Source organism: Stenotrophomonas sp. Sm6012, from assembly GCF_030985895.1.
GTDB lineage: Bacteria > Pseudomonadota > Gammaproteobacteria > Xanthomonadales > Xanthomonadaceae > Stenotrophomonas > Stenotrophomonas forensis.
Window position 1 is genome coordinate 1 of sequence record NZ_JAPTFX010000001.1, and the last position, 56,759, is coordinate 56,759.

General features: G+C 64.3%; 54 protein-coding genes and 1 pseudogene (1 of these 55 running past the window's edge). 16 read left to right on the top strand and 39 right to left on the bottom strand.

Going from position 1 to position 56,759, the window contains the following annotated elements; genetic code table 11:
- Positions 1-85: 85 nt before the first annotated feature.
- From O0J73_RS00005 to sucC, 3 genes are all read right to left on the bottom strand, one after another.
- A complete protein-coding gene (locus O0J73_RS00005; RefSeq protein WP_049457163.1) occupies positions 86-1,720 on the bottom strand; it encodes an NAD+ synthase in 1,635 nt (544 codons plus the stop codon).
- Positions 1,721-1,951: 231 nt separating this feature from the next.
- Positions 1,952-2,827, bottom strand: coding sequence for a succinate--CoA ligase subunit alpha (sucD, locus tag O0J73_RS00010; protein ID WP_005410793.1), 876 nt, complete (start codon positions 2,825-2,827; stop codon positions 1,952-1,954).
- A gap of 21 nt (positions 2,828-2,848) precedes the next feature.
- Positions 2,849-4,018, bottom strand: a complete 1,170-nt coding sequence (gene sucC / locus O0J73_RS00015) for an ADP-forming succinate--CoA ligase subunit beta (protein ID WP_004154430.1) — start codon at positions 4,016-4,018, stop codon at positions 2,849-2,851.
- A 405-nt stretch (positions 4,019-4,423) separates the two neighbouring features.
- On the opposite strand from sucC, the gene O0J73_RS00020 reads away from it, so the two are divergent.
- Both O0J73_RS00020 and O0J73_RS00025 read left to right on the top strand, forming a co-directional pair.
- Positions 4,424-6,037 (top strand): ATP-binding protein, encoded by a 1,614-nt coding sequence (locus O0J73_RS00020; RefSeq protein WP_049457164.1) that lies wholly within the window; start codon positions 4,424-4,426, stop codon positions 6,035-6,037.
- A 60-nt stretch (positions 6,038-6,097) separates the two neighbouring features.
- The gene (locus tag O0J73_RS00025; protein ID WP_197563581.1) at positions 6,098-7,471 is read left to right on the top strand and encodes a sigma-54 dependent transcriptional regulator; all 1,374 of its coding nucleotides are present in this window, start codon (positions 6,098-6,100) and stop codon (positions 7,469-7,471) included.
- 107 nt (positions 7,472-7,578) lie between these two features.
- Here O0J73_RS00025 and pilB read toward each other — a convergent pair whose 3' ends face one another.
- The 3 genes from pilB to O0J73_RS00040 form a co-directional block, all read right to left on the bottom strand.
- Positions 7,579-9,309, bottom strand: coding sequence for a type IV-A pilus assembly ATPase PilB (gene pilB / locus O0J73_RS00030; RefSeq protein ID WP_308307703.1), 1,731 nt, complete (start codon positions 9,307-9,309; stop codon positions 7,579-7,581).
- A 221-nt stretch (positions 9,310-9,530) separates the two neighbouring features.
- On the bottom strand, positions 9,531-9,944 hold the full coding sequence (locus O0J73_RS00035) for a pilin (protein ID WP_308307704.1): 414 nt from the start codon (positions 9,942-9,944) through the stop codon (positions 9,531-9,533).
- 127 nt (positions 9,945-10,071) lie between these two features.
- Complete coding sequence (locus tag O0J73_RS00040; protein WP_049457168.1) at positions 10,072-10,494, bottom strand: pilin; 423 nt, start codon at positions 10,492-10,494, stop codon at positions 10,072-10,074.
- 354 nt (positions 10,495-10,848) lie between these two features.
- Here O0J73_RS00040 and O0J73_RS00045 point away from each other — a divergent pair, with 354 nt between their 5' ends.
- Genes O0J73_RS00045 through coaE form a run of 3 tightly spaced genes read left to right on the top strand, consistent with a single transcriptional unit; the run spans position 10,849 to position 13,602 of the window.
- Positions 10,849-12,108, top strand: coding sequence for a type II secretion system F family protein (locus O0J73_RS00045; RefSeq protein ID WP_308307705.1), 1,260 nt, complete (start codon positions 10,849-10,851; stop codon positions 12,106-12,108).
- 7 nt (positions 12,109-12,115) lie between these two features.
- Positions 12,116-12,979: an A24 family peptidase gene (locus tag O0J73_RS00050; RefSeq protein WP_008268831.1), complete on the top strand. Its 864-nt coding sequence runs from the start codon at positions 12,116-12,118 to the stop codon at positions 12,977-12,979.
- 11 nt (positions 12,980-12,990) lie between these two features.
- A complete protein-coding gene (coaE, locus tag O0J73_RS00055; protein ID WP_308307707.1) occupies positions 12,991-13,602 on the top strand; it encodes a dephospho-CoA kinase in 612 nt (203 codons plus the stop codon).
- Between the two features lie 58 nt (positions 13,603-13,660).
- Here coaE and O0J73_RS00060 read toward each other — a convergent pair whose 3' ends face one another.
- From O0J73_RS00060 to rimK, 15 genes are all read right to left on the bottom strand, one after another.
- Positions 13,661-14,047: a hypothetical protein gene (locus O0J73_RS00060; RefSeq protein ID WP_308307708.1), complete on the bottom strand. Its 387-nt coding sequence runs from the start codon at positions 14,045-14,047 to the stop codon at positions 13,661-13,663.
- Positions 14,048-14,462: 415 nt separating this feature from the next.
- Positions 14,463-16,592: a DUF2235 domain-containing protein gene (locus tag O0J73_RS00065; protein ID WP_308307709.1), complete on the bottom strand. Its 2,130-nt coding sequence runs from the start codon at positions 16,590-16,592 to the stop codon at positions 14,463-14,465.
- Positions 16,593-16,624: 32 nt separating this feature from the next.
- Positions 16,625-17,251, bottom strand: a complete 627-nt coding sequence (locus tag O0J73_RS00070; protein ID WP_308307710.1) for a DUF3304 domain-containing protein — start codon at positions 17,249-17,251, stop codon at positions 16,625-16,627.
- On the bottom strand, positions 17,252-18,217 hold the full coding sequence (locus O0J73_RS00075) for a DUF2235 domain-containing protein (protein ID WP_345784119.1): 966 nt from the start codon (positions 18,215-18,217) through the stop codon (positions 17,252-17,254).
- 176 nt (positions 18,218-18,393) lie between these two features.
- Positions 18,394-19,002, bottom strand: coding sequence for a DUF3304 domain-containing protein (locus O0J73_RS00080; protein WP_308307712.1), 609 nt, complete (start codon positions 19,000-19,002; stop codon positions 18,394-18,396).
- Between the two features lie 30 nt (positions 19,003-19,032).
- Positions 19,033-19,248 (bottom strand): hypothetical protein, encoded by a 216-nt coding sequence (locus O0J73_RS00085; RefSeq protein WP_308307713.1) that lies wholly within the window; start codon positions 19,246-19,248, stop codon positions 19,033-19,035.
- Between the two features lie 78 nt (positions 19,249-19,326).
- Positions 19,327-19,926 carry a DUF3304 domain-containing protein gene (locus O0J73_RS00090; RefSeq protein WP_308307714.1) on the bottom strand — a complete coding sequence of 200 codons (600 nt, stop codon included), beginning with the start codon at positions 19,924-19,926 and terminating at the stop codon, positions 19,327-19,329.
- Positions 19,923-20,738, bottom strand: coding sequence for a DUF4123 domain-containing protein (locus O0J73_RS00095; RefSeq protein ID WP_308307715.1), 816 nt, complete (start codon positions 20,736-20,738; stop codon positions 19,923-19,925). The genes O0J73_RS00090 and O0J73_RS00095 overlap by 4 nt, the downstream gene beginning before the upstream one ends.
- Positions 20,731-23,340 carry a type VI secretion system Vgr family protein gene (gene tssI / locus O0J73_RS00100; protein ID WP_308307716.1) on the bottom strand — a complete coding sequence of 870 codons (2,610 nt, stop codon included), beginning with the start codon at positions 23,338-23,340 and terminating at the stop codon, positions 20,731-20,733. The genes O0J73_RS00095 and tssI overlap by 8 nt, the downstream gene beginning before the upstream one ends.
- A gap of 232 nt (positions 23,341-23,572) precedes the next feature.
- Positions 23,573-23,977 (bottom strand): hypothetical protein, encoded by a 405-nt coding sequence (locus tag O0J73_RS00105; protein ID WP_004154406.1) that lies wholly within the window; start codon positions 23,975-23,977, stop codon positions 23,573-23,575.
- A gap of 264 nt (positions 23,978-24,241) precedes the next feature.
- The gene (locus O0J73_RS00110) at positions 24,242-25,612 is read right to left on the bottom strand and encodes a HAMP domain-containing sensor histidine kinase (protein WP_049457171.1); all 1,371 of its coding nucleotides are present in this window, start codon (positions 25,610-25,612) and stop codon (positions 24,242-24,244) included.
- A complete protein-coding gene (locus O0J73_RS00115) occupies positions 25,575-26,252 on the bottom strand; it encodes a response regulator transcription factor (RefSeq protein ID WP_005410804.1) in 678 nt (225 codons plus the stop codon). The genes O0J73_RS00110 and O0J73_RS00115 overlap by 38 nt, the downstream gene beginning before the upstream one ends.
- 8 nt (positions 26,253-26,260) lie before the next feature.
- On the bottom strand, positions 26,261-26,734 hold the full coding sequence (locus O0J73_RS00120) for a hypothetical protein (protein ID WP_308307718.1): 474 nt from the start codon (positions 26,732-26,734) through the stop codon (positions 26,261-26,263).
- Positions 26,735-26,823: 89 nt separating this feature from the next.
- Positions 26,824-27,300 carry a hypothetical protein gene (locus O0J73_RS00125; protein ID WP_004154402.1) on the bottom strand — a complete coding sequence of 159 codons (477 nt, stop codon included), beginning with the start codon at positions 27,298-27,300 and terminating at the stop codon, positions 26,824-26,826.
- 246 nt (positions 27,301-27,546) lie between these two features.
- On the bottom strand, positions 27,547-28,425 hold the full coding sequence (gene rimK, locus O0J73_RS00130) for a 30S ribosomal protein S6--L-glutamate ligase (protein ID WP_005410807.1): 879 nt from the start codon (positions 28,423-28,425) through the stop codon (positions 27,547-27,549).
- 171 nt (positions 28,426-28,596) lie between these two features.
- On the opposite strand from rimK, the gene O0J73_RS00135 reads away from it, so the two are divergent.
- Entirely contained in the window at positions 28,597-28,956 is a 360-nt protein-coding gene (locus O0J73_RS00135; RefSeq protein WP_053450631.1) for a hypothetical protein, read from the top strand.
- On the opposite strand, the gene O0J73_RS00140 is transcribed toward O0J73_RS00135, so the two are convergent.
- The 17 genes from O0J73_RS00140 to O0J73_RS00220 form a co-directional block, all read right to left on the bottom strand.
- Complete coding sequence (locus tag O0J73_RS00140; protein ID WP_308307719.1) at positions 28,943-29,899, bottom strand: hypothetical protein; 957 nt, start codon at positions 29,897-29,899, stop codon at positions 28,943-28,945. The genes O0J73_RS00135 and O0J73_RS00140 overlap by 14 nt on opposite strands.
- A 332-nt stretch (positions 29,900-30,231) precedes the next feature.
- A complete protein-coding gene (locus O0J73_RS00145; protein WP_003141085.1) occupies positions 30,232-31,140 on the bottom strand; it encodes a LysR family transcriptional regulator in 909 nt (302 codons plus the stop codon).
- A 232-nt stretch (positions 31,141-31,372) separates the two neighbouring features.
- Positions 31,373-32,524 carry a trypsin-like peptidase domain-containing protein gene (locus tag O0J73_RS00150; protein ID WP_033959556.1) on the bottom strand — a complete coding sequence of 384 codons (1,152 nt, stop codon included), beginning with the start codon at positions 32,522-32,524 and terminating at the stop codon, positions 31,373-31,375.
- 24 nt (positions 32,525-32,548) lie between these two features.
- On the bottom strand, positions 32,549-33,514 hold the full coding sequence (locus tag O0J73_RS00155; protein WP_012761373.1) for a zinc metalloprotease HtpX: 966 nt from the start codon (positions 33,512-33,514) through the stop codon (positions 32,549-32,551).
- Positions 33,492-33,989, bottom strand: coding sequence for a heat resistance protein PsiE-GI (gene psiE-GI / locus O0J73_RS00160; protein WP_012761374.1), 498 nt, complete (start codon positions 33,987-33,989; stop codon positions 33,492-33,494). Before psiE-GI ends, O0J73_RS00155 begins: the two co-directional genes overlap by 23 nt.
- Entirely contained in the window at positions 33,986-35,701 is a 1,716-nt protein-coding gene (gene kefB-GI, locus O0J73_RS00165) for a heat resistance system K+/H+ antiporter KefB-GI (RefSeq protein ID WP_034067031.1), read from the bottom strand. The genes psiE-GI and kefB-GI overlap by 4 nt, the downstream gene beginning before the upstream one ends.
- Before the next feature lie 3 nt (positions 35,702-35,704).
- On the bottom strand, positions 35,705-36,145 hold the full coding sequence (gene trx-GI, locus O0J73_RS00170; protein WP_023109331.1) for a heat resistance system thioredoxin Trx-GI: 441 nt from the start codon (positions 36,143-36,145) through the stop codon (positions 35,705-35,707).
- Positions 36,135-37,280 (bottom strand): hypothetical protein, encoded by a 1,146-nt coding sequence (locus O0J73_RS00175; protein WP_308307723.1) that lies wholly within the window; start codon positions 37,278-37,280, stop codon positions 36,135-36,137. Before O0J73_RS00175 ends, trx-GI begins: the two co-directional genes overlap by 11 nt.
- A 79-nt stretch (positions 37,281-37,359) precedes the next feature.
- The gene (hdeD-GI, locus tag O0J73_RS00180; RefSeq protein ID WP_308307724.1) at positions 37,360-37,971 is read right to left on the bottom strand and encodes a heat resistance membrane protein HdeD-GI; all 612 of its coding nucleotides are present in this window, start codon (positions 37,969-37,971) and stop codon (positions 37,360-37,362) included.
- A gap of 96 nt (positions 37,972-38,067) precedes the next feature.
- Positions 38,068-38,955, bottom strand: coding sequence for a heat resistance protein YfdX2 (gene yfdX2, locus O0J73_RS00185; RefSeq protein ID WP_308307725.1), 888 nt, complete (start codon positions 38,953-38,955; stop codon positions 38,068-38,070).
- A gap of 101 nt (positions 38,956-39,056) precedes the next feature.
- A complete protein-coding gene (gene yfdX1, locus O0J73_RS00190) occupies positions 39,057-39,971 on the bottom strand; it encodes a heat resistance protein YfdX1 (protein ID WP_308307726.1) in 915 nt (304 codons plus the stop codon).
- Positions 39,972-39,993: 22 nt separating this feature from the next.
- Entirely contained in the window at positions 39,994-40,452 is a 459-nt protein-coding gene (gene hsp20-GI, locus O0J73_RS00195; RefSeq protein WP_032174845.1) for a small heat shock protein sHSP20-GI, read from the bottom strand.
- Between the two features lie 78 nt (positions 40,453-40,530).
- A complete protein-coding gene (gene ftsH, locus O0J73_RS00200) occupies positions 40,531-42,360 on the bottom strand; it encodes an ATP-dependent zinc metalloprotease FtsH (protein WP_308307728.1) in 1,830 nt (609 codons plus the stop codon).
- Between the two features lie 27 nt (positions 42,361-42,387).
- The gene (gene cls, locus O0J73_RS00205; RefSeq protein WP_308307729.1) at positions 42,388-43,818 is read right to left on the bottom strand and encodes a cardiolipin synthase; all 1,431 of its coding nucleotides are present in this window, start codon (positions 43,816-43,818) and stop codon (positions 42,388-42,390) included.
- 16 nt (positions 43,819-43,834) lie between these two features.
- The gene (clpK, locus tag O0J73_RS00210; protein ID WP_308307730.1) at positions 43,835-46,684 is read right to left on the bottom strand and encodes a heat shock survival AAA family ATPase ClpK; all 2,850 of its coding nucleotides are present in this window, start codon (positions 46,682-46,684) and stop codon (positions 43,835-43,837) included.
- 93 nt (positions 46,685-46,777) lie between these two features.
- Positions 46,778-47,347 carry an Hsp20/alpha crystallin family protein gene (locus O0J73_RS00215; RefSeq protein ID WP_012761383.1) on the bottom strand — a complete coding sequence of 190 codons (570 nt, stop codon included), beginning with the start codon at positions 47,345-47,347 and terminating at the stop codon, positions 46,778-46,780.
- Between the two features lie 35 nt (positions 47,348-47,382).
- Positions 47,383-47,664, bottom strand: a complete 282-nt coding sequence (locus tag O0J73_RS00220; protein WP_012761384.1) for a helix-turn-helix domain-containing protein — start codon at positions 47,662-47,664, stop codon at positions 47,383-47,385.
- Between the two features lie 296 nt (positions 47,665-47,960).
- On the opposite strand from O0J73_RS00220, the gene O0J73_RS00225 reads away from it, so the two are divergent.
- Positions 47,961-48,326, top strand: coding sequence for a hypothetical protein (locus tag O0J73_RS00225; protein WP_104064751.1), 366 nt, complete (start codon positions 47,961-47,963; stop codon positions 48,324-48,326).
- 37 nt (positions 48,327-48,363) lie between these two features.
- Here O0J73_RS00225 and O0J73_RS00230 read toward each other — a convergent pair.
- Positions 48,364-48,793: pseudogene (locus O0J73_RS00230) on the bottom strand (IS66 family transposase zinc-finger binding domain-containing protein); the annotation flags it as partial.
- A gap of 139 nt (positions 48,794-48,932) precedes the next feature.
- Here O0J73_RS00230 and O0J73_RS00235 point away from each other — a divergent pair.
- The 9 genes from O0J73_RS00235 to O0J73_RS00275 all read left to right on the top strand — a co-directional run.
- The gene (locus O0J73_RS00235) at positions 48,933-49,841 is read left to right on the top strand and encodes a LysR family transcriptional regulator (RefSeq protein WP_308307731.1); all 909 of its coding nucleotides are present in this window, start codon (positions 48,933-48,935) and stop codon (positions 49,839-49,841) included.
- A gap of 539 nt (positions 49,842-50,380) precedes the next feature.
- Positions 50,381-51,139, top strand: a complete 759-nt coding sequence (locus O0J73_RS00240) for a hypothetical protein (RefSeq protein ID WP_023109328.1) — start codon at positions 50,381-50,383, stop codon at positions 51,137-51,139.
- 141 nt (positions 51,140-51,280) lie between these two features.
- Positions 51,281-51,499, top strand: coding sequence for an AlpA family transcriptional regulator (locus O0J73_RS00245; protein WP_003454927.1), 219 nt, complete (start codon positions 51,281-51,283; stop codon positions 51,497-51,499).
- A 40-nt stretch (positions 51,500-51,539) separates the two neighbouring features.
- Positions 51,540-52,406 (top strand): ParA family protein, encoded by an 867-nt coding sequence (locus O0J73_RS00250; RefSeq protein ID WP_004265510.1) that lies wholly within the window; start codon positions 51,540-51,542, stop codon positions 52,404-52,406.
- On the top strand, positions 52,390-52,626 hold the full coding sequence (locus tag O0J73_RS00255) for a hypothetical protein (RefSeq protein ID WP_033959576.1): 237 nt from the start codon (positions 52,390-52,392) through the stop codon (positions 52,624-52,626). Before O0J73_RS00250 ends, O0J73_RS00255 begins: the two co-directional genes overlap by 17 nt.
- Complete coding sequence (locus O0J73_RS00260) at positions 52,619-54,262, top strand: ParB family protein (protein ID WP_023109326.1); 1,644 nt, start codon at positions 52,619-52,621, stop codon at positions 54,260-54,262. Before O0J73_RS00255 ends, O0J73_RS00260 begins: the two co-directional genes overlap by 8 nt.
- Positions 54,263-54,279: 17 nt before the next feature.
- The gene (locus O0J73_RS00265; protein WP_010792177.1) at positions 54,280-54,840 is read left to right on the top strand and encodes a DUF2857 domain-containing protein; all 561 of its coding nucleotides are present in this window, start codon (positions 54,280-54,282) and stop codon (positions 54,838-54,840) included.
- A 3-nt stretch (positions 54,841-54,843) separates the two neighbouring features.
- Complete coding sequence (locus tag O0J73_RS00270) at positions 54,844-56,037, top strand: STY4528 family pathogenicity island replication protein (RefSeq protein ID WP_023121162.1); 1,194 nt, start codon at positions 54,844-54,846, stop codon at positions 56,035-56,037.
- A 238-nt stretch (positions 56,038-56,275) separates the two neighbouring features.
- A protein-coding gene (locus O0J73_RS00275) for an OST-HTH/LOTUS domain-containing protein (RefSeq protein ID WP_019484523.1) crosses the window boundary here: on the top strand, positions 56,276-56,759 show its 5' portion. 269 nt of this gene lie beyond the right edge of the window; only the first 484 of its 753 coding nucleotides appear in the window; it begins with the start codon at positions 56,276-56,278; the stop codon falls past the right edge of the window.

Sequence of the window (56,759 nt, forward strand, 5' to 3'; positions counted from 1 at the left end):
ACCCGATGGCCTGTCTGAGGGTCATGCAACAGCCGGCCAGCGGCCGGCTCCACCCATCGGCCGGGCCACGCCCGGTGCCCCTGCCTCAGCCCTTGTAGCCGTTGCTGATCGGGTAGCGACGCTCACGGCCGAAGGCGCGGCGCGAGACCTTCGGGCCCGGCGCGGCCTGGTGCCGCTTCCACTCGCTGATGCGCACCAGGCGCAGCACGCGGTCGACCACGGCCGCATCGTAACCGGCGGCCACGATCTCCCCGCGCGACTGCTCCTGGTCGATGTAGCGGTACAGGATGCCGTCCAGCACGTCATAGGCCGGCAGCGAATCCTGGTCCAGCTGGTTCTCGCGCAGCTCGGCCGACGGCGGGCGGCTGATCACCGCCGGCGGGATCACCGGCGCGCCACCCACGGTATTGCGCCACTTGGACAGGCCGAACACTTCGGTCTTGTACAGGTCCTTCAGCGGCGCATAGCCCCCGCACATGTCGCCGTAGATGGTGGCGTAGCCCACCGCGTACTCGCTCTTGTTGCCGGTGGTCAGCAGCAGTCCGCCGAACTTGTTGGCCAGCGCCATCAGGATCACGCCGCGGCTGCGCGACTGCAGGTTCTCTTCGGTCACGTCCGGCGTGGTGCCTTCGAACATCGGCGCCAGCGATTCCATCAGGCCCTTGAACGCCGGCTCGATCGACACCGCTTCCAGCTTCACGCCCAGCACCTGGCACTGCTCGGCGGCCAGGTCGTTGGACAGGCCAGCGGTATAGCGCGACGGCAAGCGCACGGCGGTCACGTTCTCCGCGCCCATCGCATCCACCGCCAACGCCAGCACCAGGGCCGAGTCGATGCCGCCGGACAGGCCCAGCCACACCTTCTTGAAGCCGTTCTTGCGGCAGTAGTCCTGGATGCCGCGCGTCACCGCACGCCAGGCCAGCGCGTCCATGCTCTCGTCGCCGTCGTCCATCCACACGTGCGGCAGGAACCGGCGGCTGTGGCCGTCGTAGTCCACCACCAGCCATTGGTCGACGAAGGCAGCGGCCGCCGGGTGCACGGTGCCGTCGCCATCGGCCACCACCGAGGCGCCATCGAACACCAGCGCATCCTGCCCCCCCACCACATTGAGGTAGGCGATCGCCGCCCCGCTCTCGCGGGTACGCGCGGCCAGTACCGCGTCGCGCTGGGCGTGCTTGCCCCGCTCGTACGGCGATGCGTTGGGTACCACCACCAGCTGCGCACCGGCGCGCACGGTGTCGGCCAGCGGTTCGGCGAACCACAGGTCCTCGCAGATCAGCAGCCCCACCGGAACCCCATTGACCTCGAACACGCAGCTGCCGCCGTCCGGGTCCACATCGAAGTAGCGACGCTCGTCGAATACCGCGTAGTTGGGCAGCTCGCGCTTGCGGTAGGTCTGCTCGACCAGGCCGTCGCGCAGCACGCTGGCGGCGTTGTAGACCACCGCGCCGGCGGCCTGCGGCCAACCGACCACTGCGGTCACGCCACGGCAGGCGGCGGCAATGCGGCCCATCGCCTGCTCGCACTCGTACAGGAAGCCCGGGCGCAGCAGCAGGTCCTCCGGCGGGTAACCGCTCACGGCCAGCTCGGGGAACATCACCAGCTCGGCGCCGTACTCGTCGCGCGCCTGGCCGATCATCTCGATGATGCGCTCGGTGTTGCCGGCGACATCGCCGACCGGGAAGTCGAACTGCGCCATCGCGATGCGGATCGAAGCCATGGGAATCCAGCCTGTGGTTGCAATGCGCCCATTGTAGCGCCGCACCATGCGCGCGCCGGGCGCGCTCACTGCGTGGACAGCCCCGGCTCAGTAGCTCCACGCCATGCGTGGATGGGCTTGCCGGGATGGCCGGACACCAGACGCAGAAAGGCCGCCCGGAGGCGGCCTTTCTGTTTCAAGCAGCCGGCCAGCGGCCGGCTCTACAGAATCGTCTGCCGGAGGCAGTCGATCTTATTTCACCAGCTTGGCGATGGCAGCGCCCAGGTCGCCCGGCGAACGCACGGTGACGACGCCAGCGGCTTCCATGGCGGCGAACTTGCCTTCCGCCGTGCCCTTGCCACCCGAGGCGATCGCACCGGCGTGGCCCATGCGCTTGCCGGCCGGAGCCGACGCACCGGCGATGAAACCGACGACCGGCTTCTTCACGTGGTTCTTGATGTACTCGGCGCCGGCTTCTTCAGCGTCACCGCCGATTTCGCCAACCATGATGATGCCTTCGGTCTGCGGGTCTTCGTTGAACAGCTTCAGGCAGTCGACGAAGTTCAGGCCGTTGATCGGGTCACCACCGATGCCGATGCAGGTGGACTGGCCCAGGCCGACTTCGGTGGTCTGCTTGACCGCTTCATAGGTCAGGGTGCCCGAACGCGACACGATGCCGATCTTGCCCGGCTGGTGGATGTGGCCCGGCATGATGCCGATCTTGCACTCACCCGGGGTGATGACGCCCGGGCAGTTCGGCCCGATCAGCACGGTGTCCGGATGCGAACGGGTCAGCACGTTCTTGACGCGCAGCATGTCCAGCACCGGGATGCCTTCGGTGATGCAGACGATGACCTTGATGCCGGCAGCAGCGGCTTCCAGGATCGCGTCAGCCGCGTACGGCGGCGGCACGTAGATGACCGAAGCGTTGGCGCCGGTGCTCTGCACGGCGTCGGCAACGGTGTTGAAGACCGGCAGGTCGATATGGGTGGTGCCACCCTTGCCCGGGGTCACGCCGCCCACAACCTGGGTGCCGTACTCGATCATCTGAGTGGCGTGGAAGGTGCCCTGCTGGCCGGTGAAGCCCTGCACGATCACCTTGGTGTTCTTGTTGATCAAAACAGACATTGGAATTCCTTGGTGTCGGTATCAGGCGGCGTTCTTGACAGCTTCAACGATCTTCTTGGCGCCATCGTTGATGTTGTCAGCCGGGATGATGGCCATGCCGCTGTCGCGCAGCAGCTGCTTGCCTTCTTCCACGTTGGTGCCTTCCAGGCGCACCACGACCGGAACCTTGACGCCCACTTCCTTCACGGCGGCGATGATGCCTTCGGCAATCATGTCGCAGCGGACGATGCCGCCGAAGATGTTGACGAAGATGCCTTCGACCTTGTCCGAGGACAGGATCAGCTTGAAGGCTTCGATGACGCGCTGCTTGTTGGCACCGCCGCCCACGTCCAGGAAGTTCGCCGGCTCGCCGCCGTTGAGCTTGATGACGTCCATGGTGGCCATGGCCAGGCCGGCGCCGTTCACCATGCAGCCGATGTTGCCGTCCATGGTGACGTAGTTGATGTCCAGTTCCGAAGCGATCACTTCGGTCGGATCTTCCTGGGTCTTGTCGCGCATGGCGACCAGCGCCTTCTGGCGGAACGCGGCGTTGTCGTCGCTGTCGAACTTGCCGTCCAGCGCGTACAGGTTGCCGTCGTCCAGGATGGCCAGCGGGTTGATTTCAACCAGCGCCAGGTCCTTTTCGTTGAACAGGCGGTACAGGTTCACCATGATGCTGGCGAACTGGCCGGCCTGCTTGGCGGTCAGGCCCAGCTTGAAGCCGAAATCGCGGCCGTGGTAACCCTGCACGCCTTCGACGAAGTCGACGTTCAGCGAGTGGATCAGCTCCGGGGTTTCAGCAGCGACCTGCTCGATTTCCACGCCGCCTTCCGAAGAGGCGATGTAGGTGATGGTCTTGGTGCCACGGTCGACCAGCACCGACAGGTACAGTTCCTTGACGATCTCGCCGGCGGTGGTCACCAGCACCAGGTTGACCGGCAGTTCAACGCCAGCGGTCTGGTAGGTGGCCATCTTGGTGCCGAGCATCTTGGCCGCAGCGGCCTTCACGTCGTCGGTGGTCTTGCAGAACTTGACGCCGCCAGCCTTACCGCGGCCGCCAGCATGGATCTGCGCCTTGACCATCCAGGGGCCCTGGCCCAGGGAGTTGGCAGCGGCAACCGCTTCGTCCGGGGTCGCAGCGACCTTGCCGGCCGGGACCGGGATGCCGTACTCGGCAAGCAGTTGTTTTGACTGGTATTCGTGGAAATTCATGCGTCACCGTGGGAATAGGAACGACCGCACGCAATTCCTCAGGGCCCCGGCGGGGCGCCGGCATGGACCGCGGCGGGCCCACTATTGTGGCCGAGCCAGCGCCGGGGCGCAAAGAAGTCTGTACAAAACGCCAGGCCCGGCCAGATTTCCACCGTCATTCAGGCAGTTGCGCCGGGCCCGACGCTGGCCACCGGTGTCCGCGGGGGGCCAAATGCGCGATCCGGGCCACTCCCACGGCACGCTTTGCGGGGCCCTATACTGGTCAGCCAGGGTGCGCAGCGTCGAGCCTGCTCGACCGCTTCCACCACGGGCCACATAGAAGCGACGCGCCGGCCCGGCTTCAGGGGACGCCGGACCGGTGCATCGCAGATTCCAGACCCAGGCAGCCAGAAGGGGAGTTCCGGCGTGTCACCCAGTGCTTCATTGATCGACCGCATCGAATCGATCCCGCGGCGTGAGCTGTATTTCTTCGCGCTGTACCGGGTGCTGATCGCAACCGTCATCGCCGCCCTGCTCTACAGCCCGTTGTCCGGCCTGGTCGGCGAGGCCCATCACCCGCGGCTGGCCGATGTGGTTGCGGTCATCTATCTGGCGTTGTCGTTGCTGGCCCTGGTGATCGGCCGCAACGAACGCTGGCTGCGGCCGATCGTGGTCAGCGGCGTGCTGGTGGACATCGTTGCCGCCACCCTGCTGTCACATGCCCTGCCCGGTGCCAGCGCCGGCATCTCGATGTCGCTGCTGTTCAACATCGCCGCCGCCGCCACCCTGCTGCCACTCAGCCTGGGCCTGGGCCTGGCGCTGGCCGCCAGCCTGGCCACCGGCGTCGAATACACCTGGAAGCTGCTGGAAGGCGGCGACCCCACCCGCACCCTGGCCGAGCTGGCGATGTTCACCACCAGCTATCTGGCGCTGGCCTTCATCAGCTACCAGGTCGGCAACCGCGCCCGCCGCAACCAGCAGCTGGCCAACCAGCGCGGCGACGAAGTGGCCAACCTGTTCCAGATCAACGAACTGATCATCCGCCGCATGCGCACCGGCGTGCTGGTGGTGGACGCCGACAACCGCATCACCCTGGCCAACGAGGCCGCCTCGATGCTGCTGGGCGACAGTGACGGCAATGGCGAGAGCGGGCGCCTGGACCTGGCCAGCGCCGCGCCGGAACTGACCCGCCGCCTGCAGCGCTGGCGCAATGGCTGGGCCCAGGACGAACTGCCGCTGCAGCTCAACCCCGACCAGCCCGAAGTACAGCCGCGCTTCGCCCGCCTGCTGGCCGGCAGCGACCTGGCGCTGGTGTTCCTGGACGATTCCAGCGTGGTGTCCCGCCGTGCCGAATCGCTCACCCTGTCAGCGATGGGCCGCTTCTCGGCCAGCCTCGCCCACGAGATCCGCAACCCGCTGGCGGCCATCAACTATGCCGTGCAGCTGCTCGAGGAAGGCACCGGCTTCAACGAAAGCGACCGCCGCCTGCTGCAGATCATCCGCCAGCAATGCCAACGCACCAACGGCATCGTCGAAAGCGTGCTGGGGCTGGCCCGACGCGAACGCGCCACGCCCGAGAACGTGGATCTGGCTGCCTTCGTGCGCCGCTTCGTGCTGGAGTACAAGCAGGGGCAGACGCTGGAAACGGACAGCATCGAACCGATCATCAACGACAGCACGGTGATGGCCCAGGTCGATACCCGCCACCTGTACCAGGTGCTGACCGTACTGGTGCACAACGCGCTCAAGTACGGGCGCATCGGCCAGCAGCCGGCGCGGGTGCGCCTGCGCGTGGCCCAGCACGAGCGCAGCGCGGTGATCGACGTGATGGACCGCGGCCCGGGCATTCCCGAGAGCGTGGCCGCGCAGTTGTTCCGCCCGTTCTTCACCACGTCCGAGCACGGCACCGGCCTGGGCCTGTATATCGCCCGCGAGCTGTGCCGGGCCAACCAGGCGCGGCTCGACTACATTCCGGTGCCGGCCGGTGGCTCCTGCTTCCGCCTGGTGCTGCCCGGTCCGCACACGCTGTTGCCCACCTGATTCCGATTCCGTGCGTCAAACATTTGTCGCATCCAGCCCCCTCGTTTATCTTTCACGCCCATGAACGAAACCCGCAGCGCCCTCGTCGTCGACGACGAACGCGACATCCGCGAACTGCTGGTGCTGACCCTCGGCCGCATGGGGCTGCGCATCAGTACCGCCGCCAACCTGGCCGAAGCACGTGAACTGCTGGCCAGCAATCCGTATGACCTGTGCATCACCGACATGCGCTTGCCGGATGGCAACGGCATCGAACTGGTCAGCGAGATCGCCCAGCACTATCCGCGCACGCCGGTGGCGATGATCACCGCCTTCGGCAGCATGGACCTGGCGGTGGAAGCGCTGAAGGCCGGCGCCTTCGACTTCGTCAGCAAGCCGGTGGACATCTCGGTGCTGCGCGGCCTGGTCAAGCACGCACTGGAACTCAACAGCACCGAACGCCCCGCGCCCGGCCCCAGTGCCGAACAGGGTGCGCGCCTGCTTGGCGATTCGCCGGCCATGGACGTGCTGCGCACCACCATCGGCAAGGTCGCGCGCAGCCAGGCGCCGGTCTACATCCTGGGCGAGTCCGGGGTGGGCAAGGAGCTGGTCGCGCGCACCATCCACGCACAGGGTGCGCGTGCGGCCGGCCCGTTCGTGCCGGTCAACTGCGGCGCCATTCCCGGCGAGCTGATGGAGAGTGAATTCTTCGGCCATCGCAAGGGCAGTTTCAGCGGCGCGCATGCCGACAAGCCGGGCCTGTTCCAGGCTGCCCATGGCGGCACCCTGTTCCTGGACGAAGTGGCCGAACTGCCGCTGCAGATGCAGGTGAAGCTGCTGCGCGCGATCCAGGAAAAATCGGTGCGCGCGGTTGGTGCACCCAACGAGGAACCGGTGGACGTGCGGATTCTCTCGGCCACCCACCGCGACCTGGCGGAACTGGTCGAGGACGGGCGCTTCCGCCACGACCTGTACTACCGCATCAACGTGATCGAACTGAAGGTACCGCCGCTGCGTGAGCGCCGCCAGGACCTGCCGGAACTGGCTGCCGCGGTGCTGGCGCGGCTGGCCCGCAGCCATGGCCGCGCCACCCCGCTGCTGGCGCCGTCGGCACTGGAAGCGCTGGCCCAGTACGCCTTCCCCGGCAATGTGCGCGAACTGGAGAACATCCTGGAACGTGCGCTGGCATTGGCCGAGGAAGACTGCATCAGTGCCGATGACCTGCGCCTGCCGCAGCACGCGCCGCGCGCGCCGGGCAGTGCCGCCCCCGCTGAGGCGGTGGCCGACCTGCAGCCGGGCAGCGCCGCCCTGCCCTCCTACATCGAGCAGCTCGAGCGCAGCGCCATCCAGCGCGCGCTGGAAGAGAACCGCTGGAACAAGACCCGCACCGCCGCGCAGCTGGGCATCACCTTCCGCGCGCTGCGCTACAAGCTGAAGAAGCTGGGAATGGAGTAGAGCCGGGACCACGCAATCCCGATCACGAACGCAGACCCAAGCGGTAGTGCCGGCCGCTGGCCGGCAACCTCATGCATCGCGGCATCCACGCATGGCGTGGATCTACCTCAATCCTTGGTGACGCGATTGATCTCGGCGAGGCTGGTGATGCCCGCGGCCGCCTTCTTCAGCGCCGACTGCCGCAGATCATTCACGCCGATCTGCTGCGCCGCTTCGGCAATCTGCAGCGCGTTGCCACCGGCCAGCACGATCGTGGCGATCTCATCGGTCATCGGCATCACCTGGTAGATACCAGTGCGGCCCTTGTAGCCTTCGGTGCATTCATCGCAGCCGACCGCCTCGTACAACTGGATGCCCGCGTCCAGCTGCGCCTGGGTGAAGCCCTCGGCCAGCAGCGCATGTTCGGGCAGCGTGGCCAGGCGCTTGCAGTTGCCACACAGGCGGCGCGCCAGGCGCTGGGCGATCACCAGCGTCACCGAGCTGGTGATGTTGTACGGCGCGATGCCCATGTTCATCAGGCGCGCGATGGTCTGCGGCGCATCGTTGGTATGCAGCGTGGACAGAACCATGTGGCCGGTCTGCGCCGCCTTGATCGCGATCTCCGCCGTTTCCAGGTCGCGGATTTCGCCGACCATGATGATGTCCGGGTCCTGGCGCAGGAACGAGCGCAGCGCAGCGGCGAAGGTCATGCCGCGCTTGTTGTTCTGCTGCACCTGGTTGACGCCGGGCAGGCGGATTTCCACCGGGTCTTCGGCGGTGGAGATGTTGCGCGTCTCGTCGTTGAGGATGCCCAGCGCCGTATACAGCGACACGGTCTTGCCCGAACCGGTCGGGCCGGTCACCAGCACCATGCCGTAGGGCTTGTGGATGGCATCCTGGAACAGCTTCTGCTGGTCCGGCTCGTAGCCCAGCTTGTCGATGCCCAGCTTGGCCGCGCTGCCATCCAGGATACGCAGCACCACCTTCTCGCCGAACAGGGTCGGCAGCGTGCTCACGCGGAAGTCGATCTGCTTGGTCTTGGACAGGTTGAGCTTGATGCGGCCGTCCTGCGGCACGCGCTTCTCGGCGATGTCCAGCTGCGCCATCACCTTCAGGCGCGCGGCGATGCGCTGATTGAGCTTCACCGGCGCGCGCGCCACCATCTTCAGCAACCCGTCGATGCGCAGGCGCACCCGGTAGTCGTCTTCATAGGGCTCGAAGTGGATGTCCGAGGCGCCCTTGCGGATGGCATCGACCAGCACCTTGTTGACGAACTTCACCACCGGGGTGTCGTCGCCCTTGGCATCGATGCCGGAATCACCGCCGGTGCCCAGGTCCTCGTCACCGGCGGAGACCTCCAGATTGCCCATGCCTTCGTCGTCACCACCAAGCGCGTCACCGAGCGTGTCGTGGCTGGCGTGCCACTGCTCCAGCGTACGGCGGATCTGGTCTTCATCCACCAGGATCGGTTCCACCACCAGGTTGGTGTGGAACTTGATCTCATCCAGCGAGTGGGTCGGGTTGCTGGTACCGACGAACAGCTTGCCGCCGCGTTTGAACAGCGGCAGCACGTTGTGCTTGCGCAGCAATTCCTCGCTGACCAGGCTCATCGCGTTCTGGCTGGCGTCGAAGGTGGAGACATCGAACAGCGGCATGCCGAACTCGACCGCATTGGCGGCGGCCAGCTGCGCTGCGCCGACCACCCTGTTCTGGGCGAACCAGGTTGGCAGGGGCTGGCGTGCGGCGGCAGCCTTGGCCATGGCATCGCGCGCGCCCGCTTCATCCAGGGCGCCGTCCTGAACCAGGCGGCGGGCCAGGCCGGTGATGCCGACGAGGTTGGCGGTGGTTACAGCATTCATATGAATCCTTGGCTCATGGGTCTGGCGGTACCACGCACCTTCCAGAGGCGCAGCACCGGGCAGCAGAACCTGCCACGGCCCCGTGACCGTCGGCATTGCCCATCCATAAGCAACACTGCCATGCCTGAACCTTCCGGCCCGGCAGGCATGATCCTGACTCCCCCGGGCATGATAGCCCCGTCAACGACCCGCCAACATCCCATTGGCGGGCCGGATTTCACTCAACAGCCTGCCGGACGATACCGCGCCTCGAAGGCACTGCCATCGCAGCTCCAGATGCCATCCGCCGCACGGCGGAGGATCAGATCCTTGCCCTGCACCGCGCTACCACCTTGCAGCGTGCAGGTGATGCTGCCGATACCCGCACTGTCCAGCTTCGCTTCAATCGTCGGGCAACGCTGTGTCGGCACCAGGCCGATATAGGCTGCCGTTACAACGCTGGCATCCCTGCTGTCTTGGGCCACGTGTTCCATGGTGGTTTTCCCGGGACGCACATCTGCCAACGCTGCGCCAACCTGTGCCTTGGCCATGTAGTCCTGATAGAGAGGAAGAGCGATTGCGGCAAGAATCGCAATGATCGCGACGACGATCATCAATTCAATGAGGGTGAATCCCTCTTGATCTGGATGTTTCATGACGAGTCTGTCCCCAAAACAGATTGTCAAAGCTTCAACTTCAGGCACGAAAGCCGCACGCTGCAGCCCCCATAAACAAGAGCCCCGCATCGCGGGGCCCCTGTACGTGTGACTGATGGCGAGCCGATTACGGCGCCTTAGCCTCATTGCAGCCACCCGGAATGTACTTGGCATCCAGAGTGTTGGCAGTGCAGGACCAAGTGCCATCCGCAGCACGAGCCAGGACCAGCGAGCCCTTGGCAACCTTTGCATTACCAGCAAGCGCGCAGGTGATCGAAGCCGTGCCAGCGCCAGAATCACCATCAACGGTAATGGTGCAACGATCCGAGTTCTTCAGGCCAAGCTGAGCTGCAGTCTTGTCGAAAGCCTTGCCTTCATTCAGCAGCACTTCGGCCTGGGTCTTGCCCGGGGTGATTTCGGCGAGGCCGGCGGTGGCCTGCGACTTGGCCACGTAGTCCTGGTACATCGGCAGAGCGATGGCGGCCAGGATGGCGATGATCGCGACGACGATCATCAGTTCGATAAGGGTGAAGCCCTTCTGGTTCTTCATTGTGGTACATCCCCAAGATAGTGGTGGTTGATTTCAGTGGACAGGTTCGGTCCGGCCAGCGGCCGGTTGAGCGGGTCCTGCCCCCTGCGGGTGGATCAACGCAGGTTGCGTGCCAACCCCGGCACGCCTCCCCCTGGATTTCCCCGCGCCCATGATGGCAGTAATTCTGCGGATGGGAACCCCCCATATCCGAATCTGCGATGGACGCGGCAATGTGACGCAGTGCGTCACCTTTGGCCGGCCCCCGGCACGAAATCGCACGCTGGGCCGCCGTCCAGCTGCCCAGACGGCCATGAACCGGCTACCATCGACGGCTAGACGCCCGCTGGGGATGGCGGGTCTTGGGGAGCCTATATGTCTGTCAGTGGCAGTGCGATCAAAAAGGAGCCCGTGGCGCGCAGCACCACGGAGCTGCAGCCGTTTGTCTGGGAGGGGACCGACAAACGCGGAGTGAAGATGAAAGGTGAGCAGATGGCAAAGAACGCCAATCTGCTCAGGGCTGAACTACGCCGGCAGGGCATCAACCCGGGCCAGGTCAAGGTCAAGCCCAAACCGCTTTTCGGTGCGGCAGGCAGCAAGATATCGCCGAAGGACATCGCCTTCTTCAGCCGCCAGATGGCGACCATGATGAAATCCGGCGTGCCGATCGTATCGGCGCTGGACATCATCGGCAGCGGGCACAAGAACCCGCGCATGAAGAAGATGGTGGACTCGCTCCGCACCGATATTGAAGGCGGCTCGTCGCTCTACGAGGCGGTCAGCAAGCACCCGGTGCAGTTCGATGAGCTGTACCGGAATCTGGTCAAGGCTGGTGAAGGCGCCGGTGTACTGGAGACGGTGCTGGATACCGTCGCTACCTACAAAGAGAACATCGAAGCGCTGAAGGGCAAGATCCGCAAGGCGATGTTCTACCCGGCGATGGTGCTGGCAGTCGCGCTGATCGTCAGCGGCATCCTGCTCGTATGGGTTGTGCCGCAGTTCGAAGACGTGTTCAAGGGCTTCGGCGCGGACCTGCCGGCCTTCACGCAGATGATCGTCAACCTGTCCCGGTTCATGGTGTCGTGGTGGTGGCTGATACTCATCGTCATCATCGGCTCCATCTTCGGCTTCATCGCCGCCTACAAGCGCTCGCCCAAACTGCAGCACAACATGGACCGACTGGTCCTGAAGGTACCGGTGATCGGGCAGCTGATGCACAACAGTGCCATCGCGCGCTTTGCCCGCACCACCGCCGTCACCTTCAAGGCAGGCGTCCCGCTGGTGGAGGCGCTGGGCATCGTGGCCGGCGCCACCGGCAATACGGTGTACGAGGAGGCCGTCCTTCGCATGCGAGACGATGTCTCGGTGGGCTACCCCGTGAATGTGGCGATGAAGCAGCGCAACCTGTTCCCGCACATGGTCATCCAGATGACCGGTATCGGCGAAGAGGCCGGCGCCCTGGATGCGATGCTGTTCAAGGTGGCCGAGTACTATGAGCAGGAGGTCAACAATGCCGTTGACGCCCTGAGCAGCCTGCTGGAACCGATCATCATGGTGATCATTGGTACCATCGTCGGCGGCATGGTCATCGGCATGTACCTGCCGATCTTCAAGCTCGCTTCCGTCGTCGGATAACACATACATGGCTTTTCTCGACCAGCATCCCGGCCTCGGCTACCCCGCCGCGGCCGCCCTGGGACTGCTGCTGGGCAGTTTCCTGAACGTCGTCATCCTGCGCCTGCCCAAGCGGCTAGAGTGGCAGTGGAAGCGCGATGCGCGCGAGGTCCTGGAGGAACCGGACTACTACGAGCCGCCCCCACCGGGCATCGTGGTCGAGCCTTCGCATTGCCCGCACTGCAAGCACAAGCTGAGCTGGTACGAGAACATCCCCCTGTTCAGCTGGATCATCCAGGGCGGCAAGTGCCGCCACTGCAAGGCGCCGATCTCGTTGCAGTACCCGCTGGTGGAGGCCATGACCTCGCTGCTGGTGCTGGCCTGTGTCTGGCAGTTCGGCTTCGGCTGGCAGGGCTTCGGTGCCATCGTACTGACCTGCTTCCTGATCGCCCTGTCCGGCATCGACCTGCGCACCCAGTTGTTGCCGGACCAGTTGACCCTGCCCCTGATGTGGCTGGGGCTGATAGGCAGCATCGACAACCTGTACATGCCGGCCAAGCCTGCTCTGATCGGCGCAGCGCTGGGCTATCTGTCGCTTTGGGCGGTCTGGTGGCTGTTCAAGCAGCTGACCGGCAAGGAAGGCATGGGCCACGGCGATTTCAAGCTGCTGGCGGCCCTCGGCGCATGGTGCGGGCTGAAGGGCATCCTCCCGATCATCCTGCTGTCCTCGGTGCTGGGCGCCATCATCGGCTCGATCTGGCTGTACAGCCGGGGCCGTGACCGCGCCACCCCCATCCCGTTCGGGCCCTACCTGGCCATCGCCGGCTGGCTGTACTTCATGTGGGGCGGGCCGTTGGTGGAGCAGTATCTGGTCCTGAGCGGCCTGCGCTGAGGGGATTCCCCATGAGCCGGTATGTGGTTGGCCTGACCGGCGGCATCGCCGCCGGCAAGAGCGAGGTGACCCGGCGCTTCGAGGCGCTGGGCATCGTGGTAGCCGATGCCGATCTGGCCGCTCGCGCCGTGGTGGCCGCCGGCAGCCCGGCGCTGGGCCGTATCGCAGAGCGTTTCGGCGCTGACATGCTGCTGGCCGACGGCAGCCTGGACCGGGCGCGCCGGCGCGCCCACGTCTTCGCCGACCCGGCCGAGCGGGTGGCACTGGAAGCCATCACCCACCCGGCCATCCGCCTGCTGATGCAAGAGCAGTGCGAGCAGGCGAACAGCCCCTATGCGATTGCCGCCATTCCACTGCTGACCGAGGTTGGCGGGCGCCAGGCCTACCCATGGCTGGACCGGGTACTGCTGGTGGATGCCCCCGAAGCCGTGCAGCATGCGCGGCTGATGCAGCGCGACGGTATCGACGCCGCACTGGCCGACCGGATGATTGCTGCGCAGGCCAGCCGTGCGCAGCGGTTGGCGCTGGCCGATGACGTGGTGGTCAATGATGGTCGGCCGGAGGATCTACAGGCGCAGGTGGAACAGCTGCATGCGCGGTACCTGGGCTTGGCCGCGGGCTGAGACCTGGCTGCCGGCCAGCGGCCGGCACTACCGAAGCGCGTCCACGCACCGCGCGGCCCTACTCCACCTGTTGCCGCGCGTGGCGGACCAGCTCTCGGGTACCCAACAGCAAGCCATCAACCACATCCGGGCTGAGCTGCTGGTGGGCACCGCCCTGTTCGCGTGCGGCTGCAGCGGCGTGCAGCACCTGGACCAGCACCTCCAGACCGGCCAACGTACGCCCGAGCCCAGCCCGGGTTGCGGCCTGCGCGGGGCTGAGACCCTGCGCATCACACCGCCGGCCATCCGGGCCGTCATGGCCATCCATGCGGGCCAACAGCGTCGGCAACAGGTCTTCAGGGTCATCGAGCAGGGCTTCGAGCCGCTCGGCCGCTTTGGCAGGCAGCCGGTTGGCTGCATCGCCAATCAGGGCGGAAAGATGGGGAAATTCGGGACGTGCGGACATGGTGAGTTCCTCGCAGACGGCAAGCCACCTGCAGAAGCAAGGTGGCGGACGGTGCGGGTTGGCGTACCGGACAACTCCCAGATGGATGAAAACTCCGGCGGATTCTGACGAACCCCCACGCACCGTCCGCCATAAGACAGACGCGGTGCATTGTCCGCGACGCCGTACAGGGCATCGGAAGCTTTCCATCTTGAAGTTGATTTCAGGACGCCAATCCCGGCCAAGGCACCCGCCCCGGCCCAGCCATCACGCCACCTCACGAAGCGCATTTCTGTAGGGAAAATCGCCACTGCAAGGATTCGTGCAACGACGCACGGCCGACGCGCGGCACGCATCACACAGGTGTCGCGATGCACCTCGGTGCTGAGGCGCACCAGTAGCGCCGAGCACGCCGGTTACGACACTCCGCGCGCCCCTAGGCGGCCGCCTCCTCCGCACGCTGCCACCTGCGCGCCGATGCCTCGGCCACCGTCACACCGGGCGGATTGAGATAGCAGGTGCGCCAGCGCAGGTAGCCCCACTGCCAGTGGTACTCGCGCCCGGTCAGCTGCAATGCTTCATCGAAGTCGTCGGGGCGCTGCCGCCAGTCAGTCAGCGCTTCCAGCTCCTGCACCGACATTCCCAACGGCACCCGTGGCTGGAACATCTGCCCGGAGCGTTGGATGCGCTCGCGCTCCTGCCGATGGGACCGCTCAATCGCATCCAGCTCACGCATCCGCTGCTGATACGCCTCGCGCTCGCGCCGCTGCACGTGAACCCACTCGTCATCGTCCAGCCCGAATGGCTTGAACCACGCCCGCGAGTCGTGCACGTAACCGTCCAGAAATGTTGCCACTGCCTGCGGTGGCGCCTGCCGCGAGTCCCAGATCGATTGGATCTGGCCGTCCAGCCACTGCTGCTCCTTTTTGCCCCGCAACCTCGCCTGCACGAAATCCTGCACGGGAATACCCTGGAACCGAGGCGGCGTGGCCATGCCGTGGTGGGCCGCGAAAGGTTCCTCGGTGCGCAGGCGGGCCGTGGCGTTGTTGTAGCGCATCGCCCGCGCCTCCTGCACCAGCTCGGCATTGCCGCCACCCAGGTCCGCGCGGTCCTGCGCAGGCGCCTGCAGGTAGCCCGGCAGGCGATCGAAGTCATCCAGATGCTGCCGACGCCACAGCAGGTACTGGCGATAATGGGCATACATCAGCACCGCGGTGCGGTTGGCCTTGGCGGCGGGGGTGCTGGCCGGCAGGAACGGCGCCATCGCCTGCAGGTACGCGTTGTAGTGCTGGCGTAGTTTCGGGGAGACCTCGAACTGAGCGGCGGTTTCCTTATCCGCTTCGTCCATCGGCAGCAACGGCACCCCTGCTGCCAGCGCATGCCGGTACATGTCGCATAGCGGAATCTGCGAAAGCTTGTCGGCATCCTTCGGCGAACGCCCCTGCTCACCGGGCGTGTAGCCGCCGCCCACATCCGAATGTACCCCGGGGTAGATGATCTGCTCGCAGTTCGCGCCGTCCACCAGGTCCACCGGGAACGAACCGCGTACTTCATGCGCGGCCACCATGTGCACACAGCGGCGCACATCGGCGGGAATGCGCAGGTCTTCGGCTGTTGCCCAGCCGCCATGGCCATCGAATACCGATTCAAAGAAGCTCTGCGCGGCACCTACCGAAGCGACCGTATCGAACAAGCCCATGAAATCGATCTGCACGGGAATACCGCACAGCCGTAGCGGCCCGGGACCGGGGTCGCAGGCATCGCCGAGCCAGTTGCAGAACACGCGCGCCTCGGTGGCGCCGCGTGAGAAGCCGAACACCGATACACGGATGCGATCCACCCGGGGATTCTGCGCTTGGAACGGCGCTACCTTCTTCGCCAGAAAGGCACGGCGCTCCTGCAACACCGCGCGACGCGAGGTGTGATCGGCACGCGCCAGATGGGTACCACGCACCCGTTGCAGCGCACCGACCATGTTCCAGAAGCCGCCGCTAAGTGAGTTGCGAAGATCGATTTCCTCCTGCCCTTGGTTGACGGCAAGGTAGTTGGACAGCGACATCCGCGCCGCCTGCGCCAGTCGCTCTACGTCCTGCAGGTGCAAGCGGAGATCGGCACTCATCTTGCGCGCGATGGGGACGGTGGAATCGAAGCCCATGGCCTTGGTGACGGTGGTACCTGCGAAATGGTCGAGGAGATGATCCTGAACCTGCATCAGCATCCAGTTCGCCCGACCCTCGCCGCCCCAGCCGGCTGCCGCGCCAGCGCGCGCATGCCAGCCGGTGCCGGTATCGCCAATTTCTTTCAGCGCCTCGGTACCGACGCCTTGGATATAGCTCGCGAAGCGAGCTGCTCGCCCACCATGACTCGAGCCCTGATCGCGATCATATACATCAAAAAGTCGCGCGATGTTTGATTCAGTCTTATCTTTCCGACGAAGAGAGTTCAGCCTGTGGTTTCGCGTTCCATCGAAAAAGCAGCCAATTAAGAGATCCGTACCACAATCGGAAGATGATTCAACAGTCGCACTGGCATTGCGAGCCAGTTCACGATCGCTCAACTTGGTCATATTGCCAAAAGCTGGAGGCGATACAGCCACTCTCATTCCATTACCTCCTCAACAGCGGTCTCCGCAAGAAATCGGGCAATCCTTTCCTCGTCACGCTCGCGCCCTGCAAACTTAATGTCATATGCAAAGCCAGGATAACCGGGCGTATAAGGTGTAGCCACCACCCGAACCTCGTCACCCGGAAAGTAGAAAAAGTAAATGAATCCATCAAGAAACGGCTTGTACGGAGCGACAAGGATGTCCCTCTCAACATAGCCCTTGGGATCCTTGATAAACATACTGCTGGTGCGATAGACCACCGTAACCTTCAGTCCGGGATGCCAGAGGCGCGGTAACGTCACGCAGCAGGTGGCAGCATTTCCGCTTGCGCGAGCCCGCATAGCCCCAGCCCAAGCATCGTTAATGAAAACTATCCCCAACCCCTCATCCGAGTAGTTGGCAATACCAATTTTCAGATTCATCTCCGGTGGCGCATCGGTAATATCATGACCAGTATCAGGCTCAATAATGCGTGGCTTCGGCGGAGCAGGCGGTAGCGGGCCCATGCTGAAGTCCATGAACTTGAGGACCAGGCCAGTCAAGGCAAACAGCGCCAGACCGATCAGAGCAACCCTGACAAAGACCTTTTTCACCAAGGCCATTCGCTCGACGCTCTTCATTCAAACGCCCCCTCGTCTACGACGCAGGTTGGGGTAGATGATCTGCTCGCAGTTCGCGCCGTCCACCAGGTCCACCGGGAACGACCCGCGTACTTCATGCGCGGCCACCATGTGCACACAGCGGCGCACATCAGCGGGAACGCGCAGGTCTTCGGCCGACGCCCAACCACCGTGGCCATCGAACATCGACTCAAAGAAGCTCTGCGCGGCACCTACCGACGCGACCGTATCGAACAAGCCGACGAAATCGATCTGCACCGGAATTCCACACAAGCGCAGGGGCCCGGGGCCTGGGTCGCACGCATCGCCGAGCCAGTTGCAGAACACGCGCGCCTCGGTAGCGCCGCGCGAGAATCCGAACACCGATACACGGATGCGGTCTACCCGGGGATTCTGCTTCTGGAACGGAGCAACCTTCTTCGCCAGAAACGCGCGCCGCTCCTGCAACACCGCACGGCGCGACGCATGATCGGCGCGCGCCAGATGGGTACCACGCACCCGCTGCAACGCGCCGACCATGTTCCAGAAGCCGCCGCTCAGTGAGTTGCGAAGATCGATTTCCTCCTGCCCTTGGTTGACCGCCAAGTAGTTGGACAGCGACATCCGCGCCGCCTGCGCCAAGCGCTCTACGTCCTGCAGGTGCAAGCGGAGATCGGCACTCATCTTACGAGCGATGGGGACGGTGGAATCGAAGCCCATTGCTTTGGTGACGGTGCCGCCCGCGAAATGATCGAGGAGGTGGTCTTGGACCTTCAACAGCATCCAATTCACCCGCCCCTCTCCACCCCAACCCGCCGCTGCACCGGCACGAGCGTGCCAGCCGGTGCCGGTGTCACCAATCTCTCCCAATGCCTCTGTACCTACACCTTGAATGTAGCTGGAAAACTTGGTCTTTCGTCCGTTCTCCATACTTGATTTATCGACATCAAAAACATCAAAGAGTCGCGACACGTTACTCTCACTCATATCGCCACGTCTCTTGGAGGCTAACCCGTGATTTCGAGTTCCGTCAAAGAAGCAACCAACTGACAAATCCACCCCGCAATCAGATTTAGGCGCCCCAAGCGAGGCCGCGTATCGCCCTAAATCTCGCACATTGAGCTGCATAGGGCGCCCCAACACTGGAGACGACACTCTCACTCTCATTGCTTTTCCTCATCGCCATTTGTAGCTTCTAGAAAATCATCAATCCTCTCCATGTCACGCTCTCGATCAGCAAAACCGATGTCGTAGCCGAACCCTGGATATCCCGGCGTGTATGGAGTTGCCACAACCCGCACCTGATCATCCGGGAAGTACATGAAGTAGATGAAACCATCCAAGAAGGGCTCATAGCGAGGCAGCACCACCTCCTTTTCCACATAGCTGTGCGGATCATTCAGAAACATAGTGCTGGTGCGGTAGGCCACCGTCACCTTTAGGCCTGGATGCCAAAGACGAGGGAGCGTCACACAACAGGTACGCCCATTGCTACTAGCTCTAGCCCGCATTGCACCACCCCATGCGTCATTTATGAAAACCTTACCCAAGCCTTCATCAGAGTAGTTGGCGATCCCGATTGTCAGACTCATTTCCGGCGGAGCATCAGTAATGTCATGGCCAGTATCAGGCTCAATGATGCGAGGATTCGGAGGACTGGATGGTGCTGGCACTAGCCTGAAGTCCATGAATTTCAGCACCAAGCCAGTCAAGGCAGACAGCGCCAGCCCGATCAGAGCACCCCTGACAAGAACCTTCTTCACCAGAGCCATTCGCTCGACACCTTTCATTTAAGCGCGCCCTCAGCTACGGAGCGTACTGGGGTAAATGATCTGCTCGCAGTTCGCGCCGTCCACCAGGTCCACCGGGAACGAACCGCGTACTTCATGCGCGGCCACCATGTGCACACAGCGGCGCACATCGGCGGGAATGCGCAGGTCTTCGGCTGTTGCCCAGCCGCCATGGCCATCGAACACCGATTCAAAGAAGATCTGCTCTGCACGGGAATGACTCTGCACTCGCTCCGGCGTTGCGAGCTGCTTCGCGATCGTTAAACCTGACCATACTCCCAGAAGCTGGAGAAGATAACGCCACCCTCATTCGTGCACCTCCTTGGGCAAAGTTTGCAACAGGAACTTCGTGACCCTCTCTTGGTCGCGCTCACGGCTGGCGAACTCTATGTCGTATTGGAACTTCGGATAACCAGGAAAATACGGCGTCGCCACCACTCGCACCTGGTCATCCGGGAAGTACATGAAATAGATGAAGCCATCAAGAAATGGTCGATACCGCGCTACAGGAACATCTCGTTCAACATAGCTACTGGGATCCTTGAGAAACATGCTGCTGGTGCGGTAGGCCACCGTCACCTTCAACCCCGGATGCCAAAGACGAGGCAAGGTCACGCAGCAGGTGGCAGCATTTCCGCTTGCGCGAGCCCGCATAGCTCCCGCCCAGGCCTCATTGATGAAGACCGTCCCCAATCCATCATCCGAGTAGTTGGCCACGCCGATTGTCAATGACATCTCTGGCGATGCATCAGTAATGTCGTGACCAGAAGCAGAGTCGATGATGCGTGGCTTCGGAGGACCGGGCGGCAGTGGGCCCATCCTGAAGTCCATGAACTTCAGCACCAGACCTGCCACAGCAAGCAGCGCCAGTCCAATCAGAATCACCCTCGTCAGAGACTTCTTCATGGCGTCTCATCTTCGCCATGGCGCCCATTCCTCGCGGCAACCGCCTTGATCGTCATCCGATGCGCCAGCGCGGGATGGTCGATGCCTCGGCGTGCCAGACGTCCCAGCACGTGTTCCGCGCAGCGATGCACCTGCGAGGGCAGCATGCCGTCCGGGCGCAGCACGGGCCGCTGCAGAATGAAGCGCGTGATGGCATCGGCATGGCTTCCGCTCCGTAGTGTGGCCTCCTGCGCCGCGGTGAACGTGAGCGGCCTGGCGTCGGCATCGAACGGCACTCCCCCCTTGCCGGTCACGCACATCCAATCTCCGATGCGGGTGGGCAGGTGCCAGTCGTGTAGACCGCCCAGCACGCGTGTCCGCTGTGCATCGTCCAGCGCATCCAGCAGGCGGGCGGCGGCACGCCCATCGGCCCAACGCAGCAGCCACGGCTGGCCGGTGCTGGAACGGCCCTCCCATATCCGCCGGAGATGTTCGGCCAATGCATGCGGGTCGGCGGTGCTGCGCAGCACCGACAGCATCGGCGCGCCGTTGCTCAGGTCCAGCAGCGCCTGCCAGCAGCGTTCGCGTGCTCTGGCTTCGTCCGGCAGGACTACCAGGCATGGCGACAACCGGTCCAACCCTTTGCCGGTATAGCGATGCGTAAACAGCGGCACCACTTCAGCGGCCAGTGCGCGCAGCTGCACCCAAGCCTCTGGCGCGAATGCCATGTCCAGCAGCGCACAGGCGGGCTGCGCGTCCACACGCTGGTCGCCGGGGGTCTGCCACGGCAACGGGGAATGCCGCCACGGATCGATCCACGGGGCGTCAGCCATTTTTCGCAGACCATGGCAGGCCGGCCTGCATCGCCTTCAGCAGGCACTCCACGCAGACCGTCTGTGCGAACTGCGGCAGCGGAAACAGCTCCTGCACCGGACCGGTGAAGTGCCGGTTGCCGGCTTTGATGGTCAATGTGCCTGGACAGCTCACCCGCAGGTGCCCGTCCGCCAGGGTGATCGAAGCGCCGCCGGCAGTTGCGATGTGCAGCGTGTTGCCTGCCGCCAGTTGCACCTCCCCCTGCTGGCTGGCTGCCAGCAGCCCGGCGCGCGCCTGCAGGTGGACGGCGTCTGCCTGCGCCTGCATATCAAGCACCTGTTGGCCAGCCACCACGCTCAACCCGGCACTTCCCGGATTGCGTGTGGCACCCGCCAACACACCTATGGCCTGGCGGCACTGCCAACGCCCATGGCCGACAACGGTCACCGACGAACTGCCGCCACTGGCCAGCAACGTACTGTGCCCCACGCCCAGCTGGATCGCCTTCCCGGCCACCTGGCAGATGCCTGCCGGTGCGGACAGGCCAAGCACCGCAGACCCGGTTGCAGGGATGTCTTCGTCAGCGCCCTGCAGCCGCTGCGATGCCGCCACGCTGTCGGCCAGGGTCTGCAGCACGCTGGCACCGTTACCCTCGATGGCAGGGCCGCGCAGCCGCACTGTGCGCTGCTGCCGTGCCGCTTCATCAAAGGAGTGCGCCAGCACGAGCGTCTGCCGCAACAGCGCGACCGGCGCAGCGCGCAGACCGGCCGGGGTGGCCGCGGAGCGCTGCATGCTGTCCAGCCACAGGCCTGCCGTGGCACGCACGGCGCCCCACGCGTCGCTGCGCAGTTCGAATCCACTTCCGCGCAGGCTGCCGCGGAAATTGTGCTGCAGGTGACGCAGATGACCCATGCTGATCGCGCTGTGGCATTGCGTTGTGCCAAGCCGTACCTGCAGCTGGTCATCGCTGTCGTCGAACTCGAGACTGTTGCCGCCATGGCCGTCCCAGCTCTGCGAGCTGATGCCCCATACGGCGCCGGCATTACGCTGGGCCGATTCACCCGCGCCTGCAGCATGCCAGCGCGGGGCGTTGCCACCGGCCAGGTTGTTCTGGGCACTGCTGCCAGCATCGCTGGACAGCCCCAGCGCTTCAGCGCGTGACTCGCCCTGGCCGTTGTAGAGCGCACCCATCACGATGGGGCGGCAGAGGTCGCCGTTGATGAACTCCACCACCACCTCCTGGCCGACGCGGGGCAGGAACTGACTGCCCACGCCGGGGCCGGCAAAGGTCTGGGCGACGCGCAGCCAACCGCTGTCGGCCCTGCTGTCGGTGGCAAAGCCGAACCGCACACGGATGCGCCCGTTGCTGTCCATGTGCAGCGGTGCACCGTCATCGCCGCCGAGCACGGTGGCCAGTTGAGGGCCGGGGGCCGCCGACCGCCCTGCCCTGCCATCCGGAGAACGTCGCCACCGACGGTCGTACGGCATGGCCTCGAAGCGATTGGCATAGCCCAGCCTCTGCGCGCGGTCGGCGGGCACGGTGTCGGGCAGTGCGTGCAGCGGCAGGTGATCCTGCAGTTCGAGAACCTCAGGCAGCGTGTTGACCGCTGCGTGCTGCACCGCTGTAAGCAGCAACGCGGGCGCTACTCGCTGGCCGGGCTCTGGCAACACCTCGAATGCGTAGCCGGGCTGGAAGTCCGGCTCGGTGCCTTCGCCGGTCCAGCGCCGCTGCTCACACAACGCTGCCTCGGTGTCGCGCATCACCTCGGCCAAGGCCTCGCGCGAGGTCTCCCACGCCGCGTGGCGTGCCGGCGAATAGTCCTCCAATGGGCCACTGGCCACAGTGCGTACAGGCAGGCTGGCCGAAACCACACGCAACGGATCGTCCAGATCCGCCACCCGGGACATGTGGGTCGGCACGACGCGACAGGTCTCATGCAACAGCGCGATGCCCGCGTCATCGGGCACGCGCTGGGTCTGGTGCAGGCGCCGGGGCCGTGACAGCAGCGAGCATCGGGTACTGTCGCCGAAGATCATCAGCGTATGCCCGCCCGGTACATCGGGCAGCGTGCGGATGCACCAGCCCAGGCCTTCATCGGCCATCAACTGCTGCAGGAACGCCATGTCCGATTGGCGGTACTGCACACGATAGCCACGGCACCGGCGATCGATGGCAGCAGTACTTCCAACGTGCCAGGACCAATGCGCCAGCGGCGCATGCACCGAGAGCACCGTGCTGATGATGCTGGCCACGTCCTGATCCTGGAACACGCGACTGTGGCGGCTGTCATGCAGCCAGGCGGTCCAGTCGGCCAGGTGCACGCGGTACCGGACGAGACGGCCTGCGCAGGCCAAGCGCTCGACACTGCGGATCAGCCCGACCCGGACAACGTCTGCACCGTCCGGCAGTCGTGTGGTGATGCTTGCCGGCCGGGCCACCCAATCATCCAGGCTGTGCTCGCACGCCTCGCCCAGCAGATCGATCTGGCAGCGCAGGCCTTCGGACAACGATTCGCTGCCGTGCCAGCGCTCCACGATCAACCGCAATGCGGTGGGACCGCAGAATCGATGGACGCGCGACGACGCCTCGTGGGCAGCAACGAACGACGATCGGTGATCCATGGCAGTTCCTTGACAAACACAGCGCGCGAAGAAACGCGCTTTCCATGCTTCAAGCCTTGGCGGATCAATGCCGAGGACGCAATCCGAAAAGTGTCTGAAAAGCGTCGAAGATCAATTTCTGCCCGGTATTACAGCCTTCGCCCGATGCATCGCGGGGGCGTGCAGCCGTTGCCGAGCCACCAGTAAGGCGGAATACGACAACGGCTGTGGGGCGGTGCCTCGCGCGCGGCGACTATTGCAGCGTCGCCGAACCCCGATTCCTTTCGGCCTGCAACTGCCGCTGTGCGTGGCAGGTCAGCTCCCGCGCAGCCAGCAGAAGGCCATTCATCGCATCCGGGGGCACGACCTGCGACGGGCCTCCCCGGGTGCGCGCGACATGCACGGCATACATCATCCGGGTCAAGCTCGTGATTCCTGCGACGGTGTGCCGGATGCCTGCCAGCGTGCCAGCCTCCGGGGCACTCAGCCCGGTGCGCTGCGTGGAACCGTCGATGTCCATCTGCCCCTTCAGCATCGGCATCAGGCCATCGGGTCCGGACAGTACGTCCTCAACGCGCTGGGCGATTTCGACGGACAGCTGCCTGATCGATTCGCCGACCAGTTGGTACAGGTTCGGGTAATGGGTGCGGTATGACATGGCGCAGCTCCTGGCGGTCGGCGGATAATCCCGGCAGAAGCATCTGACTCTGTGCTCGTCGGTCCGTCAGGGGGCAAATGCGCCAACAGCACAATCGGATCGCCGAACCGTGAGCCCTGACACGCACCAGCACCACAACGCCCGCGGGGATCGCGAACCGGACGGCCCCGGACGGGCGTATTCGTGCTGCGTACGACAGTCGATTCACGCCCTGCGTGGGGCTCACGTGCCGACCAAGGTCGGCACCTACCAAAGCAGCGGCCCTTACAACGGCTTCGGCGAGAACGTCAGGGTGGCGATTACACCGCGCTCGCCGCCCGGGCGCACGCTTACCTGCCAGCCGTACAGATCGCACAGGCGGCTGACGATCGACAGGCCGATGCCGCCGCCCTGCGAATGGCCGGCATGGGTACCGCGATAGCCACGCTGGAACAGCTTGGCCGCGTCTTCTTCGCTCAGGCCCGGGCCGCTGTCGGTCACCGAGACCGCGTTGGCGCTCACGTGCACGCGCACTTCGCCATCCTGCGAGTACTTCACGGCATTGCCGATCAGATTGCCCAGGGCCACCGACAGGGCCGCTTCCGGCGCGTCGATCACCAGATCGCGTTCGCCTTCCAGCGCCAGTTCCAGCGGCTTGCCACCCAGCTGTGCACGGTGCGCATCCAGCAACTGCTCGGCCACCCGCGCGACGTTGCTGGTGCCCTGCCCGCGCTCGTTGCGCGACAGCAGCAGCAGCGCGCCGATCAGGTCGCTGCACTGCTGTTCGGCGCGCTGGATGCGCTGCAGACGCTGCAGCACCTTCTCATCCAGACCGGGGCGGGTCAGCAGCAGCTCGGTGGCGCCGCGGATCACCGCCAGCGGCGTGCGCAGTTCATGGCTGACGTCGGCATTGAACTCGCGGTCGCGCTGCACCACTTCGGTCAGCCGCGACGAGTAATCATCCAACGCCTGTGCCAGCTGCCCCACCTCATCGTCGGGGAAGCGCGGCGCCAGCGGTTCGGGATCGCTGGTGCCGCCGCGATAGGCACGCAGCCGCGCCGCCAGGTCCGAGACCGGCTTCATCACCTTCGACGCCGACCACCAGCCCAGCACCAGCGACAGCACGCTGAACACCAGCACCGACAACACCAGCGCGCGGTTGAGCTGTTTGCCACCGCGCACGCTGTCGGTCATGTCGTAAGCCAGGAACGCCCAGGCGTCGGGCGTCTTGCGCACGGCCAGCTTGTAGGCGTAAGGCTGACCGCGTTCGTCAGTACCGGAAATGTTGTGGTTGCCATCGGGCAACGCTGCCCAATCCGGCTCTTCCTCGCGCAATGCCTCGAACTTGTCGGGCTTGACGAGGCGCGCGCGCATCTGCTGCACGGGCAGGTCGGGGTTGCGATCCGGGCTTTCGTAGAACCGACGCACATACTCGTTGATATTGCGGTTCATGACGTCTTCCACCAACTGGTTTTCCACCCGCATGCGGGCCCAGTTGGTGGCGAACGCGAACAGTGTTGTCAGGCAGAAGCCCAACAACACGAACGAGACGATGATGCGGCTGCGCAGGCGCCGCCGGTAAGGCGTGCGCCGACGCTCCCCTTTCGCTGCCACCGAATCAGGCTTCCGGGGTGGCGATGCGGTATCCGATGCCATGGCGGGTCTGGATCAGCGGCACTTCAAACGGCTTGTCGACCACCGCACGCAAGCCATGGATGTGCACGCGCAGCGAATCGGAGTCGGGCAGTTCCTCGCCCCACACGCGGGTTTCCAGCTCCTGGCGGGTCACCACGGCCGGGGCCGCTTCCATCAGCGCCTGCAGGATCTTCAGTGCGGTCGGGTTGAGCTGCAGCAACTTGCCCTGGCGACGCACTTCCAGCGTATCCAGGTTGTACTCCAGGTCGCCGGTTTCCAGCACACGGGTCTGCACGCCCTTGCCCCGGCGCGACAGGGCATTCAGACGTACTTCCACTTCCTGCAGCGCGAACGGCTTGATCAGGTAGTCGTCGGCGCCGGAATCGAAGCCGGCCAGCTTGTTGTCCAGCGAATCGCGCGCGGTCAGCATCAGCACCGGGGTCTGCTTGCGCGCTTCATTGCGCAGCTTGCGGCAGACTTCGATACCGTCCATGCCGGGCAGGTTGAGATCCAGCACGATCGCGTCGAACTCGTGCACCACGGCCAGATGCAGGCCGGTGACCCCGTCAGCCGCGAAGTCCACCGTGTGCCCGCGGTCCTCCAGGTAATCACCCAGGTTGGCCGCAATGTCGCTGTTGTCTTCGATTACCAGAATTCTCACTGTCACCTCTAATTGACGAATTTGCCGGTGCGCTGGGCCTGGCTCATATCACGCTGTGCCCTGTCCTTCTGCCGGGCGCGCTCGGCGACGGTGGTGCACTGCGTCGTAGACCGGTTCGATCCCGTCGCCTTTTCACGTTGGCATATTAGACGACTATCCTCACGCGCCTGTGTCAAAACCGTGTTCACGATCTGCTGGTCGTTGAAGACGTCGGTTCGCACCTGTTCAGGCATCGCATCGCGGTTCGGATGCTGCTCGACGGCCGTACGCATGCGCACCAGCGCCTCGCGCACGCGGCTGCGGTCGGTCTGCTTCAATTCGCTGTAGGTCTCGCCATCGTTGAGTTCGATTTCGATGCGCTCGATCTGCTGCTGCAGCGGCTTGCCGGGGATGAAGACTTCACCGGCCTCTTTGGACGCAGAGGCGGCGGTGGCCAGGGTCAGCCCCGAGAACAGCATCGCCGACATCAGGAGGGACTTCATGACAAACGAATCCTTGTTTGAATGGATCGCTGACTGTATTCGCACCGCCTTCACGCCAGCAAGTGCCAAGCGCAGGGGCGGCGGACGGCCTAGCGGTTGCCGGGAGGCGAGAGGTCGGTGAAGGTGCGCTGGTCATGGAGCAGGGCCTTGCCCTTCTCCTCGATGCGCCGCCGTTCGGCCACGGTCATGCAGCGGCTTTTGGGCATGTTGCTGCCGGTGGTGCGGGTGTATTGGCAGACCTGCCGGCTGTCGTCATGGGCCCGGGCCAGCACGGTATTGACCCGTTCCTGGTCGTTGAAGACGTCGTTCTGGACCTGCGGCGGCAGTTCCTGCAGCGTCTGGTGGTCCCCCATCCGCTGGGTGATGCGCGCCAGTGCCTGTCGCACCTGGGCGCGGTCATCCGCGGAGATCTCACTGTAGTCGCCGTCGTCCAGGGCCTTTTCGACCTTCCGGATCTGTTCGGCCACCGGCATCTGCCGGTCCATCTGTACAACGGCTTTTTCCGGCTTGGCGACAGCCGTGCCTGCCAGCCCCAGCAACAACGCGATCATGGTGACGCGATACATCGCTTGCCTCCGATCCATCCAGGAACGATGGCGGCCACTCTACGGCCGTCACGGCGCCTCCACAAGCGGCGCGCCCGGCCCATAAAAAAGACCCAGGCGGTGCCCCCGCCTGGGTCTGAAGTTGTATCCCGATACCGATCCTGCTGAGAGGCAGAGCTGCGGTTCGCTGAAGGCTACGCCGGGGCCGATTAAAGGCATGTTAAACCCCGCCTCATCAACCCATGAGATTTATAAGCAGCTGAATAATCAGGGCTTTTTAAGCTTCTCCACGTGCTCGATGATGCGCGTGGCCACGTCCACCCCGCACGCTGCTTCGATGCCCTCCAGCCCCGGCGTGGAGTTGACCTCCAGCACCAGCGGGCCGCGCGCGGAACGGATCAGGTCCACCCCGCATACCGACAGGCCCAGCGCCTTGGCCGAGCGCACCGCGACCTGTTGTTCGGCCCGGCTGGCCTTGGCCGCCACCGCCGTACCGCCGGCATGCAGGTTGGAGCGGAAGTCGCCCTCCGGCGCCTGCCGCTGCATCGAGGCCACCACCTGGTCGCCGACCACGAAGCAGCGCAGGTCCGCGCCCTTGGCCTCGCCGATGAACTCCTGCATCAGGAAGTTGGCGTACAGCCCGCGCAGCGCCTCGACGATGCCACGCGAGGCGCTGGCCTTCTCGGTGAGGATCACACCGCGACCCTGGGTGCCTTCGTTGAGCTTCACCACATGCGGCGGCGGGCCGAGCATGGACAGCAGGTCGACGGTGTCGTCGGGGTTGTCGCCGAACACGGTGACCGGCATGTCGATGCCCTTGGCGGCCAGCAGCTGGTGCGCGCGCAGCTTGTCACGCGAGCGCAGGATCGCATCGGACGGATTGGGCGTGCGCGCCCCCATCAGTTCGAACTGGCGCAGCACCGCCGTGCCATAGCGGGTGATCGAGGCACCGATGCGCGGGATGACCATGTCCACGCCGGTCATCGGCCGGCCCTTGTAGTGCATCGAGAAGCCATCGGCGGCGATGCGCATGTAGCAGCGCAGCGGGTCGAGGATACGCACGGTGTGGCCGCGCGCGCGCGCCGCCTCGACCAGCCGGCGGGTGGAATACAGGGAGCTGTTGCGGGACAGGATGGCGAGCTTCATCGCGGCGGGATCGGGCGGCAGGCGCGCAGCATAGCGCGCGCGTGTGGCGGGCGGATGATGCCGCGCCCGATGACGCCGGCACCGCCGCAGAGGCTGTGCCAAGATGGCGACGCCGGCCACAGGACAGGAACACGGCCGGCTTACACAACCCAAGGAGAACCACAGATGCGAATGGGAATTCCGCTGTTGTTGCTGTTTGGCCTGGCGGGTGGCGCCACCGAAGTGCATGCCGCGCCCACCCATGCCGTCTCCCGGCTCTATTTCGACGCCAGCAACACGCTGATTGGCCAGAGCCTGCGCTACTGCACCGGCAGAACCCAACACCAGGGGGCTGCCTCACATACCAACACCCGCTGGATCGATGTCACCTATGCCTGCAACGGCGACTCGACCGAGGTGAGCTACGGAGGCTGGGTACCGGCCGACCTGCGGCAGGATTTCTGCGGCCTGTATGACGCCTGCACCTTGTTGATGCCGTGGCCGGAACACACGTTGCCCGGCCCGCTGGCGCCCGGCTTCAATTCCGACTGACCGGCCGCCCCGCAGCAACGTCTCCGGCGATGAAGCCATCGTCGCCGGAGACACCTTTCGACAGTGCGATGATTTCCTCCATGCGTGCGCGCGCCTGTTGCATCTGCTCGGGCGCAAGCATCCCATGGCTGTACAGCTCCTCAAGCGAGTTGTAACCACACACACCGGCGCGGCACATGCGTTGGAGGATGGGGGAATCGGCGCCGCACGGTACGCCCTTTCGGCAGCCCGCCAGCATCCACGCGGCCTCCTCGACGGGACTGCCCACCTTGTAGGGCTTCATTTCCTGGATGCGGTGCGAGGCGGCTCCCCCCATGGTTGCCGCAAGCGCCATGTAGGCTTCGCCGTCGTCCTGCATGAGCACGGCTTCGACAAACGTTTTGTGGTCCTCCACCGAAAGATCCTGATCCGCGAGGTGGAGGCCTGGCGCCGCCTGCTCGATCTGTGCAGCGAGGCTCCCCTGCTTCACGGCCAGCGCCTGGTAGCGTCTCGCATTGCGAATGCCACTCACAACGTCCCTGGACATACCCTCGCATCGCGCCTTGAACCACGCCGTGCTTCGCTCGAATGCGATCTTCTTCTCCTGCGCGATGTCCAACCCGGCGAGCGAGCCCCAATCAAGAATGACGGCGCAGTCGTCATGGATGCGCCCGAGTACAAAACTCGCGTTTGCGTCACCGCCGCTGGACAGGAACTCAAGGTCCCCCATCAGCGGTTGAACGTTCCGTGCGGTGTAGTACTTCTGATAAGCGGCGGGCGCATTTCCCCTGGCCGCCATGCCGGAGTTCGCGACTCCTGTGGCGGGGATGACCGTGGCGCTTGCGGCGCGCGCTGCATCTCCGGCTTCAGAAGGGGCTGTGCTGTCCGTGCACGCTGTGGTTGCAAGTGCCAGTGCCAGCACTGGAGCCAGCAGAACCGTGTTCCATCGTGAGATGGCCCGCATCCTCATTCCTTGTCCCAACGTCATCATCCGGCGTGAAGGCGCATTCACTCTAGTGATGCCGCACGCCGCTCACAAGGCTGGATCGACAGGCACACGAAAGCGGGCATCAAGCGCCCGTGTCTGCAGTGCAAAAGAAGGAGGTGCGATGGAGCGGGCGATGGGAACATCATCGTGTTCCCAACTCGTTGATTGATAACGAGTTTTCCGCACTCGGCGAACCGAGATGGACATAATTATGGACTGAAAACCACGCTTGGTCAACGCGCGCTCCGAGCAAGTCCAGTGCGAGCCATGGACAGCCAGCAGTAGCCAATGTACCCGAGCGCTCAACGTCACGAGGCCGGTTCATCTCCCTTTGGCAGGAACTCCTCGCGGGCGCGCTGCAGAAACCGCTTCATGGGCTCAGAGGGTTCGGCGCTGCGGCGCAGCAGGTAGGTAGACAGCATGGGCGGCGTGCCGGCCAAGGGGCGAACGGTTATGTCGGGGCGGTTCAGGGTCTGCACCTGCGAGGCAATGGCGAAACCTAGGCCATAACCGGCACCGACCAGAGTCAGCATCACGCCTAGGCTCGTCACCTGATCTACCAGCTTGAGCGGCTTGGACGCACCTTGAAGCACCGCCTGGATCTGGTGGTGGCAGCCCGATCCCGCGTCCGGATGGCACAGTACCAACGGAAACTTCAAGGCTTCATCCAATGGCACTTCCGCGTGCGCCAACAAGGGGTGGCGCACGGGCACGATCACCGACAGAGGATCGGTCCACACGGGCTCGGCGACAAGGCCTTCGCTCACCGCGTCCGACAGCGCAAAGCCGATGTCCAGCAGATCGTTGTGCAGGCCCTTGAGCTGCTGCGCGAAAGGCAGCTCGAAGACGCGAATCTCCAGTTCGGGCTCTTCCTCGCGGCTGCGCGCCAGCAAGGTGGCAATGTGGGGCTGCGCCAAGCTGTCGCAGATGGCGATGCGCAGATAACCCTGATAGCCCTGCGCCGCCGCCTTTGCGGCACTCACCGCCTGCTCCACGGTGGCCAGCACACGCCGGCACTCACCGAGGAACACTTGACCGGCCCAGGTCAGTCGCGTCTGGTGCGCGCTGCGGTCGAACAACTGCACGCCGAGCGTGGCTTCGAGATTGCGCATTGCGCGCGACACAGGCGATTGTTCTACGCCAAGGCGCTCGGCCGCTCGCGCGAAATGCAGTTCTTCCGCGACCGCAACGAAATAGCGCAGTAGTCTGAGTTCCAATGCGGCCTCCTGTTTGCCTCGTTCCTGGCCTGCGTCCACCTCATGCGGATTGCGCCTCGCTTTCTCCTTCGATGATTGGCAAGAGGTTCCGGCGTTGCATGCTTGCCTATTCGGATAGGCAGATCGCATCCGAAAATTACGGAGGTTGAGGCGGAACGCTACCTGGCCGAAGACCTGAGAACCTCAATCACCGCGACGCTGCACTACCGCCTGATCCACAGGTTCAGTTCAATCAATTCCCGGGTTGCAGCTCCACACGCACCTCGCGCGATTTGCCGGCCCGTTCCACTGACAAGACCACCACATCGCCGACCTTCCCGTCGTCTAGCCGCGCGAGCAGCTTGGCCACATCGTCCGTCGCCTTGCCATCAACATCGATGATGCGGTCGCCCGGCACGATGCCTTGCGGCGTGACTTCGACACCCGCGAGGCCGGCCTTGTGCGCTGCCGAACCAGGGGTAACACGCAACACGAACACGCCCTTGCTTCCGGTCAGTGCAAGCAGACGCTGATTGAGCTGTTCGTCCACCTCAATGCCCAGCGCCGGACGGATGTACTTACCGGTCTTGATGAGTTGCGGGACTACGCGCATGACGGTGTCCACCGGCACGGCGAAACCAATCCCGGCCGAGGCGCCGGAGGGGCTATAGATCGCCGTGTTGATGCCGATGAGCCTTCCTGCCGAATCGAGCAGCGGCCCACCGGAGTTGCCAGGGTTGATGGCGGCGTCGGTCTGGATCAGGTGATCGATGGCCGGGCCGCCCGCTTCTCCGGGTAACGAGCGGTCGAGCGCGGAGACGATGCCGGTGGTGAGCGTCCAGTCCAGGCCGAAGGGGTTGCCGATAGCGAACACCTTCTGACCCACCTTGAGGTCGGCACTGGTGCCGACCGGCACGGCCGGCGGGCGCTTGAAACCGACGCCAATCTTGAGCACGGCGATGTCGTGCGCTGGGCTCGTCCCCACCAGCGCGGCCTGGTAGTCGCGGCCATCGGCGAGTTTGACCGTGGCTTCAGAAGCACCCTGGATGACGTGGAAGTTGGTGACGACGTGGCCGGCATCGTCCCAGATAAAGCCCGAACCGGTGCCGCGCGGCATGGAAAAGACATTGCGAGTCCAGACGTCGCGCACCAGCTGCGCGGTGGTGATGTAGACCACCGAAGCGCGCGATTCTTCGAACAGTTCGATGGTGGCTTTCTCGTCCGCCGCCAGATCGCCACGCGCCGTCACGGTGCGATCTGCCGCCTCGCGCGGACTGAACCAGGCCTCGATGGCGGGCAGGAACTGCCACAGCAGCATGAGCGTGGCAATACAGGCGGTGATGAAGAGCCAGCGCCGGATGAAGGGGTCCGGTGCGGGGCGTGGGTACGGGTCGGGGTAGGCCATGAGAAGTCTCCTGTTGATAGGCAATCAGCGCCACAGCCCGCTCGGGTGCCAGCGCGGCGGGCGCGGCGTCACAGCGGATTCCGGCAAGAAATGGGGCGCGTGGAATGGCAACGCTGATGCTGGCCCAGGCGCCAACGTCAGCAGGCGTGCGATACGCTCTTGCGTTGCCGGATGCGTGCGCAAGCAGGAGGGCTCGGGATTGCCCCATCCCGGCCACAGCCAGGCACGCCAGGAGCGGCTGACCCGCTCGATTTTCGCCAGCGCGGACGCCAGCCCCTGCGGGTCGCCCGTCAGTTCCGCCGCGAGGCGGTCAGCGTCGAACTCACGCACGCGAGACAAGCCGAGCTGTGCGAGCAGGGCCAGCTGGGGCGATGCGGCCAATAACAATAGACCAGGCCAATAGACCTCCGCCGCGCCAACCAGCAGCGCGGGCAGGTTGAGCAGGATCGCGATTTGTCCCATGAGGGCCAGCAGGCTCGTGAGGCGACTGACGGAATCCGCCAGCCTCATGACGCGCAGATCCTCATTGGTGATGTGCGCGATCTCGTGCGCGAGCACACCCGCCAGCTCGCGTGGGCTCAGGCTGCGCAGCAGGCCATCGGTGAGGGCGATCGATGCCTCCTGCTTCGATCCGGTGGCGAAGGCGTTGACGACGGCACTGGGCACATAGTGCGGCACCGGCGTGGCGGGCAAACCGGCACGGGCGGGCAGCTCGCGCAACAGGGCCCACATCTCGTGGGCTTCTTGCGGGTGCAAGGCCCGTACGCGGTACAGGCGCAAGCTCAGCGCCGACGCGGCTACCGGTTCCAGCAGCAACGCACCTGCAACGGCAAACAGCGCGAGCCACAGGCCGCCTTCCCCAAACGGCAGTCTCCCTGCTGCGGCTGCGATCCCGACCAGGGTCAGGACCAACAGCCCGGTCTGCAGGCGGTTGAGCCAGCGGTGTTGCAACAGCGCCGTGCGCGGATCACTGGGATGATGACGGGTCATGCTCAGAGGTCTCGGCGGCGCGGTCGCCGCGCTTGCGCAGCAGCCAGTAGGTCGCACCCAGAGCCAGCGTGGCGCCTGCCAGCGCGGCTATCTTTGCGGGGCTCGCCTCGGGGTCAAGGATCACGAACTTGCGCGCCAGCGCGATCAGACCGATGAGGATCACGGTCTTGACCTGGATGATGCTGTCCCGACGCAGCGCCACGCGCACAATGGAATGCTTGAACTCCATCGCGATCAAGAGCGTCATGATCATGCCGAACACACTCTGGAATACCTTGTGATCCAGGGGATTGAAGGCATCGAGGACCAGCAGCGTGAAGACGATGGCGATGAGCTGGAACAGCGACACCACGATGATGACGGCAATTACCGCCGACAGAACGAGGGCGACGACCTGCTCGAAGCGCTCGTATAAACTCATGATGGCCCATTGGTCACGGAAGACCTGAAATGGATTGCGGCCTGTTGACTTCATGCAGATGGACTCCCTGCGACATTGCCGCTGTCGAGACGGCGGCGCATCGCACTGATGTGTCCTTCAATCAGCTCGGTCGACATGCCAAGCGTCGACATCACCTGTTCCGCCAGCCCAATAGCTGCGGCAAAGGATTGCTGATACACGCGCACGTTGGGCATGGCGCGAAATGCATCGGCCGCGGTCGTACTTCTGCATGACACCCACAAGGTCAGCGCCGGACGGCGCTCGGCAATCGCCTGGGCGATGCGCAACGCTTGCTGGGCATGGGCGAACGTCAGCACCACCATGTGCGCATGCGTCAAGCCGGCAGCCAGCAAGGTATCGGGCCGACTGGCATCGCCATGGAACACCGGCGCGCCGGCGGCACGCGCGGCCTCGACCTTCTGCGCGTCCGCCTCCAGCAGCAGATGCGCCACGCCGGCGTGGCGAAGAATCTCGCTGACTGTCAGGCCAAGCTCGCCCGCGCCGCAAACGATGACATGGTCTCGATATCGCGCCGTCTGCGCGGCGATCTCGACTTCTTCAGCCTGGGGTGGCTGAATGACGCCGCCGGTGCGGCTCAAGAACCGGGCAAGTACATCGTGATGGCGGATCAGTAGCGGTGCCAGGGCCATGCTGAGCACCAGCGCAACTAGCATGGGTTGTACGACGGTCGCGGGGATCAGATGCTGCTGCAAGACCATGCCCAACAACAGCAGGGCGAACTCGCCGCCATGCCCCAACGCTATGCCCGTGCGCCAGGCATCGAGGGCGGACAGGCGCGTCGCCCGCAAGGCCAGGGTGTTGAGCCCGATCTTGACCGGTACCAGCACTGCCAGCCACGCGAACACCGCCAGTGGTGCCGAAAGAATCTGCGCTCCGTCCAACTGCAGGCCGATGGTCACGAAGAACACCCCCGACAACACATCGCGAAACGGTTTGAGGTGGCTTTCCATGTGGTGACGGAAGTCGCTCTCGCCCAGCACCATGCCGGCCAAAAACGCACCCAGGGCGGCGGATACGCCGACCGCGTGTGCAGCAGCGGCGGCAGCCACCACCACGCACAAGGAAACCAGCACGAAGGATTCTTCGTGGCCCTGCCGCGCCACCCAGCCCAGCAGGCCATGCAACAGACGACGGGAGGCGAGGGCCGCTGCCGCGAACAACATCAGCACGCCCAACACTTCGAGCAGCACGCTCTCGATCTTCGGCGACTCGCCGCGCGCCCAGATCGCCAGCAGGGCCAGCAGGGGCACGCTGGCCAGGTCCTGAAAGACCAGCACGGCGATGGCGCTGCGGCCGTGGCGGGTGGTGAGCTCGCCTTGGTCGGCCAGCTGTCGGCTGACCAGCGCCGTGGACGACATGGCCGCCGCAGTGCTGAGCAACGCAGCGCTCTGAACTGGCTGTCCCAGCCACATCAACATCAAGGTCAGTGGCGTGGCGACAGCGATCATCTGCAAGCTGCCGGCCGCCAATACGGTTTTACGGGAAAGCCAGAAGTGCCCGAGGGAGAACTCCAGCCCAACCATGAACAGCAGCAGGGCCACGCCCAGCTCGGACAGAAAATCAAGCGCTTCTCCCGGCGCGACTACACCGCTGACCGACGGGCCCAGCAAGGCGCCGACGGCGAGGTAACCCAGCAAGGCGGGTACTCTGAACGCCGCCGTCGCCACCGCCGCGAGGCTGCATGCCGCCAGCAGGATCAGGGTGGCGCCGAGCAAGTCCTGCATCGGTCAGCGCCCCACCTGTGCAGATGCCCAGCGCACGATGTCCTGCGCGCCCAAGGCGCCGGCCTGACGCCCGATCTCCCGCCCACCCTGGAACAGGGCGAGCGTCGGAATGCTGCGGATGCCGAACTGCGCGGCCAGGTGGGGTTCTGCCTCGGTATTGACCTTGGCCAGCCTGACCCTGGGTTCGAGCTGGCGCGCCGCTTGCTGGAACTGCGGGGCCATCATCTTGCACGGCCCGCACCAAGGTGCCCAGAAATCGACCAACAGTGGCAGGTCGCTGCGCTCCACGTGGCGCGAGAACGTCGCCGTGGTCAACTCGATGGGTTCGCCCGTGAACAAGGGCTGCTGGCAGCGGCCGCAGTTGGGATGTTCCGATAGCTTCGCAGTCGGTACGCGGTTGATGGACTGGCAATGCGGACAGACGAGGTGAAGATTATTCTTCATGGTTCGCCTCCTTGGACCACAGTGAGGCTGCCGCGCTTCGGGTCACAGACAATGCCGACCAATCAACGCCTTGGAGCCAATCGTTCCCGTCTTTGCTTACTCCGGCCTCTTCCAAATGAGCAGCGATGAACGCTTCGGCCTGCATGAGCCACCTTTGGACAGTATCTTCCTTACTAGGAATCAGCAGGATTTCAGAGACGCTGCTGGCATCCAGCCCGTCCACACGGATAAGCAGAAAAATGCGCCGCCACAAACGCGGCATGTCCTTCAGCAGGTCGAATGCAAAAGCGAACTCGCTCGACCGATCAACTAGCTCCTCCTGTTCCGCGATCGTTGCGGCATCGGGATGCTGACTGTCAGCGATGATATCGGCCAGCCTGAGTGTGTCGTCGGGCTGATAAAATTCGAAGACTTCCTCTTCCACCATGGCCTCGGCGACGTCCTGGGCATCCGCTTCGACCGGCGCGTCCAGAGAAACGAATTCGCCAAATTGCCGGCTGTTTGCCACTTCGTGATCTAGGACGGCGAACAGATGCTTCAGAAGACCGAAGTAAGCCGCTTTTTCTTCCGGCACGGATTGCCATTCCACCTCAGCTTGGACAATCGCTTCATCCACCACGTCGCGCAGCGTCGGATAATCGCGCGGTAAATCGCCGACGGCACGCAGATAAGCCAGCTCACGCCTTGCGACAGCCTCAAGTTTCGACAGTAGAGGCATTCGGGTCACTTTGGCCTCATGGGCGGCTGACGCGGGTTTTGCGGCAATTCGCACCTTGAGCTCGCGCAAGCGAGCGCGTCGTGCTTTGCGCTTGATTTGGTCCTGAGCATGCAGCCGGTCAAAATGCTTCTTGGCCTGACGGAACAACGACTGTGCGAGCATCTGCGCGAGGGGCGTCAGCTCGTCATGTGATGCAGTAACGCTGACAATCTTTTTGCCGGGCAGGTGCATATAGCCACTGGCCAGAAATTGCCGCTTGGTCTTGTCGCGATCAAGGACGATTTGAAGTCGCACTGAATCTTTAGTGTGTTTGTCGAGCAGTGGCTTGAGGTCGCGCTCGATCACATTTCCCAAAGCTCTCTGCCATGGTTCATGAAACTCTTTGTCGATAGCTCGATAGCTATATTGCATCTGCATGCATGACTCCTTTGATGTCATTTCTATGGAGGCACGAACCGAAAATGCTCATATCCATAGAATTTAGTTTGACCCGCTCTTATCCCTGGCGCGTTTTGCGAAGACGCCAACTCAAGAACAAAAGCGTGACACCATAGACTGCCGCATAGAAGCCCAACAGCCAGCCTGCGCCCAGGAATGACTCGACCGGACGGGAAAAAAATATCCACAAGACGATAGCGCCAAGGACAATCGAGAGCAGTCCACTGAAGGCAAGCCAGATTTCACCCTTGATTTCTTGACGCAGCCGAACGGCGGCGGATATCTCCAGCACTCCGGTGAAAATCGCCCAGAACCCCACGCTAGCCCATAAAAAAGAAGCCAAGACCATCGTGGCGACCCAAGGAGCAACCAGGACGACGACGCCGGCAAGCATGCCGACAATGCCGCTGAACAGCAGCCAGCCCCAGCGCTCTTTTTTCTGGATATGGCGCACCGCTGCAACCAAGTTGAAAGCGCCATTGACCAAGGAAAATGCGCCGAACACCAAAGTCATGGCCAACAGAGCCGATTGTGGCATCCAGAACGCAAGGGCTGCGAAAATCAATGCCAAGACACCGCGCAGCGCAAAAAGCCACCAATTTTGGCTCAGCGAACACAGTGCTTTGGTGGGGTCATCCGCATTGGAATTGGCGATGGTGTCTGTATTCATGCTATATCTCCTAAAGATCTAATGGGGTGAAAAAGCAAACACTCCTGAGCCAAGAGAGGGGCGCGACGCGCCCCTCTTACGCCCTATCCAGCGGTTTCAGAACAACTTGGACAGTTTTGCCTTGACTTCATCGAGCCAGCCTTTTCCGCCGCCTCCCCCAGCCGTCTTTTGCTTGACTTTCTTGAGCTCAGCATACAGGGGCTCAAAGTCCTTCTTCTTTCCATAGCCCAGCAGTTCTGCCATTTCCAACTGCTGCCGCGCTTCGTTCAATAATGTCTCCAGGCGCTCATTGGACGCTTCGCTCCGCTGACCATCTTCTACCAAGGTCTCGGCGCGCTTCAGGAGCAGCCTGGCGCGCAGGGCGGGCAGCGGATGCACGCTGCGCGTCTCGACCAGCGTGCTGAGCGCTGCCTGCAGCGCGGCTTTGGCTTCTTCGATCTTGCCCTGATCGATCAGCGGCACGACTGACTTCACGGCTGCGGGATAGGACGCCAGAGGGATGTTGGTGACCACGATCACGATTTCACTGGCCAGCAAAGCCAGCACGTGACGTGCCTGTTGCACCTCGCCATGTTTGAGGGCATCCAGCGCCTCGTCGGTCATCGCCTCAATGGTTTCCGTGTTGGCGAACAAGTCGTGCACGATGGTGCGCACATCAACGGGGGCCAGGGCGAGCGTGGGTTCGCGCGCAACGATCAGCTCCAGCTTTCCCGTCACTTCGGCCAGCGTTGCCAATGCGCGTGCAGCGTCCTTGCCGTCAAGTGCGGCCAGCGCTGATTTGGTCAGCGCCAAGGCCGAGACGGCCTCATCGAGGACTTGTTTACGTTTGTCTGCCGCCTGCGAGTCCGTTTCCTTCTGAACCTCAGGCTGTACCTCCGTGACGACTTCAGGCTTGGCCTCTGGACTGACAGGAAGGCTGCTTACCGCGGCCTGTTCGTTTATTTCTTTGTTCGTCGCATTGGGATTCGATGTTTGCTCATTCATGGTGATATGCCTCGTATGAGTTAGTGAAAATAGGCGAATCTATTGGGCTGACTGCGCCCATCGCGAGACTAGCCGATGGTGCAGTCAGCTCCTTCACCACATCAAGACAGCCTTTGGATGCGCATCTTCAACTCGTCGAGCCACCCCTTGCCGCTTTTTCCTCCGGCGGATTTCTGCTCGATAGCCTTCACCTGATCGAAGATGGGCTTGAAGTCCGCTTTCTTGCCATAGCCTAGGGCTTGCGCCAGCTCGATTTCCGTGCGCACGTAGGCCAGCAGGGCGCTGAGCTCCTCGCTCTGTTTGGCATTGCGCTTGCCGGTCTCGGCCAGCTTTTCCGCTTTTGCCATCGCGACTTCGGCCCGTAGCACGGGCAGAGGAAAGGCGACCGAGGTCATCACCAGCGTGTTCAGCGCTCGGGCGAGCACCGCCTTGGCATCGTCAATCTTGCCGCTGTCGATGAGCCGTGCGGCCGACTTGATCGCTGCCGGGTACGTTGCCATCGGCAGGTTGTCGGTTTCGATCACGATTTCGCTGGCAAGATTGGCGACGATGGGCCGTGCCTTTTGCACCTCGCCATCATCCAACAACTCCCGAGACAACTTGACCGCTTTCTTGACCGATTCCACGTCGGCGTGGATGTCATGGGTGATGACGCGTACATCGACGGGCGCCGAAGCAAGTTTTGGGTCACGCGCCAATACCAGTTCCAGCTTTCCGCTGGCCAGTTCCAGCGCAGCGAGCGCCTCCTTGGTCTTCCTTGCATCAAGGAGGATCAATGCCTCATGGGTCTTGGCCAGCGCAGTGATTGCATCTTGGGCGAGTTTGGCGCGCTTTTTCGCGGCTTCCCGGGCGACCTTGTCATCTACCTGTGGCTGTGCCGCCTTGGATGCGGCAGAGGGTGCTGCAGCACCTGGGCTAGAACCTGCCGCCGATTGGGCCAGAGCCGGTCCGCTCAGTCCGACGACGACCGCCAGGGCAAGTGCGGAGAAGATGTATTGTGGCTGTTTGATATTCATGATCTTGGGCTCCTGATTAAAGTTAGTTGACTGAGATTTCAATCTGTTTCGGTTTGGCTTGCTCGGCCTTGACAAGCCGCACTTCCAGCACGCCGTCTTTCATGGAAGCCGTCACCTTGGTCGGATCAACGTTGTCAGGCAAGACAAAGCTGCGCACAAAGCGGCCATACGCACGTTCGATGCGGTGGAACTTCTTGCCCTGCTCCTCTTTTTCCAGTTTGCGCTCGCCGCTGATGGTGAGCACACCGTTCTCCGCGCTGACGCGCACGGCATCCTTGGGGACCTCCGGCAGATCCAGCTTGAGGAGGAATGCGTTCTCATCCTCGCTGATGTCCACCATTGGTGCCCAGTCCGCCGTGGTCATGGCTTCGTTGCCGGTACGGGCGCCCTGTCGCTGGGGTGTTCGTCCGAACATCGTCGCCAGGCGGTTTTGCAATTCATCCAGTTCCCGGAAGGGGTCCCACGGAGTCAATGCAGACATATCGGTTCTCCTTGAACAATGCCGGCGAATTGGATGACGCACCGAACAGAGCCGCCGGTTCACTCTGAACAGAGCCTACTACTTTTCGTTTCCATCAAGAACAAGTCCTTGGGTCAATTGAAGGATGTCGTTCTCGTCGAGCGTTTCCCGCGCCAGCAGTTCGCGAGCACAACGCTCCAGCACCGCGCGGTTGGTGTCGAGGATCCGGTAGGCGCGCTCGAACACGCCCATCACGATGTCGCGGATGGCCTGATCGATGCGCGCCTGGGTCGATTCGGCCACCCGGCAGCCGCCGTGGGCCAGTTCCGGTGTATCGAGAAAGCGTGGCCGCTGCGCCTCGAAGGCGATGTAGCCCAGTCCTTCGTCCATGCCAAAGCGGGTGATCATGTCGCGGGCAATGTCGGTGGCCCGTGCGAGATCGTCTGAAGCCCCTGTGGACAGCTCGCCAAACACGAGCTTCTCAGCCGCGCGCCCTCCCAGGAGCACGGCGATCTTGTGCTCCAGGTCGGCACGTGTCATCAGAAATCGGTCTTCGGTGGGCCGCTGCAGGGTGTAGCCGAGTGCACCGATGCCACGCGGCACGATTGAAATCTTGTGTACCGGACCGGTGCCGGGCAGCGCCAGCGCCACCAGCGCATGCCCCATCTCGTGATAGGCCACGGTTTCCCGCTCCTTGGGATTGAGCACTCGGTTCTTCTTCTCCAGGCCCGCCACGATGCGCTCGATGGCGGCGGTGAAATCCTGCAACTCCACGGCGGACGCTTTGCGCCGGGTCGCGGCCAGCGCGGCCTCGTTGACCAGGTTCGCGAGGTCTGCACCCGAAAAGCCCGTGGTCAGCGCAGCCACCTGTTCGAGATCGATATCCTGAGCCAGCGTCACCTTCTTGACGTGGACTTTCAGGATGTCCAGCCGTCCCTTCTTGTCGGGCCGGTCCACCAGCACCTGGCGGTCGAAGCGGCCGGCACGCAGCAGCGCCTGGTCGAGGATTTCGGGGCGGTTGGTGGCGGCGAGGATGATCAGCCCCACCGAGCTGTCGAAGCCGTCCATCTCGGTGAGCAGCTGGTTGAGCGTCTGCTCACGCTCGTCGTGGCCGCCGATGGGCCCGCCGACGCCGCGCGCGCGGCCCAGCGCATCGAGCTCGTCGATGAAGATGATGGCCGGCGCCTGCCCGCGGGCCTGCTCGAACAGGTCGCGCACGCGCGCTGCACCCACGCCGACGAACATCTCGACGAACTCCGAGCCTGAGATGGAAAAGAACGGTACCCCGGCCTCGCCCGCCACGGCCTTGGCCAGCAGGGTCTTGCCCGTGCCGGGCGGGCCAACCAGCAACACACCTTTCGGGATGCGCGCGCCGAGGCGGCCGTAATCCTGCGGGTTCTTCAGGAAATCGACGATCTCAACCAACTCCGCCTTGGCTTCATCGACGCCAGCGACATCGGCAAAGGTCACGCCAGTGTTCTTCTCCATGAATACCTTGGCACGGCTCTTGCCGATGCTCAGGAAGCCACCCATGCCCTGCTTCTCGGCGAAGCGGCGGAACAGGAAGAACCAGACGCCGAAGAAGGCCACCGCCGGCAGAATCCAGGAGAGCACATCACGTAGCCAGGTGCTTTCCACCACCCGCGCATAGGGCACGTCGTACTTGGACAGCCGCTCGGCCAGGTCGGGTTCGACACGGGTGGCCACGATGGTGGTCTTGCCCCGGCTGTCCGGCGATTTCAGGCGCCCGGTGACCGTGCGGTCCGACACCAGCACTTCGGCGACGCGCCCCTCGGCCAGCGCCTTCTCGAATTCGCTGTAGGGCACGGGCTCGACGGTCTTGGCCGCCTGCCAGTAGTTCTGCAGCGTCAGCAGCAACAGGCCGGCGACGATCCAGTAGCCAATGTTCCATTGATCTTTCTTTTCCATGGGCAATGTTCCTCGCAAGTCGTGTCGCTAGAGAATGGGGGTGAACAGACGGGCCACCCCGTCGCGCAAGCGGATGGCCAGCGGGCGGGCGCGCAACGCCTTCGCCGATATCTCGCCCGACGCATCACGAGCGGCATCAAAAAGGGATTCCAGCCGCGTAGACAGCGCGGTGTCGTACACCTCCACATTGAACTCGAAGTTGAGGCGCAGGCTGCGCGCATCCCAATTGGCAGAACCCAGGCAGCACCACTGGCCGTCTATCAGCATCAGCTTGCTATGGTCGAACGGGCCAGGCCGTTCGAAGATGCGCACACCGTGCTCCAGCACCTGCCAGTAGTGGGCGCGCGCGGCCCATTGCACCGTGGGATGGTCGCCGTTTGCGGGCGTCAGCACCTCGACGCGCACGCCGCGCAACGCGGCCGTGCTCAGCGCCGCGATCATCGGCTGATCGGGGACGAAGTAAGGTGTCCAGATGCGCACCGAATGCTTCGCCGCGCTCAAAGCGCCCATGAAGGTCCAGCGCATCCTGTCCAGGGCATCATCTGGACCGGCCTCGATGCCGCGCGCCCAAGAGTTTCCTTGTTCATCAGCCGTTGCGGGCGATTCGCCCCAGTAACCCTCGCTGAGCCGCTCGCCCGTGGTATCGCACCAATCATCGGTGAAGCACCCCATCAGATGCGCAACCACCGGCCCGCGCAGACGAAAGTGCAGATCGTGACAGGCCTGGCCCGGCGCATCGGGCCGCCAATACGGGCTGAAGATGTTCATGCCACCGGTGAAACCTGTCTCGCCATCGATCACCAGCAGCTTGCGGTGGTTGCGCAGATGCGCGGCATGCAGGCGCGCGGGAATCAACGTCGGGTTGAACGTCGCCGCCGGAACGCCGGCGCGTTGCAAGGCGCGGTAGGCGCTGCGGGGCGTCCAGCGGGCAGAGACGTCGTCGATCAGCACCCGCACTTGCACGCCGCGCTCATGAGCCCGGCGCAGCGCATCGACGAACTGCGCCCCGATGCCTTGGCTGTCGAAGATGTACGAGACCAAGGCGACGCTGTACCGCGCCGATTCGATGGCGGCGAGCATGGCCGGGTAGGCCTGCTCGCCATCGACAAGCGGCTCGATGCGGTTGCCGCCGGTCAGCGACTGGCCGGTGGCGCGTCCCACCAGGTGGGCCAGACCGGCAAGCGGCGGCGATACAGCCTCGGGCATCGTGGGCGAGAGGTCCTGCCGAACAGCAGGATCTGCCCCCGGGAAGAGCCGCCGCGCCCGCCGCTGGTAACGGTTGATGCCGAACAGCCCATACAGCAGCGAACCGCCCAGCGGCAACAAGGCGATCAGCAGTATCCACAGCGTGGCCGATCGAGGGTCACGCTTGTAGATGACCGCGTGCCCCGCTGTGGGGATAGCGACCGCCAGCGACACGAGGGTGGCTGCCCATGTCAGCCCGTTGGGGTCGGACACGACAGCCTCCCATCGCTCAAGATTCGCCGCCCGCCGGCTTCTTCTTGCGCTTAGGCTTGCTCTCGCCGTTCGGCGGTGCCTCGGCCACGTTCGCGGCATCGGGCTTATCAGGCTCGGCCGGCTGCGCGGGTGGCTCCTTGCGCTCGAAGACGACGCGTTCGGCCTTGTCGTCCCAGCGGGCGCTGGCGTGATCGCCCTTGCCGATACCGCCACCCAGCATCTCGCGCGCCAGTGCCGTCTCCAGCTCGCTGCGGATCAGCCGCTTGAGCTCACGCGCGCCGAACTCGGGCTTGTAGCCTTCCTCCGCGAAGTGATCGATCAAGGTCTGATCGAAGGTCAGCGTCACGCCCTGGCTGGCGGCGTTGCGGGCCACACGATCGAGCTGCAGGCCGACGATATGGCGGATCTCCTCCTTGCCCAGCGCATGGAAGACGATGATCTCGTCGATGCGGTTGAGGAACTCGGGGCGGAAGTGTCCGCGCAGCACGTCCATCACCTCGGACTTGGTCTTCTCGTATTCCTCGCCGGCGGCGCCACGGGCCTTCAGCCGACGCTGGATGATGTCCGAGCCCAGATTCGAGGTGGCGATGATGATGGTGTTGGTGAAATCCACCACCCGGCCCTTGCCGTCGGTGAGGCGACCGTCGTCGAACACCTGTAGCAGGATGTTGTAGACGTCGGGGTGCGCCTTTTCGATCTCGTCGAGCAGCAACACGCTGTAGGGCTTGCGGCGCACCTTCTCGGTGAGCTGGCCGCCCTCGTCGTAGCCCACATAACCCGGAGGCGCGCCCACCAGGCGTGCCACGCTATGGCGTTCACCGTACTCGGACATGTCGATGCGCAGCAGCGCGCCCTCATCGCCATAGATGGACTCGGCCAGTGCCTTGGCGAGCTCGGTCTTGCCCACACCCGTCGGCCCGAGGAACAGGAAGGTGGCCACTGGCTTGCTGCCTTCGCGCAGGCCCGCGCGCGACAGCCGCACGGCATCGGCCACGGCACGTACTGCTTCGTCCTGTCCCACCAGGCGCTCATGCAGCCGCTGTTCCAGATGCAGCAGCTTCTCGCGTTCTTCCACCGTCAGCTCGTTGACCGGGATGCCGGTCAGCCGCGAGACGATCTGCGCCACGTGCTCTGCCTTGACTTCGGCGCTGCCCGAGGCGCGCTCGCGCTCCCAATCCTCGACGAGCTTCTTGAGTTCAGTCTCTTTGGCCTCGATGCGCTTGCCGAGCTCGGCGGCCTTGTCGTACTGCTTGCGCGAAGCCGCATAGTCCTGCTCACGCCGCAACTGATGCAGTTCGGACTCCAGCTCTTGCACCGCCACCGGGCGCGCCGTGGCCGACAGCTTCACGCGTGCGGCTGCCTGGTCGAGCAGGTCGATGGCCTTGTCGGGCAAAAAGCGCGCGGTGATGTAACGGTCGGACAACTCGGCGGCGGCGATGATCGCATCCTCGGTGATGCTGACCTTGTGGTGCGCCTCGAAGGTGTCGCGCAGGCCGCGCAAAATCATCATGGTCTGCGCTACCGTCGGCTCGGGCACCATCACCGGCTGGAAGCGACGCTCCAGCGCGGCATCCTTTTCGATGTACTTCTGATACTCGTTGAGCGTGGTGGCGCCGATCAGGTTCAGCTCGCCGCGCGCCATCATCGGCTTGAAGACGTTGGCCACGTCCAGCCCGCCTTCGCCGCCACCTTGGCCGGCACCGACGATGGTGTGCACCTCGTCGATGAAGAGAATCAGCTCCCCCTGGTGCTCGGTCACTTCCTTGAGCACCTTCTGCACGCGCTCCTCGAACTCGCCGCGGTACTTGGCGCCGGCCACCATGGCATTGATGTTGAGTTCGACCAGGCGCTTGTCACGCAGCGTTTCGGGCACTTCGCCTGCGACCATGCGCTGCGCCAGCCCTTCGACGATGGCGGTCTTGCCGACGCCGGGTTCGCCGATCAGCACCGGGTTGTTCTTCTTGCGCCGGGCCAGCACTTCGATGGTCGTCTCGATCTCCTGCGCGCGGCCGATGACCGGATCGAGCTTGCCCTCGCGCGCCATCTTGGTGAGGTCGCGCGAATACTTGTCGAGTTCCGGCGTATTGGTCGGCGTCTCGGCACGGCCGTCCTCGGCCCCCTTGCCGACCACCTTGCTCACCTGCTGGCGCAGCGCCTGCGGCGTGAGCCCGTAGCGGCGCAGCAGGTTGGCTGCCAAGCCTTCGCCTTCCTCGGCGAGCCCGATCAGGAAATGCTCCGGCCCGACATAAGAGTGGCCGAGTTCGTTGGAGGCCACGAAAGCACGGCTGAGCGCGTCCTTGACCCGGGGCGACACGCCGATCTCGCCCTCGAACGGCTTATCGCCGCGCTTGGCTTCGGATTCGATCTGGCGCTTAAGGTCATCGACCTTGATCTTGAACTGCCCCAGGATGGTCTTGACCACGTCGCTGTCGGATAGCGCCAGCAGCAGGTGTTCGGTATCGACTTCGGCGCGCCCGAACTCTGCAGCGTGTCGGGCGGCCTCCTGCAATAGGGCCTCGGACTGTTCGCTGATACGGCTGGCGAGCCCACTGCCGCGACGGCGCGCGGTGCCCGTACCGGCCGGGGCGGGTTCGCCGAACGAGGCATCGACGACCTCGTCGGTATCGGCCGCCATGGACGGTGCGTCGTCACCGATGCGGAAGAAGTCGCTGCCAAGGAAGTCTTCGAACAGCCCGCTGCGCGAGCCGAACAAGGCTTCCAGCGGTGAGACGGTGCGCTTTTGCTGGCGCACCAGTTGGCGATAGTGATCGTCACACAACAGCATGGTGCTGTGGCGACCATTGAGATTGGCTTCCACCCGCACCGTGGCGGGCTGGCCGCAGACTTGGCATTGTTTTCTGGCCATGCTGATGCTCCTGTAAAGATTGATCTGACGAGGCACCGCCGATCACGGTGCCTCATCTCTTTGTGGTTTTTGAGAAAAACGCGCTGCCCCGCGTCAGCCGTTGATCGGGATCGAGCGCCCCTGCTGGGGCGTACTGGCCTCGCGCTTTTCCATCGTGATCGTGAGCACGCCGTTCTTGAAAGCGGCCTTGATCGTGTCCTGGTTGGCATCGGCCGGCAGGTTCAGAGCGCGCTGAAAGCTGCCGTAGGAGCGCTCCACCCGATGGAAACCGCCGTCTTTCGTTTCCTGCTCCTGACGCTTTTCACCGCGCACCAGCAGCACGTCGTTGTCGAGCGTGATCTGGATGTCTTTTTCCTCGATGCCGGGTACTTCCAGGGCGATCTTGTACTGCTTGTCGGTCTCCTGGATGTCCAGCGCCGGCTTCAGCATGCCCGGCCAGTCCGACGGCCAGCGTGGCATGGCCAGCGTCGGGAAACCGAAGCCTCGAAACGCGTCGTCGAACAGGCGGTCGATCTCGCGATGCAATTGCAGGATGGGACTGACGGGCCCACCCGCCACCGGCAGGTCATTGCGCTGCACCGGGAGCGAGGCAGTGCTCTGTTGTTCTTCCTGCTCCTTCTTGAACCAGTTCCAGGGAGCCAATTTCTTGAAATCAATGTCCATGTCACACCTCCAGAAGAAAAATTGAAGACTCTCGCTCACTCCGTTTGCCTGCGGCGACGGACAGCGCGCCCAGACGACACGGAGTGTTCCGCTGACTTTGGCTGCTCATCTGTGCGTATCACCTCCTTCTTTCTGCCTGCTTGGATCTGATCATTGATCCATCGATCGATTTCACTTTGACGAAACCGCCACGTCCCGCCGACCTTGAAGGCCGGAATCTCCCCGTGCGAGGCGAGCCGGTAAAGCGTCCGCTTGCCGACTTTCAAGTAGGCAGCCAACTCGTCGAGTGTGAAGATCGCCTGCTGGCGCGCTGTCATACCACCCCCACAAGTTCCGTCGTCACGCGGCCTCGCCTGAGGAAGTTCTTGCAAGACTTTGCAAGATATTGCGCCTAACATGCCGAAAGTCAAGAGTCAACATCCAGCGATCTGCTGGCCGATTGATGTGACTCAATCGTAAGCAGCCAGGAAACAAATGTTGGCTGCCACCGCGATGGTGCTCCCCAAGTCATCAATCTGCAGCCATGTGAAAGGGGAAGTCCATGAACGAGATTGCCCGAGTCGGGGTGGATCTGGCCAAGCGGGTTATCTAGGTGCATGCGGTGGATGCGCGCGTGGTGGTTGCCAAGGCGCTGGCCGCTGACAAGTTTGCGGCCTGGTGCGCGGAGCTGCCTCCCGGCTGCCTGGTGGCCCTGGAGGCCTGCGGCGGTGCGCATCACTGGGCACGCAAGCTGCGCGGCTATGGGCTGGATGCGCGGCTGATTGCAGGCCACTTCGTCACGCCCTACCGCATGGCCGGCAAGGGACGCAAGAACGGTGCGGCCGATGCCGCAGCGATCTGCGAGGCGGCAACCCGCCCGCACATGCGCTTCGTGCCGGTGAAGCCGCCGGCGCAGACGCTGCTGGCCAGCCATCAGCTACGCAAACCTCCCGATTCACTCACGCAGCTTATTCCTGCTTGCCTAGGGACGACCATGTAAGCGGCAGATGGTCGGAGTCCTTTGCGACCAGCACCTACGCGAGCAGCCCGGAGGTGGGGATGCCCTTGGCGATGATCTCCGCCGGGACCGGCGCCTGGGTCAGCGTTCGGCACCTATGCGCAGGTCCACTTGCCGCGGATGTGGCACTCGACCGTGAACACGCCCGGCGTGTAGTCCAGCTTCTCGCTGATGCGCTTGAGCGCACAGCCGCACGCGCAGCGGGTGTTCTCGGGCTCGTGGTGGCAGTCCACGCGCGGCAGGTCCGCCGGCAAGGCGGTGCGCTTAGGCATCGCGCCAGGCGTAGCCGGCGGCTTCTTCTTGCCCAGCAGTTCCTAGAGCTGCGCCTCAGCCGCGGCAAGGTCGGCGTCCAGAGCCTCGTCGAACAGCGCGCGTTGTTCGGCATCGAGCTGCTCGCTCTTCTTGCCGAACTTCAGGCGTCGCAGCTGGGCGATCTCGAACGAGAGCTTCGCCGTAGGCGCTGACATGGGCGAAAAGCATCCGAGCATCACCCCCCAGGATGGCTCTCATCTCGATACAGAGGTGAATCCTCCGCACTATTCGGCTCCCTACGATGATATGGACTGATCACATCGGTAGGGAGAAAGCATGAACTTACGCCATCTTCGCTGCTTCATCGCCGTAGCCGAGGAACTGCACTTCAGCCGGGCTGCTCGACGGCTGCACATCGAACAGTCTCCACTGTCGCGCACGATCCGCCAGATGGAGGCGGATTTAGGGGTGCCGCTGCTCAACCGCTTGCCACGCAGTGTTCGTCTCACACCGGCGGGACAGGTCTTCCTCGAAGAAGCCCGGCGCGTACTGCTGGCCTTCGAGCAAGCGCAGACCAAGGCACGCGCCGCAGCGAACCAGCGGAACACGCTGCGCATCGCACTATCTGGTGACATGGGGCAGGCCCGCTTGTCGGCGTTGCTTGCGCTTTGCCGCGAGGAGGCACCACAGGTCGGCATTCGGATATTTGAAACGCCACTGGCGCAGTTGGTGACTGGACTGCGCAACGACTTGTATGACGCAGGTTTTGCATTGGCTGGTGAAATGGACGCCGGCATCGTCGCCATGCCGGTGTGGCGAGACCCGCTGGTGGTGGCTTTGCCCGCCAGGCATCCGCTGCTGGCTTTCAAGGAAGTGCCGCTGGAGGAAGTGGCGAGCTATCCGCTGGTGCTGTGCGATCCCCAGGTCTGCGAAGGTTGCAGCCGGCAGCGCGAACGGCTGCTCCGCACGGTGGATGCGCAGCCGACGGTAGCCGAGTACGTCAAGACCCATTCCCTGATGCTGGCTCTCGTGGCCGCCGGCTACGGCGTGGGCTTTTCGAGCGCGGCGCATCTGGCGGGTTGCCATCAGGCCGATGTCGTCGTGCGGCCGCTGGCCGACGAGACCGCTTCGCTGACGACCTATCTACTGCGACCCGAAGGCGAAATCATGGAGCCGCTGCGGCAGTTCATCGACCGCGTGGAGCGTGTCGGACGCCCGCAAGGCACCGATCAACGCCCGATGTGACGCGGGGATTTTGGACGGTACGATTCCCTTTCGGTCTGGACCTTGACCCGCATTGCATCGGCGGCCGACCTTTTGCGTCACGGGCATGGATGGCGAATCGGGCCTATCCACCCGGCATCAAGCAAGGCACCTTCAAGCTGTCGAGGTCACAGCAGTGACGCAGAACGCATGAGCCCTTGCTGGATGCAAACCGGCTCAGCCGGAAGTCGCATTGGCGCTTTACCCCGCCCGTATTCCTACGAAAACTTTGCCCTGGTTTTCCGGTAAAGCGCGGCATCCCTTCCTGATCGAACTTGGATGCGCGGCTTTTCAGACCGTTGCGCCGGTAACAAGATTTTTCGCAGGTGCATTATGGTTGAGGTGTAGCGGGCACCGCAAGGAGGTTTGCCCCCTGCGTAACGCTCGGCGACATCGCCGCACCCAACGTCCACCACGATGCCGACCGGCTCGCGCTTCATCGGGTTCTTTGGGCAATCGCTGCGCCCATGTGGGCCGCGCGCGCTTGCCATGTGTCGATCCGACGATGGGAAGAGCGCGATATGCCGAAATCGAGCAGCCACGCCTTTGGCGCAAAGACGTACTACCGACCGATCGAGGCGGCCGTCCGCTGGTGCGGTCTCCTGCGCTTCGAGCAGCGTATTCTGGAAGCGCTGGAGCAGCGTGCCATGCCGGAGCCCGGCGAACTCCCGCGCTGGCCGCTGCTGCGCCTGTATGCCGAGCGCATCTTCGACGCGCTGACGCATGGCGAATTGCCCGGTGGCAAGGCCGGCATCGTGCTGGACTCGCAGCGGCCGGCGCTCGACGACCCCGAGTTGACCGTGCGCCACGTGGACTTGAAAGCGTGGATGTCGCAGTTCTACCCCGGCGATCGGCCGGGGTTTTTGTTTGACGGCATCGAACGCGCGGTGCATCCGGCGGTGAGCGTGGACACGCTCAACATTCTGCTGGCCGATCGCGAAGCAGCGAAGTCGCAACTTGCCGAACTTGCCCTGGTGCATGAAACGCTGCGCACCGCGCACGAAGCACTGGCGAAGGAACATGCCACGCGCGCGGCCAACGACGAACAGGCGCGCGAGCCTGGCCTGCGCAGCGAGACGACTTACCTCAACATCATCGGCGGACTGCTGACGCTGCTGCTGGGCAATTCGCCGTCAGGCGCGGCCTATTCGTCGTTCCGCAGCATGGATGCCGTGGTCAGCGCGCTGATCGCACACCATGAGGGGCGGCCGGGTCTCAGCGAGCGGACGCTGTGGAGCAAGCTCGCGCAGGCGCGGCGCCACCTGGAGGCGTCGCGCTGACGACGCGGCCAGCATGATGCCGATGCGGCGCACTGCAATTGCAGTCGCTGCTTCTGCAATTGCAGTGATTTCGGCGACCGCGGTGTATTGAATACGAGGCACTTTCCGAACAGCGCCAGTGAGCGTCAAGGAGTGTCTCTCATGTCTTCGCAGACCACCGCGCCGGCAGTGCCGGCCGAGCACCGCATCCTGCGTCGCGCCGAAGTCGAGGCCAAAACCGGCTTCAAGCGCGCGCACATCTACAGCCTGATGAAAGAAGGCAAGTTCCCCAAGGCGCTGCGCTTGGGCGTGCGCGCCGTGGGCTGGGACTCGGCGGAGGTCGAGCAATGGATCGCCGATCGCCTCGATGAGCGCGCCTGACGCTTTTCCTCGGTACATGCCATTCAACCGGGAGAGGCCCATGCAGGTGGTGTCCATCATTTCGACCAAGGGCGGCGTCGGCAAGACCACGACGGCGGCCAACCTGGGCGGCTTCGCAGCCGACACCGGGCTGCGCGTGCTGCTGCTGGACCTGGACGTGCAGCCCACGCTGTCGAGCTACTTCACGCTGGCCGAGCGCGCGCCGGCCGGCATCTACGAGATGCTGGCCTACAACGAGCAGCGCGCCGAGCAACTGGTGTCGCGCACCGCGATCGAGCGGCTTGACCTGGTGCTCTCGAACGACGACCGCGGCGAGCTGAACACGCTGCTGCTGCACGCGCCCGATGGCAGATTGCGGCTGCGCCACCTGCTGCCCACGCTGGCGCCGCACTACGACCTGCTGCTGATCGACACCCAGGGCGCGCGCAGCGTGCTGCTGGAGATGGCGGTGCTGGCCTCGAACTTGGCGCTTTCGCCGGTGACGCCGGAAATCCTCGCGGCGCGCGAGCTGCGGCGCGGCACGCTGCAACTCATCGAGGACATCGCGCCGTACCGCCACCTCGGCATCGAGCCGCCGCCGCTGCACCTGCTCATCAACCGCGTGCATCCGGTGTCGTCGAATGCGCGGCTGATCCAGCAGGCGCTGCGTCAGGTATTCCAGGAGCAGCCTGGCGTGCGCGTGCTGGACACCGACGTGCCGGCGATTGAAGCCTATCCGCGCGCCGCGACGCGCGGACTGCCGGTGCATCGGGTGGAATACCGCCAGCCGGCGGGCCGCACGGCACCTGCCGCATTGGAGACCATGCGCGCGCTGGCCGGCGAGCTGTTCCCGGCGTGGCAGGAGCGCTTTGCGCTCGTCACCGGCCGAGGCGACGCGGGAGGGGCCGGCCATGGCCAGCGCACATAACCTGGCCCGCGGCCACAAGCGGCTGCGAGGGCTGATCGAGTTCGCCCTGGGAGAAGGTTGGAAGGTGGTGCGCACCCGCGGCGGGCACCTGCTGTTCACGAAGCAAGGCTGCGCGCCGATCTACACCAGCTCGACGGCGAGCGACCACCGCGCCGAGCGCAACGCCCGTGCGCAGCTTCGCCGCGCCGACCGACAGGCGCAGGAGAATGGCCGTGGCTGAGCTGACGCCGCAGGACATGGCTGCCAAGCTGCTGGCCACCGGCTTCGAGCGCAGCGGCCCTTCGGCCGCGACCTTGAGCGACCCCATCGCCGACACGCCGATGGTGGTGACGCTGGACCAGTTGCGGCCCTACGACCACGACCCACGCGTGACGCGCAACCCGGCCTATGCGGAGATCAAGGCGTCCATCCGCGAACGTGGGCTGGACGCGCCCCCCGCGATCACGCGCAGGCCGGGCGAGGCGCACTACATTATTCGCAACGGCGGCAACACGCGGCTGGCGATCCTGCGCGAGTTGTGGAGCGAGACCAAGGAGGAACGCTTCTTCCGCATTGCGTGCCTGTTCCGCCCGTGGCCGGCGCGCGGCGAAATCGTGGCGCTGACCGGGCATCTGGCCGAGAACGAGCTGCGCGGCGGCCTGACCTTCATCGAGCGGGCCTTGGGCATCGAGAAGGCGCGCGAGTTCTACGAGCAGGAAAGCGGCCAGGCGCTGTCGCAAAGCGAACTCGCGCGGCGACTGACGGCCGACGGCTATCCGGTGCCGCAGTCACACATCAGCCGCATGAACGATGCGGTGCGCTATCTGCTGCCGGCGATCCCGACGCTGTTGTACGGCGGATTGGGCCGGCATCAGGTGGACCGGCTCGCAGTGCTGCGCAAGGCGTGCGAGCGCACCTGGGAGCGGCGTGCGCTGGGCCGGCCGCTGACCGTGGACTTCGCTTCGCTGTTTCAGGATGTGCTGTCGCAGTTCGACACGCAGCCGGAGGGCTTCTCGCCCCAGCGCGTGCAGGACGAACTGGTGGGTCAGATGGCCGAGCTGCTGGAAGCGGACTACGACACGCTGGCATTGGAGGTCGATGACAGCGAAAGCCGTCAGCGAGTATTGACCAGCGAGCCGGCCGCGCCGAACCCGGCAACGCCTGTCGCACCTGCGGCGCCAGCCATCACGCCGCAACTGTCGCCCGCGGCGCCAACGCCACGGGACACCTCGCCCGTCGCGCCACCGGCAGAGACACCCTCGGCACCACCTGCCGCTGCACCAAACGCCCGGGACGGGCAGCGCGACGAGCGCCTGCAGGGGCACATCGTGACGCCGGCCCCAACCACCGAGCGCCTGCAGTCCATCCAGCGGATGGTCGCGGATCAGCTCGGCGACAAGCTACCCGACTTCGAGGCAGATGCGCTGCGTGCGATCCCGGTGCAGGTTGGCGGGCTCTTTCCCATCTCGGATGTCTGGTACATCGAGCCGGGCCTGGACGTGCCGGATCGCCTGCGCGTGCATATCTCGCAGTTCGCTCGCGAGATCGCGGGGGAAGCGGCGGTGGGCGACCACATCGAAGCCAGCGATGGCGGCATCGGCTTCGTCTGCGTGACGCCGGCCGTGGGCCAGGCGAAGGCGCTCCCGGCGTTCGCGCGTGCGATGCTGACCCTGCTGCACGCGCTGAGCACCGCGCCGGCACCCGCGACCGGGCTGGACAGCGCGCGGCTGGCCGATGACCTTGGGCCGCTGCTGCATGGTCACGGCGGCTTGGTCACGCGCCTGAGCGATGCCGGGCTGGTAAAGCTGTTCCGTCTGCTGCGCCTGGCGCGTCGGCTGCTGGATCTGGAAGCCGGCGTAGCGAGCCAGGATTCCTGAGCGCAGGAGGCTCCCGTATGTCGGCACCGCACCCGCTCAACCAGGCCGTGATCGCCCAGGCCCTGCATGACCTGCGCAACGGCCAGTTGCGCCGCTGCAAGGCCATGGGCTTCGGTGAGGAGGAGCTGGATGCGCTGAAGCACCCAGAACTCGTGAGCATGCTGGTGAATGCCACGGTGTCGTGGTGTTCGGTGTCGGTGAACCGGGAAGTGTTGAAGCGGCTGCTGAGCCAGGTGCACGACGTGGAGCGGGAGATCGCCACGGTGGACCGCATGCTGCGCCTGGGGGCGAGCACGGAGATGGTCAGCAAGTTCTACGGCCTCACGCATCAGGAAGTGGCGCTGCGCCGCGACATCCTCGGGCTGCCCAAGCGTAAGGGTCGGCATCCGGTGCTCGACGAGGCGCAGGACGTGGCCCTGTGGGAACGCTGGAAGGCCGGCATCACGGAGCGGCACATCGCACTGAACGACGACATGGCGATGCTGGCGCTGACCATGGACCTGGCCGAGGCCATGACCCTGCCCATGTCGGTGATCTGGTCGGCGATACGGAACTGGGTCGACCAGGGGCTGGTGTAGGTCATGACGACGGGCGACGCTCCACGGCGTGATGGCCCGGTTGCGCTGTCGGCGTTGTTCGACGAGGCGCTGCGGCACCTTGAGCCGAAGGAACCGGCGCAGGGCACGGCGCCGAGCCAGGACGGCTTTCTCTACAGCGGCAACCGGCACGAGAGCGTGCCGCGCGCGTTGTTCTTCGACCGGCGCCTGACGCCGCTGGAGCGCAATGCCTGGCAGGTGTTCCGCCTGCAGCTCAACGACGACGGCGTGACCGCCTTTCCCACCTACGACCAGCTCCGCCCATATCTGGCGTCCATGCCCTGTGCGGCGCAAGCCTCGCACGAGACCGTGGCGCGCGCCTTGACGCTGCTGCGGCTGACGCGCTGGCTCAGCCTGGTGCGGCGGCGGCGCGATCCCAAGACCGGCCGTATCCAAGGCAACCTCTACGTGCTGCACGACGAACCGCTGTCACCCTTCGAGGCGATGCAGCTCGACCCGGACTACCTGGGCCTGGTGAGCCAGGCGCTCACGCACGCGGCGAAGGCGGTGCAGGTCGTGGGCATGAACACGCTGCGGGAGATCGCCGAAGACCCGCTGCTCAGCGGGCGCACGCTGCCGACCCGTCTGCAAGTGCTGGCGCAGCGCATGGCGCGGCATGGCTGGACGACGCCAGGTTATCCACAGGAGGGTGCGGACCACGAATCCGAAGAAGGCCAGGAAGCCCTTCTTCGGAATGCTGCGCGCCCGTCTTCGGAATCCGAAGCAGGACCGAAACCCGCGCCGGACGGCTCTCTTTGGATTCCGAAGGAGGACCGTACAGTACGTAATGATCGTATAAATGAAGTACGTACAGTACCGCGCGCGAGGGCCTTGCAGAACCTGCGGCTGCCCGAGCGTTTCCTGCGCTTGAAGGACGAGCAGCAGGCCGGCGCGCTGGTGGCGCTGCAGCAGGTGGACGAGGCGCAGAGGCAGGCCGTTCTCGACGAGTGGGCGGCACGCTGCCACAACAGCGCGGTACGCAACCCGGCCGGCTACCTGTTTGGCATCATCCAGAAGGCGATCCGCGGGGAGTTCAAGGCCTGGGCCGGAGAAAGTGCATCGACGCCGCCAGCGCCCCCGTCACCTGCGCCCTCGTCACCGCCAGCATCCCGTGCGGCTGATCCCGAGGTGGCACGTGCCTACCTGGCTCAGCTCCGAGAAGCCTTGCGTGATCGCTGATGTTGACTATCCCCAGGGGATAGCTGGAACAAACACCCTTCCGCCGTGCTCGATTGCTGCCCGCCGAACGACAGGCGAAACTGTCGCCTGTGAATCAAACGAGGACAGCCACGCACGAGCCCGGCCAACGATGGATATGACGACTTTCCCCGTCACAAACGCACTGCAACCACTACAGCCAGACGTTCAGCGCTTGCTGGGCAGATGCCTGTTGCGCCTTCAACAATACGAGCGCCTCATGAAAGCCATCGTGGCCCACCACGAGATTTCAGGCCCGGCGCATTCGCTGGAGGCCATTCGCGCAGCGCGGATTGAAGATGCCGCGACCAAGACCCTGGGCACGTTGATCGGACAACTGTTTGGTTCGTATGTCGTCACCGATGGAAATGGCGGCGAGGAACGCGACGACGATCTTCCCGGCGACGTGATCTCCTTTCGCACGCGCGTGCAACTGAGCCTGTCTGCGCAGGACTACGCCAAGACCCAGGCCGACCTCAAAGACCTGGTATCGCTGCGCAACACACTGGTGCACCACTTCATCGACCAGCACGATCTATGGACCGTGGACGGGTGCCGCGCTGCACAGGACGAACTCGGTTCCGCCTACACGCGCATCGATCAGCACTTCGAGCAGTTGCGCGGCTGGGCCGAGCACATGGATCAGGCGCGGCGCCTGGCAGCGGAATTCGTCCACTCGGATGTGTTCCACGACCTGGTGGTCA

What these genes read in the sequence shown, in the direction of transcription:
- O0J73_RS00005 (WP_049457163.1), bottom strand. Translation starts at nt 1,720, where the DNA reads ATGGCTTCGATCCGCATCGCGATGGCGCAGTTCGACTTCCCGGTCGGC.
- sucD (WP_005410793.1), bottom strand. Translation starts at nt 2,827, where the DNA reads ATGTCTGTTTTGATCAACAAGAACACCAAGGTGATCGTGCAGGGCTTC.
- sucC (WP_004154430.1), bottom strand. Translation starts at nt 4,018, where the DNA reads ATGAATTTCCACGAATACCAGTCAAAACAACTGCTTGCCGAGTACGGC.
- O0J73_RS00025 (WP_197563581.1), top strand. Translation starts at nt 6,098, where the DNA reads ATGAACGAAACCCGCAGCGCCCTCGTCGTCGACGACGAACGCGACATC.
- pilB (WP_308307703.1), bottom strand. Translation starts at nt 9,309, where the DNA reads ATGAATGCTGTAACCACCGCCAACCTCGTCGGCATCACCGGCCTGGCC.
- O0J73_RS00035 (WP_308307704.1), bottom strand. Translation starts at nt 9,944, where the DNA reads ATGAAACATCCAGATCAAGAGGGATTCACCCTCATTGAATTGATGATC.
- O0J73_RS00040 (WP_049457168.1), bottom strand. Translation starts at nt 10,494, where the DNA reads ATGAAGAACCAGAAGGGCTTCACCCTTATCGAACTGATGATCGTCGTC.
- O0J73_RS00045 (WP_308307705.1), top strand. Translation starts at nt 10,849, where the DNA reads ATGTCTGTCAGTGGCAGTGCGATCAAAAAGGAGCCCGTGGCGCGCAGC.
- O0J73_RS00050 (WP_008268831.1), top strand. Translation starts at nt 12,116, where the DNA reads ATGGCTTTTCTCGACCAGCATCCCGGCCTCGGCTACCCCGCCGCGGCC.
- coaE (WP_308307707.1), top strand. Translation starts at nt 12,991, where the DNA reads ATGAGCCGGTATGTGGTTGGCCTGACCGGCGGCATCGCCGCCGGCAAG.
- O0J73_RS00060 (WP_308307708.1), bottom strand. Translation starts at nt 14,047, where the DNA reads ATGTCCGCACGTCCCGAATTTCCCCATCTTTCCGCCCTGATTGGCGAT.
- O0J73_RS00065 (WP_308307709.1), bottom strand. Translation starts at nt 16,592, where the DNA reads ATGACCAAGTTGAGCGATCGTGAACTGGCTCGCAATGCCAGTGCGACT.
- O0J73_RS00070 (WP_308307710.1), bottom strand. Translation starts at nt 17,251, where the DNA reads ATGAAGAGCGTCGAGCGAATGGCCTTGGTGAAAAAGGTCTTTGTCAGG.
- O0J73_RS00075 (WP_345784119.1), bottom strand. Translation starts at nt 18,217, where the DNA reads ATGAGTGAGAGTAACGTGTCGCGACTCTTTGATGTTTTTGATGTCGAT.
- O0J73_RS00080 (WP_308307712.1), bottom strand. Translation starts at nt 19,002, where the DNA reads ATGGCTCTGGTGAAGAAGGTTCTTGTCAGGGGTGCTCTGATCGGGCTG.
- O0J73_RS00090 (WP_308307714.1), bottom strand. Translation starts at nt 19,926, where the DNA reads ATGAAGAAGTCTCTGACGAGGGTGATTCTGATTGGACTGGCGCTGCTT.
- O0J73_RS00095 (WP_308307715.1), bottom strand. Translation starts at nt 20,738, where the DNA reads ATGGCTGACGCCCCGTGGATCGATCCGTGGCGGCATTCCCCGTTGCCG.
- tssI (WP_308307716.1), bottom strand. Translation starts at nt 23,340, where the DNA reads ATGGATCACCGATCGTCGTTCGTTGCTGCCCACGAGGCGTCGTCGCGC.
- O0J73_RS00105 (WP_004154406.1), bottom strand. Translation starts at nt 23,977, where the DNA reads ATGTCATACCGCACCCATTACCCGAACCTGTACCAACTGGTCGGCGAA.
- O0J73_RS00110 (WP_049457171.1), bottom strand. Translation starts at nt 25,612, where the DNA reads ATGGCATCGGATACCGCATCGCCACCCCGGAAGCCTGATTCGGTGGCA.
- O0J73_RS00120 (WP_308307718.1), bottom strand. Translation starts at nt 26,734, where the DNA reads ATGAAGTCCCTCCTGATGTCGGCGATGCTGTTCTCGGGGCTGACCCTG.
- O0J73_RS00125 (WP_004154402.1), bottom strand. Translation starts at nt 27,300, where the DNA reads ATGTATCGCGTCACCATGATCGCGTTGTTGCTGGGGCTGGCAGGCACG.
- rimK (WP_005410807.1), bottom strand. Translation starts at nt 28,425, where the DNA reads ATGAAGCTCGCCATCCTGTCCCGCAACAGCTCCCTGTATTCCACCCGC.
- O0J73_RS00135 (WP_053450631.1), top strand. Translation starts at nt 28,597, where the DNA reads ATGGGAATTCCGCTGTTGTTGCTGTTTGGCCTGGCGGGTGGCGCCACC.
- O0J73_RS00140 (WP_308307719.1), bottom strand. Translation starts at nt 29,899, where the DNA reads ATGCGGGCCATCTCACGATGGAACACGGTTCTGCTGGCTCCAGTGCTG.
- O0J73_RS00150 (WP_033959556.1), bottom strand. Translation starts at nt 32,524, where the DNA reads ATGGCCTACCCCGACCCGTACCCACGCCCCGCACCGGACCCCTTCATC.
- O0J73_RS00155 (WP_012761373.1), bottom strand. Translation starts at nt 33,514, where the DNA reads ATGACCCGTCATCATCCCAGTGATCCGCGCACGGCGCTGTTGCAACAC.
- psiE-GI (WP_012761374.1), bottom strand. Translation starts at nt 33,989, where the DNA reads ATGAAGTCAACAGGCCGCAATCCATTTCAGGTCTTCCGTGACCAATGG.
- kefB-GI (WP_034067031.1), bottom strand. Translation starts at nt 35,701, where the DNA reads ATGCAGGACTTGCTCGGCGCCACCCTGATCCTGCTGGCGGCATGCAGC.
- trx-GI (WP_023109331.1), bottom strand. Translation starts at nt 36,145, where the DNA reads ATGAAGAATAATCTTCACCTCGTCTGTCCGCATTGCCAGTCCATCAAC.
- O0J73_RS00175 (WP_308307723.1), bottom strand. Translation starts at nt 37,280, where the DNA reads ATGCAGATGCAATATAGCTATCGAGCTATCGACAAAGAGTTTCATGAA.
- hdeD-GI (WP_308307724.1), bottom strand. Translation starts at nt 37,971, where the DNA reads ATGAATACAGACACCATCGCCAATTCCAATGCGGATGACCCCACCAAA.
- yfdX2 (WP_308307725.1), bottom strand. Translation starts at nt 38,955, where the DNA reads ATGAATGAGCAAACATCGAATCCCAATGCGACGAACAAAGAAATAAAC.
- yfdX1 (WP_308307726.1), bottom strand. Translation starts at nt 39,971, where the DNA reads ATGAATATCAAACAGCCACAATACATCTTCTCCGCACTTGCCCTGGCG.
- hsp20-GI (WP_032174845.1), bottom strand. Translation starts at nt 40,452, where the DNA reads ATGTCTGCATTGACTCCGTGGGACCCCTTCCGGGAACTGGATGAATTG.
- ftsH (WP_308307728.1), bottom strand. Translation starts at nt 42,360, where the DNA reads ATGGAAAAGAAAGATCAATGGAACATTGGCTACTGGATCGTCGCCGGC.
- clpK (WP_308307730.1), bottom strand. Translation starts at nt 46,684, where the DNA reads ATGGCCAGAAAACAATGCCAAGTCTGCGGCCAGCCCGCCACGGTGCGG.
- O0J73_RS00215 (WP_012761383.1), bottom strand. Translation starts at nt 47,347, where the DNA reads ATGGACATTGATTTCAAGAAATTGGCTCCCTGGAACTGGTTCAAGAAG.
- O0J73_RS00220 (WP_012761384.1), bottom strand. Translation starts at nt 47,664, where the DNA reads ATGACAGCGCGCCAGCAGGCGATCTTCACACTCGACGAGTTGGCTGCC.
- O0J73_RS00235 (WP_308307731.1), top strand. Translation starts at nt 48,933, where the DNA reads ATGAACTTACGCCATCTTCGCTGCTTCATCGCCGTAGCCGAGGAACTG.
- O0J73_RS00240 (WP_023109328.1), top strand. Translation starts at nt 50,381, where the DNA reads ATGCCGAAATCGAGCAGCCACGCCTTTGGCGCAAAGACGTACTACCGA.
- O0J73_RS00245 (WP_003454927.1), top strand. Translation starts at nt 51,281, where the DNA reads ATGTCTTCGCAGACCACCGCGCCGGCAGTGCCGGCCGAGCACCGCATC.
- O0J73_RS00250 (WP_004265510.1), top strand. Translation starts at nt 51,540, where the DNA reads ATGCAGGTGGTGTCCATCATTTCGACCAAGGGCGGCGTCGGCAAGACC.
- O0J73_RS00255 (WP_033959576.1), top strand. Translation starts at nt 52,390, where the DNA reads ATGGCCAGCGCACATAACCTGGCCCGCGGCCACAAGCGGCTGCGAGGG.
- O0J73_RS00265 (WP_010792177.1), top strand. Translation starts at nt 54,280, where the DNA reads ATGTCGGCACCGCACCCGCTCAACCAGGCCGTGATCGCCCAGGCCCTG.
- O0J73_RS00270 (WP_023121162.1), top strand. Translation starts at nt 54,844, where the DNA reads ATGACGACGGGCGACGCTCCACGGCGTGATGGCCCGGTTGCGCTGTCG.